56 protein-coding genes and 1 tRNA gene (2 of these 57 running past the window's edge) are annotated in these 55,499 nt (G+C 61.6%); 37 read left to right on the plus strand and 20 right to left on the minus strand.

All coding sequences use genetic code 11. The annotated features are described in order from the left end of the window. On the plus strand, window positions 1–396 hold the 3' portion of the coding sequence (locus tag AC097L_RS03200; RefSeq protein ID WP_479584666.1) for a DUF2946 family protein. 147 nt of this gene lie to the left of the window's left edge; 396 of the gene's 543 nt are visible here — the last part of the coding sequence; the start codon falls outside the window, past its left edge; it ends in the stop codon at window positions 394–396. A gap of 94 nt (window positions 397–490) precedes the next feature. Here AC097L_RS03200 and AC097L_RS03205 read toward each other — a convergent pair whose 3' ends face one another. Beyond that, window positions 491–1,069 (minus strand): c-type cytochrome, encoded by a 579-nt coding sequence (locus AC097L_RS03205; protein ID WP_479584667.1) that lies wholly within the window; start codon window positions 1,067–1,069, stop codon window positions 491–493. Between the two features lie 119 nt (window positions 1,070–1,188). Here AC097L_RS03205 and AC097L_RS03210 point away from each other — a divergent pair. Together AC097L_RS03210 and AC097L_RS03215 are read left to right on the plus strand one after the other, a co-directional pair. Next, window positions 1,189–1,264 (plus strand) — tRNA-Arg (locus tag AC097L_RS03210). A gap of 622 nt (window positions 1,265–1,886) precedes the next feature. Further along, window positions 1,887–2,300, plus strand: coding sequence for a BLUF domain-containing protein (locus AC097L_RS03215; RefSeq protein WP_479584668.1), 414 nt, complete (start codon window positions 1,887–1,889; stop codon window positions 2,298–2,300). Between the two features lie 551 nt (window positions 2,301–2,851). On the opposite strand, the gene AC097L_RS03220 is transcribed toward AC097L_RS03215, so the two are convergent. Next, window positions 2,852–3,736, minus strand: coding sequence for a hypothetical protein (locus AC097L_RS03220; protein ID WP_479584669.1), 885 nt, complete (start codon window positions 3,734–3,736; stop codon window positions 2,852–2,854). Window positions 3,737–4,073: 337 nt separating this feature from the next. Between AC097L_RS03220 and AC097L_RS03225 the strand changes: the two genes are divergently transcribed. Continuing rightward, complete coding sequence (locus AC097L_RS03225; protein ID WP_479584670.1) at window positions 4,074–6,014, plus strand: site-specific recombinase; 1,941 nt, start codon at window positions 4,074–4,076, stop codon at window positions 6,012–6,014. Window positions 6,015–6,059: 45 nt separating this feature from the next. Here the strand turns inward: AC097L_RS03225 and rsmI are convergent, their stop codons facing one another. Beyond that, entirely contained in the window at window positions 6,060–6,974 is a 915-nt protein-coding gene (gene rsmI / locus AC097L_RS03230; RefSeq protein ID WP_479584671.1) for a 16S rRNA (cytidine(1402)-2'-O)-methyltransferase, read from the minus strand. Between rsmI and AC097L_RS03235 the strand changes: the two genes are divergently transcribed. Genes AC097L_RS03235 through AC097L_RS03245 form a run of 3 tightly spaced genes read left to right on the plus strand, consistent with a single transcriptional unit; the run spans window position 6,974 to window position 8,631 of the window. Beyond that, window positions 6,974–7,366: a YraN family protein gene (locus AC097L_RS03235; RefSeq protein ID WP_479584672.1), complete on the plus strand. Its 393-nt coding sequence runs from the start codon at window positions 6,974–6,976 to the stop codon at window positions 7,364–7,366. The genes rsmI and AC097L_RS03235 overlap by 1 nt on opposite strands. A 48-nt stretch (window positions 7,367–7,414) precedes the next feature. After that, window positions 7,415–8,014, plus strand: coding sequence for a phosphoheptose isomerase (locus tag AC097L_RS03240; RefSeq protein ID WP_479584673.1), 600 nt, complete (start codon window positions 7,415–7,417; stop codon window positions 8,012–8,014). Between the two features lie 8 nt (window positions 8,015–8,022). Then, entirely contained in the window at window positions 8,023–8,631 is a 609-nt protein-coding gene (locus tag AC097L_RS03245) for a BON domain-containing protein (protein ID WP_479584674.1), read from the plus strand. An 8-nt stretch (window positions 8,632–8,639) separates the two neighbouring features. Here the strand turns inward: AC097L_RS03245 and AC097L_RS03250 are convergent, their stop codons facing one another. The 4 genes from AC097L_RS03250 to AC097L_RS03265 form a co-directional block, all read right to left on the minus strand. Beyond that, entirely contained in the window at window positions 8,640–9,554 is a 915-nt protein-coding gene (locus AC097L_RS03250; protein ID WP_479584675.1) for an NAD(P)-dependent oxidoreductase, read from the minus strand. A 138-nt stretch (window positions 9,555–9,692) separates the two neighbouring features. Next, window positions 9,693–10,829 carry a PilT/PilU family type 4a pilus ATPase gene (locus AC097L_RS03255; protein ID WP_479584676.1) on the minus strand — a complete coding sequence of 379 codons (1,137 nt, stop codon included), beginning with the start codon at window positions 10,827–10,829 and terminating at the stop codon, window positions 9,693–9,695. A gap of 11 nt (window positions 10,830–10,840) precedes the next feature. Beyond that, window positions 10,841–11,473 carry a cyclic nucleotide-binding domain-containing protein gene (locus tag AC097L_RS03260; RefSeq protein WP_479584677.1) on the minus strand — a complete coding sequence of 211 codons (633 nt, stop codon included), beginning with the start codon at window positions 11,471–11,473 and terminating at the stop codon, window positions 10,841–10,843. A 25-nt stretch (window positions 11,474–11,498) separates the two neighbouring features. Then, the gene (locus AC097L_RS03265; RefSeq protein ID WP_367847954.1) at window positions 11,499–12,542 is read right to left on the minus strand and encodes a type IV pilus twitching motility protein PilT; all 1,044 of its coding nucleotides are present in this window, start codon (window positions 12,540–12,542) and stop codon (window positions 11,499–11,501) included. Window positions 12,543–12,579: 37 nt separating this feature from the next. Here AC097L_RS03265 and AC097L_RS03270 point away from each other — a divergent pair, with 37 nt between their 5' ends. Then, window positions 12,580–13,284 (plus strand): YggS family pyridoxal phosphate-dependent enzyme, encoded by a 705-nt coding sequence (locus AC097L_RS03270; RefSeq protein ID WP_479584678.1) that lies wholly within the window; start codon window positions 12,580–12,582, stop codon window positions 13,282–13,284. A 27-nt stretch (window positions 13,285–13,311) separates the two neighbouring features. On the opposite strand, the gene AC097L_RS03275 is transcribed toward AC097L_RS03270, so the two are convergent. Both AC097L_RS03275 and AC097L_RS03280 read right to left on the minus strand, forming a co-directional pair. Then, window positions 13,312–13,788 (minus strand): Lrp/AsnC ligand binding domain-containing protein, encoded by a 477-nt coding sequence (locus AC097L_RS03275; RefSeq protein ID WP_479584679.1) that lies wholly within the window; start codon window positions 13,786–13,788, stop codon window positions 13,312–13,314. After that, window positions 13,785–14,210, minus strand: a complete 426-nt coding sequence (locus AC097L_RS03280; protein WP_479584680.1) for an Lrp/AsnC family transcriptional regulator — start codon at window positions 14,208–14,210, stop codon at window positions 13,785–13,787. Before AC097L_RS03280 ends, AC097L_RS03275 begins: the two co-directional genes overlap by 4 nt. Before the next feature lie 201 nt (window positions 14,211–14,411). Here AC097L_RS03280 and AC097L_RS03285 point away from each other — a divergent pair, with 201 nt between their 5' ends. The 5 genes from AC097L_RS03285 (at window position 14,412) to putA (ending at window position 21,526) form a co-directional block, all read left to right on the plus strand. Next, a complete protein-coding gene (locus AC097L_RS03285; RefSeq protein WP_479584681.1) occupies window positions 14,412–15,464 on the plus strand; it encodes a porin in 1,053 nt (350 codons plus the stop codon). A gap of 207 nt (window positions 15,465–15,671) precedes the next feature. Further along, window positions 15,672–16,760 (plus strand): ornithine cyclodeaminase, encoded by a 1,089-nt coding sequence (locus AC097L_RS03290; protein WP_479584682.1) that lies wholly within the window; start codon window positions 15,672–15,674, stop codon window positions 16,758–16,760. Beyond that, window positions 16,757–17,695 carry an arginase gene (rocF, locus tag AC097L_RS03295; protein ID WP_479584683.1) on the plus strand — a complete coding sequence of 313 codons (939 nt, stop codon included), beginning with the start codon at window positions 16,757–16,759 and terminating at the stop codon, window positions 17,693–17,695. The genes AC097L_RS03290 and rocF overlap by 4 nt, the downstream gene beginning before the upstream one ends. Next, a complete protein-coding gene (locus AC097L_RS03300; protein WP_479584684.1) occupies window positions 17,685–18,290 on the plus strand; it encodes a MarC family protein in 606 nt (201 codons plus the stop codon). Before rocF ends, AC097L_RS03300 begins: the two co-directional genes overlap by 11 nt. Before the next feature lie 254 nt (window positions 18,291–18,544). Further along, the gene (putA, locus tag AC097L_RS03305; protein ID WP_479584685.1) at window positions 18,545–21,526 is read left to right on the plus strand and encodes a bifunctional proline dehydrogenase/L-glutamate gamma-semialdehyde dehydrogenase PutA; all 2,982 of its coding nucleotides are present in this window, start codon (window positions 18,545–18,547) and stop codon (window positions 21,524–21,526) included. 68 nt (window positions 21,527–21,594) lie between these two features. On the opposite strand, the gene AC097L_RS03310 is transcribed toward putA, so the two are convergent. The 4 genes from AC097L_RS03310 to AC097L_RS03325 form a co-directional block, all read right to left on the minus strand. Next, a complete protein-coding gene (locus AC097L_RS03310; RefSeq protein WP_479584686.1) occupies window positions 21,595–21,909 on the minus strand; it encodes a helix-turn-helix domain-containing protein in 315 nt (104 codons plus the stop codon). Continuing rightward, complete coding sequence (locus AC097L_RS03315; protein ID WP_479584687.1) at window positions 21,881–22,276, minus strand: type II toxin-antitoxin system RelE/ParE family toxin; 396 nt, start codon at window positions 22,274–22,276, stop codon at window positions 21,881–21,883. Before AC097L_RS03315 ends, AC097L_RS03310 begins: the two co-directional genes overlap by 29 nt. A 264-nt stretch (window positions 22,277–22,540) precedes the next feature. Further along, on the minus strand, window positions 22,541–23,446 hold the full coding sequence (locus tag AC097L_RS03320; protein ID WP_479584688.1) for a J domain-containing protein: 906 nt from the start codon (window positions 23,444–23,446) through the stop codon (window positions 22,541–22,543). A gap of 8 nt (window positions 23,447–23,454) precedes the next feature. Then, the gene (locus AC097L_RS03325) at window positions 23,455–24,429 is read right to left on the minus strand and encodes a DnaJ domain-containing protein (protein WP_479584689.1); all 975 of its coding nucleotides are present in this window, start codon (window positions 24,427–24,429) and stop codon (window positions 23,455–23,457) included. 163 nt (window positions 24,430–24,592) lie between these two features. On the opposite strand from AC097L_RS03325, the gene AC097L_RS03330 reads away from it, so the two are divergent. After that, window positions 24,593–25,132 carry a pseudouridine synthase gene (locus AC097L_RS03330; protein ID WP_479584690.1) on the plus strand — a complete coding sequence of 180 codons (540 nt, stop codon included), beginning with the start codon at window positions 24,593–24,595 and terminating at the stop codon, window positions 25,130–25,132. Window positions 25,133–25,309: 177 nt separating this feature from the next. Then, window positions 25,310–26,497 (plus strand): patatin-like phospholipase family protein, encoded by a 1,188-nt coding sequence (locus AC097L_RS03335; RefSeq protein ID WP_479584691.1) that lies wholly within the window; start codon window positions 25,310–25,312, stop codon window positions 26,495–26,497. Window positions 26,498–26,519: 22 nt separating this feature from the next. Here AC097L_RS03335 and AC097L_RS03340 read toward each other — a convergent pair whose 3' ends face one another. Then, window positions 26,520–27,551, minus strand: a complete 1,032-nt coding sequence (locus tag AC097L_RS03340) for an NAD(P)H-dependent flavin oxidoreductase (protein WP_479584692.1) — start codon at window positions 27,549–27,551, stop codon at window positions 26,520–26,522. Between the two features lie 73 nt (window positions 27,552–27,624). Between AC097L_RS03340 and AC097L_RS03345 the strand changes: the two genes are divergently transcribed. The 8 genes from AC097L_RS03345 (at window position 27,625) to AC097L_RS03380 (ending at window position 36,612) form a co-directional block, all read left to right on the plus strand. After that, window positions 27,625–28,017: a hypothetical protein gene (locus AC097L_RS03345; RefSeq protein WP_479584693.1), complete on the plus strand. Its 393-nt coding sequence runs from the start codon at window positions 27,625–27,627 to the stop codon at window positions 28,015–28,017. Between the two features lie 91 nt (window positions 28,018–28,108). Next, entirely contained in the window at window positions 28,109–28,753 is a 645-nt protein-coding gene (locus AC097L_RS03350) for a permuted SH3 domain-containing protein (RefSeq protein WP_479584694.1), read from the plus strand. Then, the gene (locus AC097L_RS03355) at window positions 28,750–31,893 is read left to right on the plus strand and encodes an efflux RND transporter permease subunit (RefSeq protein ID WP_479584695.1); all 3,144 of its coding nucleotides are present in this window, start codon (window positions 28,750–28,752) and stop codon (window positions 31,891–31,893) included. Before AC097L_RS03350 ends, AC097L_RS03355 begins: the two co-directional genes overlap by 4 nt. 90 nt (window positions 31,894–31,983) lie before the next feature. After that, entirely contained in the window at window positions 31,984–32,295 is a 312-nt protein-coding gene (locus AC097L_RS03360; RefSeq protein WP_479584696.1) for a BufA1 family periplasmic bufferin-type metallophore, read from the plus strand. Between the two features lie 25 nt (window positions 32,296–32,320). Next, window positions 32,321–33,172 carry an MNIO family bufferin maturase gene (bufB, locus tag AC097L_RS03365; protein ID WP_479584949.1) on the plus strand — a complete coding sequence of 284 codons (852 nt, stop codon included), beginning with the start codon at window positions 32,321–32,323 and terminating at the stop codon, window positions 33,170–33,172. Then, on the plus strand, window positions 33,169–33,939 hold the full coding sequence (locus AC097L_RS03370) for an HvfC/BufC N-terminal domain-containing protein (protein WP_479584697.1): 771 nt from the start codon (window positions 33,169–33,171) through the stop codon (window positions 33,937–33,939). The genes bufB and AC097L_RS03370 overlap by 4 nt, the downstream gene beginning before the upstream one ends. Then, window positions 33,923–34,414 carry a DoxX family protein gene (locus tag AC097L_RS03375; RefSeq protein ID WP_479584698.1) on the plus strand — a complete coding sequence of 164 codons (492 nt, stop codon included), beginning with the start codon at window positions 33,923–33,925 and terminating at the stop codon, window positions 34,412–34,414. Before AC097L_RS03370 ends, AC097L_RS03375 begins: the two co-directional genes overlap by 17 nt. Before the next feature lie 194 nt (window positions 34,415–34,608). Continuing rightward, window positions 34,609–36,612 carry a methyl-accepting chemotaxis protein gene (locus tag AC097L_RS03380; protein ID WP_479584699.1) on the plus strand — a complete coding sequence of 668 codons (2,004 nt, stop codon included), beginning with the start codon at window positions 34,609–34,611 and terminating at the stop codon, window positions 36,610–36,612. On the opposite strand, the gene trpD is transcribed toward AC097L_RS03380, so the two are convergent. Genes trpD through trpE form a run of 4 tightly spaced genes read right to left on the minus strand, consistent with a single transcriptional unit; the run spans window position 36,609 to window position 40,392 of the window. After that, on the minus strand, window positions 36,609–37,628 hold the full coding sequence (gene trpD / locus AC097L_RS03385; RefSeq protein WP_479584700.1) for an anthranilate phosphoribosyltransferase: 1,020 nt from the start codon (window positions 37,626–37,628) through the stop codon (window positions 36,609–36,611). The two genes, AC097L_RS03380 and trpD, sit on opposite strands and share 4 nt — an antisense overlap. Before the next feature lie 15 nt (window positions 37,629–37,643). Continuing rightward, on the minus strand, window positions 37,644–38,312 hold the full coding sequence (locus AC097L_RS03390) for a LysE family translocator (protein WP_479584702.1): 669 nt from the start codon (window positions 38,310–38,312) through the stop codon (window positions 37,644–37,646). After that, the gene (locus AC097L_RS03395; protein ID WP_479584704.1) at window positions 38,312–38,887 is read right to left on the minus strand and encodes an aminodeoxychorismate/anthranilate synthase component II; all 576 of its coding nucleotides are present in this window, start codon (window positions 38,885–38,887) and stop codon (window positions 38,312–38,314) included. The genes AC097L_RS03390 and AC097L_RS03395 overlap by 1 nt, the downstream gene beginning before the upstream one ends. A gap of 2 nt (window positions 38,888–38,889) precedes the next feature. Then, window positions 38,890–40,392 carry an anthranilate synthase component I gene (trpE, locus tag AC097L_RS03400; RefSeq protein WP_479584706.1) on the minus strand — a complete coding sequence of 501 codons (1,503 nt, stop codon included), beginning with the start codon at window positions 40,390–40,392 and terminating at the stop codon, window positions 38,890–38,892. Window positions 40,393–40,750: 358 nt separating this feature from the next. Here trpE and AC097L_RS03405 point away from each other — a divergent pair, with 358 nt between their 5' ends. Together AC097L_RS03405 and AC097L_RS03410 are read left to right on the plus strand one after the other, a co-directional pair. After that, the gene (locus AC097L_RS03405; RefSeq protein ID WP_479584708.1) at window positions 40,751–41,335 is read left to right on the plus strand and encodes a chalcone isomerase family protein; all 585 of its coding nucleotides are present in this window, start codon (window positions 40,751–40,753) and stop codon (window positions 41,333–41,335) included. A gap of 155 nt (window positions 41,336–41,490) precedes the next feature. Then, the gene (locus tag AC097L_RS03410) at window positions 41,491–42,447 is read left to right on the plus strand and encodes a chemotaxis protein (protein ID WP_479584710.1); all 957 of its coding nucleotides are present in this window, start codon (window positions 41,491–41,493) and stop codon (window positions 42,445–42,447) included. A gap of 140 nt (window positions 42,448–42,587) precedes the next feature. On the opposite strand, the gene AC097L_RS03415 is transcribed toward AC097L_RS03410, so the two are convergent. Together AC097L_RS03415 and AC097L_RS03420 are read right to left on the minus strand one after the other, a co-directional pair. Next, complete coding sequence (locus AC097L_RS03415; protein ID WP_479584713.1) at window positions 42,588–43,004, minus strand: hypothetical protein; 417 nt, start codon at window positions 43,002–43,004, stop codon at window positions 42,588–42,590. Between the two features lie 24 nt (window positions 43,005–43,028). After that, window positions 43,029–43,439 (minus strand): acyl-CoA thioesterase, encoded by a 411-nt coding sequence (locus tag AC097L_RS03420; RefSeq protein WP_479584717.1) that lies wholly within the window; start codon window positions 43,437–43,439, stop codon window positions 43,029–43,031. Window positions 43,440–43,479: 40 nt separating this feature from the next. Between AC097L_RS03420 and AC097L_RS03425 the strand changes: the two genes are divergently transcribed. From AC097L_RS03425 to htpX, 12 genes are all read left to right on the plus strand, one after another. Next, entirely contained in the window at window positions 43,480–45,324 is a 1,845-nt protein-coding gene (locus AC097L_RS03425; RefSeq protein WP_479584720.1) for an ABCB family ABC transporter ATP-binding protein/permease, read from the plus strand. A gap of 78 nt (window positions 45,325–45,402) precedes the next feature. Then, a complete protein-coding gene (locus AC097L_RS03430) occupies window positions 45,403–46,353 on the plus strand; it encodes a 2-hydroxyacid dehydrogenase (protein WP_479584722.1) in 951 nt (316 codons plus the stop codon). 20 nt (window positions 46,354–46,373) lie between these two features. Next, complete coding sequence (locus AC097L_RS03435; RefSeq protein WP_479584724.1) at window positions 46,374–47,306, plus strand: LysR substrate-binding domain-containing protein; 933 nt, start codon at window positions 46,374–46,376, stop codon at window positions 47,304–47,306. A 158-nt stretch (window positions 47,307–47,464) separates the two neighbouring features. Further along, entirely contained in the window at window positions 47,465–48,883 is a 1,419-nt protein-coding gene (locus tag AC097L_RS03440) for an aspartate ammonia-lyase (protein WP_479584726.1), read from the plus strand. 278 nt (window positions 48,884–49,161) lie between these two features. Beyond that, window positions 49,162–50,061 (plus strand): amino acid ABC transporter substrate-binding protein, encoded by a 900-nt coding sequence (locus tag AC097L_RS03445; protein WP_479584728.1) that lies wholly within the window; start codon window positions 49,162–49,164, stop codon window positions 50,059–50,061. Between the two features lie 123 nt (window positions 50,062–50,184). Continuing rightward, complete coding sequence (locus AC097L_RS03450) at window positions 50,185–50,913, plus strand: amino acid ABC transporter permease (protein ID WP_479584730.1); 729 nt, start codon at window positions 50,185–50,187, stop codon at window positions 50,911–50,913. A 1-nt stretch (window position 50,914) separates the two neighbouring features. After that, a complete protein-coding gene (locus AC097L_RS03455) occupies window positions 50,915–51,583 on the plus strand; it encodes an amino acid ABC transporter permease (protein ID WP_479584732.1) in 669 nt (222 codons plus the stop codon). Window positions 51,584–51,615: 32 nt separating this feature from the next. Further along, the gene (locus AC097L_RS03460; RefSeq protein WP_479584734.1) at window positions 51,616–52,353 is read left to right on the plus strand and encodes an amino acid ABC transporter ATP-binding protein; all 738 of its coding nucleotides are present in this window, start codon (window positions 51,616–51,618) and stop codon (window positions 52,351–52,353) included. A gap of 100 nt (window positions 52,354–52,453) precedes the next feature. Continuing rightward, the gene (pyrC, locus tag AC097L_RS03465) at window positions 52,454–53,512 is read left to right on the plus strand and encodes a dihydroorotase (RefSeq protein WP_479584736.1); all 1,059 of its coding nucleotides are present in this window, start codon (window positions 52,454–52,456) and stop codon (window positions 53,510–53,512) included. Window positions 53,513–53,530: 18 nt separating this feature from the next. Then, window positions 53,531–54,328: an NYN domain-containing protein gene (locus AC097L_RS03470; protein ID WP_479584738.1), complete on the plus strand. Its 798-nt coding sequence runs from the start codon at window positions 53,531–53,533 to the stop codon at window positions 54,326–54,328. Beyond that, on the plus strand, window positions 54,325–55,053 hold the full coding sequence (locus tag AC097L_RS03475) for a DUF3025 domain-containing protein (protein WP_479584740.1): 729 nt from the start codon (window positions 54,325–54,327) through the stop codon (window positions 55,051–55,053). The genes AC097L_RS03470 and AC097L_RS03475 overlap by 4 nt, the downstream gene beginning before the upstream one ends. 68 nt (window positions 55,054–55,121) lie before the next feature. After that, a protein-coding gene (htpX, locus tag AC097L_RS03480) for a protease HtpX (RefSeq protein WP_479584742.1) crosses the window boundary here: on the plus strand, window positions 55,122–55,499 show its start. Its footprint extends 498 nt past the window's final position; the window shows 378 of its 876 coding nt (coding positions 1–378); it begins with the start codon at window positions 55,122–55,124; its stop codon lies beyond the right edge, outside the window.

A 55,499-nucleotide genomic window follows, 5' to 3' on the forward strand; every position in this document is an offset into this window, starting at 1 on the left:
CCGCAGAGCAAGGGCTCGCGGCTGCTGCACGAGAAGCTGATCGACTTCATCCAGCGCAATTATGAAAGTGACCGCCAGGGACGCTGGTTCTTCCAGAACGGGCCGCAGCGGGTCTATGTGGAACTGGAAATCACGCCCTATGTGTGGCGCGTGCAGCCCGATTTCTCGGTGCTGGCCCACACCGGCCAGGCCGCGCGGGTGCAGCGTTGTGTGCTGGACGAACGGGGCCATTTGTACCTCGATACCGACCTGGGCTTTGGCCTGGTGCACACCCTGGACATGGGTTATGCCGCCGACGCGGTAGAGCAGGGCCTGTGGGTGCCGCAGCCGATGGATGCCGCCCGCTTGCCGACCCAATTCAACTACATATCCAGCCCGCAGTTATTATCAAAATAATAGCGGCTTGCGCAGATGGAGTATGCAATAGAGGCCGATTGAAGCATTAAAAAAGGCCGGAAGAACCGGCCTTTTTTAAGGGCGTTGCCTGCGCTTACTTGGCGGCGGCAACGGCGTCGCTGGCAGCTGCGGGCTTTTGTGGCACGGGGAAGCTGGCCCCCCCGGCATTGGCCATGTAGACCACGGCGCGGGCGATTTCGGTGTCATCAAAATCGCCACCGCTTTGCGCACCCATGGCACCCTTGCCGACCAACGCGGAGTGCAGCAGCGCTTCATAGCCGGTTTTGATGCGCGGGCCCCAGGCACCGGCATCGCCAAACTTGGGCGCGCCCACCAAGCCTGCGGTGTGGCAGTTGGTGCACTGGGCCTTGAAGACTTCTTCGCCAGATTTGAGCTCGCGGTTGGCATCGCGGATTTCGACGGCGCCGATTTTCTGGATGCGGGCGGCAATGGCTTGGCTTTGAGATTGCTCCGTCACGCCGCCCAGGGTCATGGAATCCGCCGTGTTGGTGCCCGCCGGTTTGGCGGCCGACACCACGTAAAACACCAGGCCAATAATGGCAAAAATCGGAATCACGAATGAGAAAAACACCGCCACCAGCAGTTGTTTGGGATTTTTGATAGGACCGGTGTGGTCTTCTTCTGCCGCATGGTCATGGGGGTTGGCGCTCATGGTGTCCTCAAAAAATCGGGGGCTCTAATTAGCCAACGAGTATAACCGTCGCCCCTTTGCATCCCTCGTCAGTTACCTGTTTTAGAGGCACATGGTCAGCGGCTACAATCGCTCACGTTGCGGCTGTAGCTCAGTGGATAGAGTATTGGCCTCCGAAGCCAAGGGTCGTGGGTTCGATCCCCGCCAGCCGCACCAATAGAATAAAACACTTAGCCTGAGTTTTACAGTTGGGGTTTTTTTTCTGACGGTTTCTCATGCCCATGTAACCGCTGTGTAAGCTCATTCAGTCAATGCAACTCACTGCAACACGTTTACGATGCCATGAGCATTGGCCCTCGATATGCCGTAAGCCTTTGCCAGTGCGCTGAGGCTTTCGCCTTGTTCGCACTTCCTGCCAATTCCGTTCGAACGTTTGATTCTCTGTTGTGTGGAAGGAAATAGTTGGCTTACGATTTAGGTCGATACTTTTACGTGGCGCAGACAGATAGTTCACCGCTAGTGCGGGATGTTGACGTCGCTTGGGTTACGGGTAAGGGGAACAGAATTGAGTTTTCCACTATTTTTTATCTGGTGCCCGCAATCGGAACCGACCGCCAGCATTACGTTGGTCTCATCAAGCGTGGACTTGCTATCGATTCTGGGATGCGCGGCCACGTGGCGCTTCCAAGGACGCCGAAGGGCCGGACACAAGTCAAGGGCTTAAGGTAAATCCGGCAGGCCCTTTTAAAGCACTTCAAACGCTATACGACTTCTTAAGATAACATGCAGATCCGCCCTGTCAAATTTGCCCCGGGTTCACCAAAATCAGAATGTTCCAATGTCGATCAATCAACTCATTTACATAAGCCAAGCCACACGTAAGATGTCTGCAGAGGACCTCTCCTCGATACAAGAAAAGGCAAAGACAAACAACGGCCCACTGGAGATAACAGGTAGTTTGTTTTACAACGGCGGGTGGTTTCTGCAAGTATTGGAGGGTCCGGCATCTAAACTCGATACGCTTTACAAGAAAATCGAACTTGATCCTCGACACAAAAATTCCCGAGTGATTTACAACGAACCGGCCAGTTTCCGCACTTTCCCGCGCTGGAGCATGAATATGACTAACTTGAACGACAGACAAGCCGACAAATACGATGAGCTTGTCGAAGTCCTCGAAGCCGCTCAAGCAAACCGAAAGGTCGGATTGTTTTCCCCGGCAGTAGCATTACTGAAGATTTTTAAAGGGTAAGTGACGTGTGTTCGATTGGCGATGTGGGCCATGGCACGGCAGATTTTCGACGTGAAATAACATCCGATCCAAGTCTGGGTCGGCACGACGCGAATTGTGTACCGAGCGAGCCCACTAGCCAGCACTACTTTTGTGTCACTCATTAACCGGCACGACGACATTGCGCACTAACCGGGGCGCTAACCTCACTGGCTCGCTATGGCGCCATGGATTTGCTTTTTGCGGCATCTGAGCTAATGTCCCTACGAGCAGTCCAGCATCCATGCGGATTACGGATAATTCTTGGACTCCTTTATTAGGAGCGGAATTAATGTTTTCCTGTTTTGGCTCTGTTTCTGAGTGCTGTCGCGAGTGAGTGCATTGGTTACGCATCAAAACATTTACTAAGCTGTCCCGCTCGCGCGAATGGCGCAGATTGAATGTTGGAAAACGGTGTTGGCAGATACCTGCATGTTGGGAACTGGACCGGCTAGTTTTCCAACGGAGACAAAAGATGCCTTGTGGTGGTGTTGGCAAACGGTCACTTTCTAACAGGGTGGGCGACCAGACATTTAGTCGCGAGAATTTTTAAGTATCTCATTGAGGCTCATCGATGCGGCAGCGTCTAGAGTCTTGGGCACAGAGCCCCAGAGTAATTCTAAATACTTGTAGTCGTTCAGGCTGAGAAAGGGTTTTTCCTCAACAGTCGGTTTTATAGAGCCGTGCTTGGAGTAGCTGAGCGGGAGCAGCTTTGCTATGCTGATTTCTAAATGGCGCATACCCTCGTAGAACGTATCGTCGATGAATTTACGGTAAACGAACGCGTGGCACTCTGCGATAACTGCTACGCGGTATAGGTGCTCCGTAGCGGCCTGCATTGCGATCATATCCTTGGTCTTCTTGGCTTCACGACATAAAGCGCGACAGCGGAGGCGCTCATCAGGCGGCCAGAAAGACTGCCCATAGTCAAAGCCTACGGGCAGTTGGGGCATCGGCTTGCTAACTGGCTTTACCTCGGGAGGCTCCAGCAGTTGCAGCAATCTGTCGAGTCCCACTCGCTGGTCAAGCGTAAGTGATGGGTACTTTCTAGCCCTGTCGAGCAGTCTCGTCGCTTCGGCCTTATCCCGCACTTGAGGTCGGCCGATCCTTATTGAAGCTGCCTTCAAGAGCGGGGAGACATCCGTTGGAGCTGCCACAGCTTGCCGCTCCAGTAAGCAAAGTGCACGCTCAAGCGAGGGGCGCTTGTCTTCGCCTAAGGAGGTGTGACAGAACCAAATCGAAAACGATTCAGCTAACGATGCAGCAGCTCGAAAGAGCTGCGGGTGGTCGTGTCGGTTCGCAGCATCTTCCAGCCAGTCAATCTCCCCTTCGAGTTCACGCTTAGCTATTTGGCGGTCTAGCGAATCGGAGCCTGACGCTCTCGATGCGAAATGAGACTGCAATTGATTGAAATTCATGCCCCCTCCTTGAGGCTCGCTGTGTACTGCAAAAATCCGGCCAAATCTGTTGTCCGTGGGCGCTGAGTCCTCCGATTGTTCAATCGTATGGCAATGTCACCATCGAACTTTTCGAGCAGCCTCATTTGTATTTCATTCCTATTTTTGGGGCTTTCAAGGTGAGTATCCATTAACCAAAGTAATGGTACAAAGATACCTTATCAATTGGCGATGTAGGAGGGGCGGACGTTTTGGGTCTAGCCCCCGCCAGCCGCACCATCTTCTCTAGAATAAGCATTTACCCTAGAGAACATCCATCCCATTGACCCCACACACACTCATCTCGCTCCTTGACACGTTGGATGCTGATGCGCCGCTGGCGCAGCGCCATTTGTGGCTAATTGGCCTGCTGGACTGGATCCGCGGTGACAACCGTGCGCCGGATGATGCGATCAGCCGGGTGCAGCGGTTTTTGGATGCAGTGGTCGCTCGGCCTGATTTGCAAGTGCGCTTGCGTATTTGGTGGCAGGTGCTGGCCGACACGGTGGACAGCACCATGGTCTTGTCTGACTACGGCTTTTCCCCCCGCACCGCGTTCTTTAGCGAGTTCGGCCACCGGTTGCGCTGCAAGTTATTGCCCAGCACGCCTGAGACCACCGACGCGGCTGAACTTTTCAGCCTGGTGTTACCCAATACGCTGGATGCGGCCTGGTTGGCGGCGCTGGATGCGGCTACCTTGGCGCGCATCGGTGATTTGTTGTCGTCACCCTCGCGTACGCCCGGCATCACGCTGTGGCAAGACGAGCTGTTGCAAGCCATCACTTTTTGCAGCAACCAGATCATGGCCACCGGAGTAGCGTCTGAATTGCGCCTGCGCATGAGCCCTGCCGCCCGGCACGACGAGCCGTTCAACAGCCTGTCGGCCGAGGTTGATGCGCTACGCCGTGCCTTCATTGCCACGCCGCGCGAGCTGCCCGAGCTGGAGGCCGCAGCCCAACGCCTGCGTGAGCGGCTGGAGCTGTGCCGCCAGGCGGCTGCCACTGTGTACCCGCATCTGAACGACCACGGCATTTCGGTCAACTTGGTGTTCATGCTGCGCCAGTTGCGCGAACGCTTGCTGCGGGTGCGCGATCTGATGGATTGCCTGCTCTCAATCACGCCCGATGCCAGCGCCTGCCGGTTGGTGGTGCGCCTGGCCTACGCTGGGCAGGAGCGCCGCAGCCTGCGTGCGCTGGTGCGTGGCAACGCCTCGATGCTGGCCGCCAAGGTCACTGAGCGCAGCGCCGAAACCGGCGAGCACTACATCACCCGCGACCGCAGCGAGTACCGCGGCATGCTGGTCAAGGCCGCTGGTGGCGGTGCTGCCACGTCGCTAACCACCTTGCTGAAGTTTCTGATCGGCGCAGTGGGCCTGACGGCCTTCTGGGCCGGCATGTGGTCGGGCGTGATGTACGCCGCCAGTTTTGTGATGATCCAGCTGCTGCACTGGACGCTGGCCACCAAGCAACCGGCCATGACCGCCCCCGCCATGGCTGCCAAGCTCAAAGACCTGGGCAATAGCCGGGCGATTGAAGACTTTGTCGATGAAGTCACCCACTTGGTGCGCTCGCAGGTGGCGGCGGTGCTGGGCAATGTGGGCATGGTGACTCCATGCGTGCTGCTAATCAGCTTTGCCATGTTCTGGGCCAGGGGCAAACACATGGTGACCCGGGTCGAGGCCGACCACGTATTCCAGACGCTGAGCCTGTTGACTCCCAGCACCCTGTTATTTGCGGCCTTCACCGGGGTGCTGCTGTTTGTGGCCAGCCTGATTGCAGGCGCAGTGGAGAACTGGTTTGTGCTGCACAAGTTGGATTCGGCCCTGCGCTACAACCCGCGCATCACCGGTGTGTTGGGTGTGCCGCGCGCCGACCGCTGGGCGCGTTTCATGCGCGAGCATATTTCGGGCTTTGCGTCGAACATCTCGCTGGGCTTCATGCTCGGGCTGCTGCCGCCGGTGCTGGCCTTTGTGGGCCTGGGGCTGGAGGCACGCCACGTCACTTTGTCCACCGGCCAACTGGTGGCGGCGGCGGCGGCGTATGGCAACCTGGTGTGGAAGATGCCGGTGTTTTGGTGGTGCGTGGCGGCGATTCCGCTGATTGGCGTGCTGAACCTGACGGTCAGCTTCTTTCTGGCGCTGCAACTGGCCCTGGGCGCGCACAGCGTGACCGGGCTGGACCGCCAGCGCCTGCGCTACGCTGTGCTGCGCCGCCTGCGCCAACATCCCCTCAGCTTCCTATGGCCGCCAAAATCTAAATGAAATAGGCCTCTGGCGCATATAGCACCTGCGCTGGTAGCTATGGATTCAGGAGTCTTCGTGGCTGTCAGTCTTCAATTCCAGCGCGGCGCTGTACAGGCCTTTGCGGGGTTGGCCGGTGATGTCGGCGCAGAGTTGCACCGCGGTTCTCAGGGGCAGCTCGGCCAGCAGCAGCTTCAGCACCCGCAGGTCTTGCGCCGGGGCCTCGGTCGGCGGGGCCGGGTGGATCACCAGTACAAATTCACCCCGCGTACGCGACGACTGGGCGGCCAGCCAGGCCACCAGGTCTTGCGCGGGCACGGTGGCGATTTCTTCAAACTGCTTGGTGATCTCACGCGCCACCGTTACCGGGCGGGTACCCAGGCAGGCCAGGCTGCGGGCCAGCGCCTCAATGCGGTGCGGCGCTTCCAGCAGCACCACGGCGCGCGGTTCGGCCAGCAGTGCCAGGGCCGCGTTGTCGCGCTCGGTGGCCTTGCTGGGCAAAAAGCCGGTGAACACAAAACCCGTGTCTTGCACGATGCCTGCCGCACTCAGCGCCGCCGTGATGCTGCTGGCACCGGGCAGCGGTACTACCGCAATGCCCACGGCACGCGCAGCCGCCACTACCCGTGCACCCGGGTCGCTGATGGCCGGGGTGCCCGCATCGCTGGCGTAGGCGATGCGCTCGCCCTGTTGCAGCCGCCGCACCACGTTTTGCGCGGCCTCGGTTTCGTTGTGTTGGTGCACCGCCAGCAGCTGGGCGCTGGACTTGTCGATGCCGTAGGCGCGTAGCAGGGCCTGGGTGTGGCGCGTATCCTCGCAGGCGATGGCATCCACCAAACCCAGCACGTGCAGGGCCCGCAGGCTGATGTCGCACAGATTGCCGATGGGCGTGGCCACGATGTACAGGGTGCCGGCCGGATAATGTTGCGAAGCGGCTGCCTCCTGGGCGGCTTTCAAGGCGGAAGCAAAAGAAGCGCTCAATGGGTTTCCTCAAAAAAATCGGTGTGGCCGCGCCGGGCACCACCAAACAGACGGGTGATGCGGCCGAAGACCGGGCGCTGGCGCATTTGCAGGCCCAAGGCCTGCGTCTGCTGGAGCGCAATTATCGGACTCCCGGGCGGGGTGGCGGCGAAATCGACCTGGTGATGCGCGCGCCCGACGGCACGGTGGTGTTTGTCGAGGTGCGCCAGCGGGCTACGGCGGCGTTTGGCGGTGCGGCGGCCAGCATCAGCGCCATCAAGCAAAAGCGCATCGTATTTGCCGCCCGCAGCTACTTGATGCGCCTGCGCACCCCGCCGCCGTGTCGGTTCGATGTGGTACTGATCGAGTACGCAGGCATCCAATGGCTGCAGGCGGCCTTCGACGCTGGCTGAACTTTCGTTTACAAGCAGGCTCCTACTGCACAGTTATCATCCCGCACCATGATCGAACAACGCATTCAGCAGCATTTCATTGACAGCGCCGACCTGAAATACCAGTCTGCCCAGCCCCTCAGCAAACCCATTGCGGCGGGCATCCAGGCCATGTTGGCGGCTGTGACCAGTGGCGGCAAGGTGCTGGCCTGCGGCAACGGTGGCTCGGCAGCCGATGCGCAGCACTTTGCGGCAGAATTTGTGGGGCGCTTCGAGCGCGAGCGGCCCGAACTGGGCGCGATTGCCCTCACCACCGACAGCTCCATCATCACCGCCATCGGCAACGACTACAACTTTGACGTGATCTTCGCCAAGCAGGTGCGCGCTCTGGGCCAGCCCGGCGACGTGTTGCTGGCCATCACCACCAGCGGCAATTCAGCCAACGTGCTGCTGGCCATCCAAGCCGCCCATGAACGCGAGATGACCGTGGTGGCCATCACTGGCAAGGGCGGCGGCAAGATGGGTGCGGCGCTGCGCGAAACCGACGTGCACATCTGTGTGCCACACGACCGTACCGCGCGCATCCAGGAGGTCCATTTGCTGGTACTGCACTGCCTGTGCGACGGCGTAGATTCCCAGTTGCTGGGCGATATTGAACCTTCACTTTGAAAGACTCCATGCACCGTTTTCTCCTGACCGCCGCGGCGGCTGTTGTTCTGGGCTCCAGCCTGTCGGCTTGCGTACCTTTGGTGATTGGTGGCGCGGCCATGGGGGGCGCGTTTGTGGCCACCGACCGGCGTACCTCCGGAGCCCAGTTGGAAGATGAAGGCATTGAGTTGCGTGCCAACAACCGCATCGGCCAAAGCCTGAGCGAAAACGCCCATGTCAACGTCACCAGCTACAACCGCCAAGTGCTGCTAACTGGCGAAGTGCCCACCGCCGCCGACCAGCAAAAGCTGCAAGAGCTGGTGCTAAAGGTGGAGAACGTGCGCTCGGTGGTCAACGAAGTGGTTGTGCTGGGCGCGTCGTCGCTGACGCAGCGCTCGTCGGACACGCTGATCACCGGCAAGGTCAAGGCCACGCTGGTGGACGCCAAGGACGTGCAGTCCAACGTCTTCAAGGTGGTCACCGAGCGTGGCACGGTTTACCTGATGGGCCGCGTCTCGCTGCGCGAAGCCAACCGCGCCACCGACCTGGCCCGCAGCATCAGCGGCGTGCAAAAAGTGGTGCGGGTGTTTGACATCCTGAGCGAAGAAGAACTCAAGCAGCTCTCCACACCCAAGTAAGCTTGTCCTTACTTCAGCCGTTTGATCAGGCTGGATGTGTCCCATCGCTGGCCGCCCATCTGCTGAACGTCGGCATAAAACTGGTCTACCAGGGCGGTGACGGGCAGGCGTGCACCGTTGCGCTTGGCCTCGTCCAGCACCAAGCCCAGGTCTTTGCGCATCCAGTCCACGGCAAAACCAAATTCAAACTGGTCGGCCACCATGGTTTTGCCGCGGTTGTCCATTTGCCAGCTTTGGGCCGCGCCCTTGCCAATCACCTCCAGCACCTGCACCATGTCCAGCCCTGCATGCTGGCCAAAGGCCACGGCCTCGCTCAGGCCCTGCACCAACCCTGCGATGCAAATCTGGTTCACCATCTTGGCCAACTGGCCCGCGCCGCTGTCGCCCACCCGGGTGCAGGCGCGCGAGAAGGCCATGGCCGTAGGGGCGATGGCCTCAAAAGCCGCGGGGTCGCCGCCGCACATTACCGTCAGCAAGCCGTTCTGCGCACCCGCCTGGCCACCCGACACCGGTGCGTCGATGAAGCGCAGGCCCAGGGTGCGGGCAGCCCCATCCAGCTCGCGGGCCACTTCGGCCGAGGCGGTAGTGTGGTCCACAAAAATCGCGCCCGGCTCCATGCCCGCAAAAGCCCCGTCGGCCCCCAGCGTGACCGAGCGCAGATCCGCATCGTTGCCCACGCAGCAAAACACGATGTCCGCCCCCTGCGCAGCCAGACGCGGTGTTTCAGCATGTTTTGGGGCTCCTGCGCTTGCGTACTCTGCGCAGAATGCTATTGATTTAGTAGTGGTGCGGTTATAGACCGTTACCGAGTGCCCCGCCAGTGCCAGGTGCGCCGCCATCGGATACCCCATGACCCCCAGGCCGAGAAAGGCGACTTTTTTGGAAGGAACAGAGGCGTAAGTTTTGGGATTGGTACTGGACATATAAATCAATGGATGGAACTAAAAGGACAGAAGCCAACCCTTCCAGAAACACCGCAGAACTGGCTTTGCCAGGCTGCCGGTGTTGCCCCCTGCAAGGGGGTTGGCGGAAAGCGCTTGCGCTGGAGCCTGGGGGTGAGCCTAAACAATAGCGAAATGCTCGGTCCCAGCCGCCAAGTCCTGGGTTTTGGCGCGCTGGCTGTTGAGCTTGATTTGCAAACGCAGGTCGTTGAGCGAATCGGCGTGGCGCAGTGCGTCTTCGTAGCTGATGAGCTGGCTCTCGTAAGCATCGAACAGGGCCTGGTCAAAGGTCTGCATGCCCAGATTGCGGCTCTTCTTCATGATCTCTTTGATCTCGGTGACCTCGCCCTTGAAGACCAGGTCGGAGATCAGCGGGGTGTTGAGCAAAATTTCGACCGCCGCCGCACGGCCCTTGCCATCTTGGCGGGGAATCAGTCGCTGGGACACCACAGCGCGCAGGTTCAGTGACAAATCCATCAGCAATTGGGCGCGACGGTCTTCGGGGAAAAAGTTGAGGATGCGGTCCAGCGCCTGGTTGGCGTTGTTGGCGTGCAGCGTGGCTAGACACAGATGGCCGGTTTCGGCAAAGGCCACGGCGTGTTCCATGGTGGCGCGGTCGCGGATTTCGCCCATCAGGATGACATCTGGCGCCTGGCGCAGCGAGTTCTTCAGGGCGGCCTCCCAGCTGTCGGTGTCCAGGCCCACTTCGCGCTGGGTGACGACGCAGTTTTTGTGCGCGTGTACAAATTCCACCGGGTCTTCGATGGTGATGATGTGGCCATAAGAGTTTTCGTTGCGCCAGTCCACCATGGCGGCCAGGGTGGTGGATTTTCCGCAGCCAGTGCCCCCGACCAGAATGCACAAGCCGCGTGCGCTCATGGCCACGTCTTTCAGAATCTGCGGCATGGCCAAGCCATCGACGGTGGGTACGGTCACGGGAATGACCCGCAATACCATGCCGACTTTGCCCTGCTGCACAAAAGCGTTGACACGGAAGCGGCCAACGCCCGCCGGAGAGATCGCAAAATTGCATTCCTTGGTGCGTTCAAACTCAGCAGCCTGCTTGTCGTTCATCACCGAACGCGCCAGGGCCAGCGTATGGGCCGCGGTGAGCGGCTGGGGTGAGACTTTGGTGACCTTGCCATCGACCTTGATGCCGGGCGGAAACTCGGAGGTGATAAACAGGTCGCTGCCGTTGCGGCTCACCATCAGTTTCAAGAGGTCGTTGATGAACTTACTGGCTTGGTCGTGTTCCATCGTGCGTGCCTTTAGTTGGGACGGTCGCTAAACCGCGCGCTGATAGCACGTAGCCGTAGCGAGAGTTTGCGCGCCAGCAAGGCAATCAGGCTGGCGGCCAACCGGGGGTCGGTGTTCATCATGTCGTCCATCGACTCGGCGCTGAGCGCGGCGATTTCGCAGTCGTCCAGCGTAGTGCAGGCAGAGAAGCGGATGCCGCTGTCGAGCAAAGACATTTCACCCAGGATGTCGCCCGGCTTGGTTTCGGCCAATCGCAGATGTTCACCCCAGGGTTGCAGCCGGTCTACCGCGATGGTGCCCTTGAGGAGCACCACCATGAAGTTGCCGTACTCGCCCTGGCGGATGATGTCGCGCCCACCGGGCACCAGGGCAAATTGGAAGAAGCGTTCCATGCGTTCGATGGAAGCCGCGTCGAGCTGCTCCATGTTCTTGTCTTTGGCCCACAGGGCTTGCAGGGTCCGTACACTGCTGCCGGTGGGCAGGCGTTTAGCTCCCACTTCGATGGCCCGCGCTTCCCACGGCACCAACATCGAGGGGTCGATGTTTTGGCCATTGAACGCGGTGGTGAACAGCATAGAGTCGTGCGTAGCGGCCTCGGGCTTGGGATCCGACTTATGGAGTAAAAATTCCAGAATACCCTTCATGGGGTGCTCCAATCATGCGTGGTGTTCATCCCGGAAAATTCTCTGGGATTTTGGCTTTGCCCCGTGCTTCGGCTGGGCTGATGATGTTGCGGCGCACCAAATCGGTCAGGTTTTGGTCCAGCGTTTGCATGCCCACGCTGTTACCGGTCTGGATGGTGGAGTACATCTGGGCCACCTTGGCTTCGCGGATCAGGTTGCGGATGGCGCTGGTGCCCAGCATGATTTCGTGCGCCGCCACCCGGCCCTGGCCGTCCTTGGTTTTGCACAGGGTCTGCGAGATCACCGCCTGCAATGATTCCGACAGCATGGCGCGGACCATTTCTTTTTCTTCGGCAGGGAAAACGTCAATGATGCGGTCGATGGTTTTGGCGGCACTGGAGGTGTGCAGGGTGCCAAACACCAAATGCCCGGTTTCTGCCGCAGTCATGGCCAGGCGGATGGTTTCCAGGTCGCGCATTTCACCCACCAGGATCGCATCCGGGTCTTCGCGCAGGGCCGAACGCAGGGCGGCAGCAAAGCTCAGTGTGTGGGGGCCGACTTCACGCTGGTTGATCAGGCACTTTTTGGATTCGTGGACAAACTCGATCGGGTCTTCCACCGTCAGCACGTGGCCGTATTCGGTCTCGTTGAGGTGGTTCACCATGGCGGCCAGCGTGGTGGATTTGCCGGAGCCGGTGGGCCCGGTGACCAGGACCATACCGCGGGGTTTGAGGGCCAGATCGCCAAAAATCTTGGGCGCGTTGAGCTGCTCCAGCGTAAGAATCTTGGACGGAATGGTCCGCAGCACCGCGCCTGCGCCCCGGGCGTGGTTGAACGCATTCACGCGAAAGCGTGCCAGGCCTTCGATCTCGAACGAGAAGTCGACCTCTAAAAACTCTTCGTACTGTTTACGCTGGCTGTCGCTCATGATGTCGTAGACCATGGCGTGGACGGTTTTGTGGTCCAGCGGATCGACGTTGATGCGGCGCACATCGCCATGCACCCGGATCATGGGCGGCAACCCGGCCGACAGGTGCAAATCCGAGGCCTTGTTTTTTACGCTGAATGCGAGCAGTTGGGTGATGTCCACGGAGCCCCTTGATGTTTGGTACGCTGTAGGTTTGATTATGACTACGATTAGTAACAATCTCCAAGGCGTTCATGGGCGCATCGTTACCGCGTGTAGCCGTGCATTGCGCCCAAGCCACAGTGTGGGCTTGCTCGCCGTCTCCAAAACCTGGGGACCAGAGGCTGTACGAGAGGCTTATGCAGCCGGGCAAACCCGCTTCGGCGAGAATTACATCCAGGAAGCGGTCGGCAAAATCGCCGTTTTGCAGGATTTGCCGCTGGAATGGCATTGCATCGGCCCCATCCAAAGTAACAAAACCGCCTTGGTGGCTGCACATTTTGACTGGGTACACAGCATCGACAGGCTCAAAATCGCCCAGCGTTTGAACGACCAGCGCCCAGCCCATTTGCCACCGTTGCAGGTGTGCCTGCAAATCAATGTGGACGGTGGCGCGACCAAATCCGGCGTACCGCCCGCGCAGGCTTTGGCGTTGGCCGCCCAAGTTGCCGCTATGCCGCGCCTGTGTCTGCGGGGAATCATGGTGATTCCGGAGCCTGTGGCCGACTACGCAGGGCAGTTGGCTGTGTGTGGGCAGGCCAAGGCCTTGTTTGACGGTATCGTCGCCGCGGCATTGCCCGGTGCTGAACACTTTGATACCTTGTCGATGGGCATGACAGCCGACCTGGAAGCCGCTGTGGCGTCGGGCAGCACCATGGTGCGCGTAGGCACCGCGATTTTTGGTGGGCGGCAATACACCGTGTAATCCTTGCGCGGATTGTGATTCGGTGATTTATGGCAGGCGCAGACGGGTGGAGTTTTTGACCTCCTCCATCACCGCGTAGGTTCGGGTCTCGCGCACGCCAGGCAGCTGCCACAGTACCGTGCCCGCAAATTCTCGGTAAGCCAGCATGTCGGCCATGCGGGTTTTCAAAAGGTAGTCAAATCCGCCTGCCACCATGTGGCACTCCATGATCTCAGGCCGCACCTGCACGGCAGCCTTGAATGCGTCAAACACATTGGGCGTGGTGCGGTCCAGCAGTACCTCTACAAAGACCATCATCGATGCACCCAATTGCAGCGGATTTAGCCGCGCCTCATAACCCAGGATGTAGTTGTCTTTGGTCAGCCGTTGAACCCGCGCCAACACAGCGGTGGGCGACAGCGCTACCTTTTCCGCCAGCTTCAGGTTGGAAATGCGGCCATCTTCCTGTAAAAATCCCAGGATTTTCAGGTCGATGCGGTCCAGGTCGGCAAAAGGTGTTGTCACGATAAACGGTAGCTTGCAAGGTGGATGCTGGTTTCTGTACTGCTGATGCCGCGCACCAGCCGAATGCGTTCCAGCACCTGCGACAGTTCGGCCAGGTGGGCCGCACGCAGCTCGGCCAGCAAATCCCACTGGCCATTCGTGTCGTGCAGGGTGGCGACTCCCGGTTCGCCCAGCAGGCTGTCGATCACTGCACGGGTGGCGTTGCCTGCTACGGCAATCGACATCCACGCGGTAATGCCCTGCGGCTCGGCATCGGGTCGCAGCCGCACGGTGTAGCCGACGATCACACCCGCGTCCTCCAGCTTGGTGATGCGGTTGGTCACCGTGCCGCGCGACACTCCCAGCTTGTGCGCCAGTGTGGCGACCGTGGTTCGGGCATCTTTACGTAACAAAGAAATGAGCTGTTGGTCAGTGGCGTCCATACCCGCATTTTGCGGCTATTCATTGGAAAAACCGCCGTGCACCAGCACAAAATCAATGACTAGAAATTGTAAGTTCTAGTTCCCGTACTGTATTTTTTAAGCAACAACACATGTACGTTTTTATAGGGTAATCGCTAGTAGCTTTGGGTTTTGGTGCACACTTACTTCGTTATTTCTTTTTAACCCGATAGGAACATTGACATGAAAAAGAGTTTGATCGCACTGGCTGTTTTGGCCTCCACTGGCGCAATGGCCCAGTCTTCTGTGACTTTGTACGGTATTGTTGATATCGCTTTGCAATCCTCGAAGGTGACCAACACCCCCCGTCAAAATACCGTGGAAAGCGGTGGCGTGAACGGTAGCCGTTTCGGCCTGAAGGGTTCTGAAGACCTGGGCGGTGGCTTGAAAGCCCTGTTCGTGCTGGAAAACGGCTTCAAGGCTGACACTGGCGCAAGCGGTGGCGGTGCTGGCCTGACCGGTATTACGAATACCAAAGCTGCTACTGCGATATTTGGACGTAAAGCGTATATCGGTCTGGCTGGCGGTTTCGGCGAATTCCGTATCGGTAACGTGCCAACCGCTTATGACGATACCGCCATCAACACCGATGCCGTGTTTGACTCTAACTACGCTCCTGCCTACTCGGTCTGGGCTAGCGGCGGCGGCTACAACGGCACCCCAGGCAACTCGGTGTACTACGCATCGCCTTCGTTTGGCGGCGTAACCTTTGCCGGTAGCTACGCTCTGGGCGAAAACAAGACCGCAACGACCAACGCCAAGGGCTTGGGTGCGATCAACGTTCAGTATGCTGGTGGCCCTATCTACGCTAGCTTGGCTTACCAAGAAGACAAGACCGCAGCGCCCGGCGTTGGCGCCGGTACCGGTACAGGTATCAGCACCGCTTACAAAGACACGCTGGCCAACTTCTCTTACGACCTGGGTGTTGTGAAGTTGCTGTCTAGCTACAACCGTCACGTTGCGACCAGCAACACCAAGTCTGACCAGATCCAACTGGGTGCTGACGTGCCTGTGGGCCCAGCTCTGACCCTGTCGGGCGGTTATGCTTATTCCAAAGACAAGCTGAATGGTGTTGATGGTGAAAAGCGCGATGGTTTCGGTATTGGTGCCAAGTACGCACTGTCCAAGCGTACCTTTGTGTACACCGCCGCTACCTTTGCTGAAGCCAAGCCTGCTGCTGGCGGTGCTAAAGTTAAGTCTGACGTGTACGCAGTTGGCGTTCAACACTCCTTCTAAATCCACGCTGGCATAAAGCCAGTATGTATTTGGTTGCATAAAAAGCCACCCGGTTTTCTGGGTGGCTTTTTTTATGGTCAATTTATCGTTATGGCAGTTGTATATGTCAAAACGTCAATATTCATGCATAAAGCTAGCAATACTAGCAATTTACATTGGCATGCCGTGTTGCGACACTAGATGCATTCCCCACCACAGGCCTGCACCATGACCACCACCTCCCTCGTTTCCACACCTTTCCTAAGCGCCCATGACGTGGCTACGATTGTCCAACGCAAGGGGTTAGATGCCTGCCTGCGCGGTATGGTTGACACCATCCAAGCGGACTTTCTGCGCTGGGAAGCGTTTGACAAATGCGCCCGCGTGGCCAGCCACTCCACGGACGGCGTGATCGAGCTGATGCCGATTGCCGATGACCTGAGCTACGCCTTCAAGTACGTCAACGGCCACCCCAAAAACAACGCCCTGCACGGCCTGCCCACGGTGATGGCGTTTGGCGTGCTGGCGAGTGTGGCCACCGGCGTGCCCGAGCTGTTGAGCGAGCTGACCCTGACCACCGCCATCCGCACCGCCGCCACCTCGGTGGTGGCCGCCCGCGCTCTGGCCCGCCCCAATAGCCGCAGCATGGCGCTGATCGGCAACGGCGCGCAAAGTGAATTCCAGGCCCTGGCCTTCCACCACCTGATGGGCATCGAGGAAGTGCGCCTGTTCGACACCGACCCGCTGGCCACCGCCAAGCTGGCCGACAACCTGCGCGCTACCGGCCTGAAAGTGGTGATCTGCACCAACAGCATGGATGCTGTGCGCGGTGCCGATATCGTCACCACCGTCACCGCCGACAAAACCAACGCCACCATCCTCACGCCTGACATGGTCGAACCCGGCATGCACATCAACGGCGTGGGTGGCGACTGTCCTGGCAAGACCGAGCTGCACCCCGACGTGCTGCGTGCCGCCAGCGTTTTTGTGGAATACGAGCCGCAAACCCGCATTGAAGGCGACCTGCAGCAGCTACCCGCCGACTTCGCCGTCACCGAACTCTGGCAAGTGCTGAACGGCACCGCCGTGGGCCGCACCAGCGATGCGCAGATCACCGTATTTGACTCCGTCGGCTTTGCGATGGAGGACTATTCGGCCCTGCGCTTTATGCGTGACACCGCCCGTGAACTGGGCCTGGGCCAGCGTTTGGCGCTGATTCCCGACCTTGCCGACCCGAAAGATTTGTATAGTCTGGTACGGCCCATGGCATCCCGCTTTGTGGCACCTGTTTCCCAACCCGACACACAAGCAGCATGAGCAATTCCACCCAGGGCGTGAGCCTGATTGGCGTCCCCACCGACATCGGCGCGGGCGTACGCGGCGCACGCATGGGCCCTGAGGCACTGCGGGTGGCTGGCCTGGCCCAGGCGCTGGCCCAGTCGGGCATGGACGTGCGCGACTGCGGCAATATCCGCGGCCCGGCCAACCCCTGGCTGCCCCCGGTGGACGGTTACCGCCATCTGCCCGAAGTGGCCCAGTGGAACGAGCTGGTCCACAAGGTGGTGCATTTCGAACTGCAGTCTGGCCGCCTGCCCATCATGCTCGGTGGCGACCATTGCCTGGGCATTGGCTCCATCAGCGCCGTGGCCCGCCACTGCCGCGAACAAGGCAAAAAACTACGCGTGCTGTGGCTGGACGCGCACGCCGACTTCAACACCGCCGCGCTCACCCCCAGCGGAAACATCCACGGCATGCCGGTGGCCTGCCTGTGCGGCCACGGCCCGCAGGAGCTGGTGGAAATCGGCGGCCATGTGCCTGCCATCAACGCCCGCGAGATCGTGCAGATCGGCATCCGCAGCGTGGATGCCGGTGAAAAGCGTTTTGTGCACGAGCAGGGCATCGAAGTCTTCGACATGCGCTTTATTGATGAGATGGGTATCCGCCACACCATGGAAATGGCGCTGGACGGGCTGGATGCCAACACCCATTTGCACGTCAGCCTGGACGTAGACTTTCTCGACCCCGACATCGCTCCCGGCGTGGGCACCACCGTGCGCGGCGGCCCCAACTACCGCGAAGCCCAGCTGTGCATGGAAATGATTGCCGACACCGGCCTGCTGGCCTCGCTGGACATTGTGGAACTGAACCCGGCGCTGGACGTGCGCAACCAGACCGCCGAGCTGGCGGTCGATTTGGTCGAAAGCCTGTTTGGCAAAAGCACGCTGATGCGCCAGGTGACGGATGCAACATGACTTCCTGTCGGCGTTGATGGTCTTGTTGATCGTCACCGACCCGCTGGGTAACGTGCCCATTGTGCTCAGCCTGCTGCGCAACACGCCCAAAGAACGGCGCTTCTGGGTCATCACCCGGGAGTGCCTGTTTGCACTGGCTATCCTGCTGGTGTTCATGCTGGTCGGCGACCGCCTGCTGCACGTCATGCACCTCACCGATGCCTCGCTGGAAATCGCAGGCGGCGTGATTTTGTTTTTGATCGCCATGGGCATGGCTTTTCCGAGCATGGGTGTCAGCTTTTCCGGCCCCGAGCAAGAGGCCGAGCCCATGCTGGTCCCCCTGGCGATTCCGATGATTGCCGGGCCGTCGTCTCTGGCCACCGTGCTGCTGCTGGCCTCGCGCCAGCCCGAGCGCATGCTGAGCTGGGCCGGAGCCATCACCCTGAGCATGGTGGTGGTGTGGGTGGTGTTGCTGTCGGCCAGCGGGCTGGCGCGGCGCATTGGCAAATCCGGCTTGATCGCACTGGAGCGCCTGATGGGCTTGCTGTTGGCGGCGATGGCGGTGCAGATGCTGATTTCGGGACTGCACAATGCGTTTCCCGTGATTTCGAAGTAGCTTGGCTCACCCCCAGGCTACGCACTGCGTGTCTTCGCCAACCCCCTTGCAGGGGGCAATGCCTACGGCCCGGCAGAGCCGGTTCCGTGGCATCTCTAGAAAATTCAGTCACTCTATGTAAGGTGGTTGTATTCTGTCGTGACACTGCATTAATGGCGAATTAATCGCTAGTTGGTTGGATTAATTTGGTGAGATAGTTTTGTTTTAACCCGGCAAACTAGCGGTTATTGCAGTCACCCACCAGGAAGTCCACCATGCGTTTGCCCAGCCCTTACCGGTCCGAGTCCGAAACCGTTGCCCACCGCCTTGCCGCCTTGTCGGGCGCGTTGGATTGGGGTGTGGCCAGCGCCCCCGCGCGCCCCTGGGTGCAGGCCGTGCGCGACAACCCGCCGCCGTTCTGGGCCATGGAAAGCCTGCTGCGCGAATACCCCATCTCCAGCGCCGAGGGCCTGGCCCTGATGCGCCTGGCCGAAGCCCTGCTGCGCGTGCCCGATGCCGAAACGGCGATTGCCCTCACCGCCGACCAACTGGGCCGTGCCGACTTTGACGGTATGGACGAAACCGGTGCCGTATCGGTCCTGGGCCGCTCCACCCTGGCCAAGCTGTCCAGCAGCGCCATCGCCCTGTCGAAGAAGTTTTTGCCCGAAGCCGAAGCCCCCCAGGGCCTGTTGACCAAGCTGGGTGCCAAGACCGTGGTGGCGGCAACCGTGCGCGCAGTGCAGCTCCTGGGCCGCCAGTTCGTGCTGGGCCAGACCATTGGCGACGCGATGGATGAAGCCGCCTCCGCCCGCAAAAAGCAGCCCCAGCTCACCTACAGTTACGACATGCTGGGCGAGGGCGCACGCACCGATGCGGATGCGCTGCACTACCTGCAAAGTTACAAGAGTGCTATTGAAGCGATAGCTTCCCGTGCAAACAAGACGGGCGCTACCGAGAAGAATGACGGTATTTCCATCAAGCTCAGCGCGCTGCACCCGCGCTACGAATGGACCCAACGCGAACGCGTGCTGACCGAGTTGGTACCCCGTGTCTGGGCCCTGTGCGAGCAGGCCGCCCGCGCCAACATCAACCTCACCATCGATGCCGAAGAAGTCGACCGCCTGGAGCTGTCGCTCGACGTGTTCGAGGCCCTGGCTGCGCTGGTGTCCCAGCACCAGCCCCAGTGGCGCGGTTTTGGCTTGGCCATGCAGGCCTACCAAACCCGGGCGCTGGAACTCATCGAGCACATCGCCCACATTGGCCGCAAATACAAGCTGCGCCTGATGTGCCGCCTGGTAAAAGGCGCGTACTGGGATTCGGAAATCAAGCGCGCCCAGGAGCTGGGCCTGGCGCACTACCCCGTGTTCACCCACAAGCACCACACCGACGTGTCCTACCTGGCTTGCGCCAAGGCCCTGCTGGACGCGCCCGATGCCATCTACCCCCAGTTCGCCACGCACAACGCGGCCACCATCGCCGCCATCCTGCACCTGGCTGCCAAGAGCGGTAACCCGTTCGAGCTGCAGCGCCTGCACGGCATGGGCGAGGGCGTGTACCGCGAGGTGCTGAAGAATCCGCTGATCGGCTGCCGCGTCTACGCCCCGGTGGGCAAGCACCGCGACCTGCTGGCTTACCTGGTGCGCCGCCTGCTGGAAAACGGCGCGAACTCGTCCTTCGTGCACCAGCTGGCCGACGAGTCGGTGGGCATGGAAGAAATCTTGGTCTCGCCCCTGCGCCTGGAGCCGCAATCGGCCTTTCTGCTACCGCCCGTGCTGTTTGGCGCGGGTCGCAAAAACAGCGCCGGGCTGGACCTGGAAGTCGCTACCCAGCGCGCCGCACTGCAAACCGCTTTTGATGCACTGGTGGTTCCCAATGTGCCAGAGTTTGATGCCAAATTGGCCTCTAGCGCATACGCTAAAAGCGCTAGTAGCTATAAATTTTGGAGCAAAACGCCCACTGCCCAGCGCGCCGCCCTGCTGCGCCAAAGCGCCGACTTGCTGGAACACCAGATGCCCCGCTTCTGCGCCATCCTGGTCAAGGAAGCCTTCAAGACCTGGGGCGATGCCGTCTCTGAAGTGCGCGAAGCCGTGGACTTCTTGCGCTTCTACGCCGATGAGGCCGAACGCATCATGGCCCCGGTCGCGCTGCCCGGGCCGACGGGGGAGACGAATGAGCTGCGGCTGACCGCCCGCGGCGTGTGGGTCTGCATCAGCCCCTGGAATTTTCCGTTGGCCATCTTCATGGGCCAGGTGGCCGCCGCCCTGGCCACCGGCAACACGGTATTGGCCAAGCCCGCCGAGCAAACCCCGTTCGTCGCCCTGGAAGCCGTGCGCCTGCTGCACGCCGCCGGTGTGCCCGAGGGCGCGGTGCAATTGCTGCACGGCCCCGGCGAAACTGTGGGCGCTTCCCTGGTGGCGCTGCCAGGCATTGCGGGCGTGGTGTTCACCGGCTCCACGCCGGTCGCGCGGATCATCAACCGCGCCCTGGCCGCCAAAGACGGCCCCATAACTCCGCTGATCGCGGAAACCGGCGGCATCAACGCCATGCTGGTGGATAGCACCGCACTGCCCGAGCAGGTGGTGGATGCCGTGGTGCAAAGCGCCTTCCGCAGTGCGGGCCAGCGCTGCTCCGCCCTGCGCCTGCTGTGCGTGCACGAGGCTATTGCCGACCACGTCATCGAGATGGTGCAGGGCGCGGCCCAAGAGCTGGTGCTGGGCAACACGGCGGAGTGGGCCACCGATGTCGGCCCCGTCATCGACAAGGAAGCCTTCGACGGTATCCAAAAGCACATCCAGCGCCTGCATTCCACAGCAAAAGCGCTGCTGGCGCTGGTTCCACCTGCACAAGATGCTACTAACCTGATAGCACCGCAAGCCTTCGAGCTGAACCAGGTGGCCGACGTGGCGCAGGAAATCTTCGGCCCGGTGTTGCACATCGTGCGCTGGTCGGGGGACCCGCAGGCCGTGATCGAACAGATCAACGCGCTGGGCTACGGCCTCACGCTGGGCATCCAGACCCGCATCGACAGCCGCGCCCACGCCCTGGCCGCCGCTGCCCACATCGGCAACGTCTACATCAACCGCAACATCATCGGCGCGGTGGTCGGCGTGCAGCCCTTCGGCGGCGAAGGCCTGAGCGGCACCGGCCCCAAAGCGGGCGGCCCCAACTACCTGGTGCGCTTCTGCGCCGAGCAGACGCTGACGGTGAACACCACGGCAGCAGGCGGCAACGCTGCGCTGCTGGCTTCGATGCCTTGAGGATTGCTATGGAATAAAGAGCTGCTTGCGCTTGTTTGATAAGCGCAAGCAGGCTTTTTGGCTTGGAGTCAAGCCACGATCTCCAGCCCCTTCTTCTCCACCATGCGCAGCAATTTGAGCGCGGTGCCGGTAGGTTTTTTCAAACCTATTTCCCATTTCTGCACGGTAGACACGCTGGTGTTGAGTAGGCAGGCAAATACCGCCTGGCTGACCCGCGAGGTTTCGCGGATGCGCTTGATTTCTTGCGGAGCCAATGGCGCGATGGGCGGCATGCACAACCGGTCAAATTCGCGCAGGGTGACCTGGTCCATGGCTCCTGCGGCATGTAGCCCTTGGGCGGTTTCCCGAACGGCTTCAAGAATGGCTGATTTGGTGGTGCGCATGGCAATCTACCTCGGTGATTTCTTCGGCCTCTAGGGCCAGGGTTAATGCAGCGGAAGTCAGCCCCAACAGGTGGGCAGCTAAGCGTTTCAAGGCTTCTTCTTCGTCTTTGTCGATGTTGCTGCGGGCGCTTTTGGGGAAGCCGAAAACAAAGAACCAGCGGTCTTCCATCTTGGTGGCAACCAGAGTGCGAAAGCCGCCGCTTTTGCCTTCACCGGGCCGTGCGATACGTTTCTTGAACAGCCCTCCACCCAGGTTGGCTTCATACAAGCCATCGGCCATTTCGGCGACTGCCGCACACAGGCTTGGCGTTGTCAGCCCTTGCTTATGCGCCCAGCGGTGGAACCATTTGGTTTTGTAGACGGCCATGTTGTGTCCTTGGGATGAGCATAGCACTTAGTCCTAGTTTTGGGTGGCCTGTGTTTTGGAAATTACGCCGCGTTAAACGGGTTCACCATCCGCATCACGGTGGGTGCAAAGTAGCGGACGTTGCCGCTCGACATGGTCAGGTGGTGGCTGAGGGCGGTGGCGGCGATCAGCTGGTCGATGCCGGTGTTGCCGGTTTGCCCGCACAGTCGGCTCCACAGCTTGGCGCTGCGCTGGCGTTCGATACCGGCCTTGGTTTCAGGACCGTCAGCGCAGCGCGAATGACCCAGGCAGCGATACCGCCACGATGCCGTAGCGGGGCCCTTCGGTGGGATGGGTAGGGCTGGCTGCTGCGCTGTCGTCCAGGCCCTGGGTACCGGTGATCTCGCGCAGCGCCTCAAAGATGAACTTGGCCAGATAGCGGTCGCCTTCGATCTTCAGTTCGCTGTACGGGGCACGGGCCAGTTTGTCGGCCAGCTTTTGCACCACCTGCTCTTTTTGGCGGGCCAGGGCATCGGCAAATTTCTCGGATTCGATGCTGCCGATTTCCAGCTCTACGGTGGGGATGGACAGCAGGTGGCGGCTGCTTTCGGCACCCGAGCCCAACGCATCGGTAGAAACAAGCACCACATCCAGGTCCGATGCCAGCAAGGCCATGCGCCGCAGGGGCGGCGGCGGGGCATCCGCAGAGGCAGTCTTGGCCGCAGCGGGGTGGGCGGCTGCGTCGGCGCGGGCCCGGTTGTCTGGCTGCGGCTGCATGCCAGGCAGATTCGGTGCTGGCGTTGCTTGCTTGCCCGACAGCACCAGCATCAGGCCGCCAGAAGCCAGGATCACCGCCGCCAGCAGCCACAGATACCAGTTGGAGGGTGCAGATGGCGCGGATGGCGCGGCACCGCGGCGGCTGGCTGCCATGGTGGGTTTGGGGGACACATAGGCTGCAGGCAAGGGTGCCTGGGCCTGCTGCAGGCGTAGATCGTAAGCTGCGCGCTGGCCCGCATCCGACAGCACGCCATAGGCCTGCGCGATGGCGGTTGCGCGGCTGGCAGCGGCACTGTGGGCCGGGTGCCGGTCCGGGTGGTGGCGCTGCATCAGGCTTTTGTAGGCGGCGCGGATGACCTCCGGGCTGGCGTGGGGGACTACTTCCAGGGCCTCGTAGTAATTGGGGGTATCCATAGACGTGCTTAGCGCTGCAGCACTTCGCGCCATTCGGATTTTTGCTGCTCGATGCGCGCGCGCTCTATTTGGTCTTTGGCGCGGGCATCTTCTTTTTGTTGCCATGCCTTGCGCTCGTCCTCGCGCCGGGCCTGCTCTTTGGCCTGGAACTCGGCCGTGCGCAGGTCGGCCGACACCTGTTCGCCACGGCGGCGGGACTCTTCTTCAAACCGGCGGGCATCTTGTTCCATTTTGGTTTTGTCGCGTTCCACCGTGTGGCTGGCGGCTTCTTTGCGGAGGTCTTCGGCTACCAGCGCATCCAGTTCGGCTTTGTTGGCAGGGCGCACACCGTGGGTTTGGTAATACTCCTGAATCTGTACTTTTTCGCTGGCTTGGGTGGCGTTCATGGCCTCCACACTGGACCGGCGATTGGCCACCATCAAGGCCACCACCTGCGCAATACAGGCGATGGCAAACAGCGTACCCAGGCCCACCAGGATTTTGCGCAGAATGGGGGTGACGCTGGACAATCCGGTGGCGCTGCCGTCCGAGAAACTGCGGTTTGCCTGGAACGGAGCGCTGCCTGTGCGCAGCACCATCGCATCGGCCCGCAGCGTCATGGCATCGGCGCGCAATGCCATGGCCTCGGCTCTGAGCGACAGCACTTCGGCATCGGGCTGCAGGGGGACCAGTGCCAGGGCCGGTGCGACCGGATGCGCCGGATGCGCCGGTACCGCCGAAATGGCCAGCTTGGCATCGTAGGCATCGCGGGTGCCGGGCGTGGACAGGGTTTTGAAAGCCAGGTTGACGACCTTGACCTTAAACTCAAAATCGTCGGCACTGATCTGGTCTTTTTGCAATTGGAGCTGGCTGGACAGCGCCTCGTACGCCGCTTGGATTTCGGCATCCGAGGCATGCGCTGGCACGGCCAGTATTTCGTACAGGGTTTTCTTTTTGGTGGCCACAGTGGACTCTGAAGGGCTGGCGGGACGGGCGGGGCGCATAGCCGTGCGCCAGCCAGGCGATTTTGTTGTGAAATGTTACTAAAACCGTGCGGCACTGTGCACTTATTTCGCCGATTATTTAAAAGTTTGAAGTTTTGTAAATCGGTCTGGCCGGCACGCTGCCACCGTACGATCTGTTCCTGTATGCCGCATCCCGTACTCCATGCCCAAAATCATCCTCTTCAACAAACCCTTCAACGTGTTGACCCAGTTCCGCCCCGACGGCGACCGGGCCACGCTGGCGCAGTTCATCACCGACCCCAGCCTGCGCGTGGCGGGGCGGCTGGACCGAGACTCAGAAGGGCTGCTGCTGCTGACCGACGACGGTGTGTTCAATGCGCGCATCACCCAGCCCCAGGAAAAGCAGTTCAAAACCTACCGTGTGCAGGTAGACGGCACGCCCACCGAGGCGGCATTGCAGGCGCTGCGCCAGGGCGTGTTGCTCAACGACGGCATGACCCTACCGGCCGAGGCAGAGCAGATCGCCGAGCCGCCCGGCCTGTGGCCACGCACCCCGCCGGTACGCTACCGCGCCCACCTGCCCACCGCCTGGCTGCAGATCCGCATCTGCGAAGGGCGCAACCGCCAGGTACGGCGCATGACGGCGGCGGTGGGTTTGCCGACGCTGCGGCTGGTGCGGGTGCAGATTGGGGCCTACGCCCTGGGCGATTTACAGCCGGGCGCGTGGAAGGCGTTTGCGTAACCCAGTGCGGCTCTTGAAATTTATATAAAAAATGGCTCTAGCGCATATATAACTTACGCAAGTAGCTACATATTTAATAGCAATTAAGGGGCGTTTCTCTTTGCCGGGCAGACATCCATGCTGCCGACCCGCGTCCTATACTGCACTGCAACATGGCTCTGCCTGAAAGGTTTTCACGTGGCTTCTCCCACCTCTGCATCCACTGCTTCCAAAAAGGCCTTGCCCGGCCCGCACCACGAACAATGCGCCCTGGTGCTGCAAGGCGGGGGCGCGCTGGGGGCCTACCAGGCGGGGGTGTACGAGGCGCTGGAAGAAAACGGCATTTGCCCCGAATGGGTGGCGGGCGTGTCGATTGGGGCCATCAACGCGGCCATCATCGCGGGCAATCCTCCAGGTCTGCGGGTGCCGCGCCTGAAGGAGTTCTGGGAAGGCGTGTCGTCGCAGCTGGTGGCCCCGGCCCCGCCTGCCGACTGGGGCATCCAGGCGCGCGAGTTTTTCAACGAATCCAGCGCGGCCATGGTGTCGGTGCTGGGCACGCCGGGATTCTTCAAGCCCCGTGTGCCCGCCGCCCAGTACCAACCCCAGGGTACCTTGGCCGCTTTGGGCATTTACGACACCGAACCGCTGCGCGCCACGCTGCTCAAGCTGGTGGACTTTGACCGCATCAACCGCCACTGCCCGGACGGCAATGTGCGGCTGTCGGTGGGCGCGGTCAACGTCACCAGCGGCAACTTTGCCTACTTTGATTCGGCCGATCGCCTGCACGCCAAGCCGCTGGGGCCGCAGCACATCATGGCCAGCGGCGCGCTGCCGCCGGGTTTTTCGCCGGTAGAGGTGGACGGCGAGTTTTACTGGGACGGTGGGCTGGTGTCCAACACCCCGCTGCAGTACGTGATCGACCAGCCCGCCGCCGAAGACATGCTGGTGTTCCAGGTGGATTTGTTCAGTGCCCAGGGCCACATGCCGCGTAACCTGAGCGAAGTGGCCGAGCGGGGCAAGGACATCCAGTTTGCCAGCCGCACCCGCTTCAATACCGACCTAGTGTCGGTGCAGCAAAAGCTCTCTAACGCCGCCCAAAAGCTGGCCGCCAAGCTGCCGCCCGAATTTGCCAACGACCCCGATCTCAAAAAATTGCTGAACGCCGGATCGGCATCTGCCGTGACCATCGTGCACCTGATCCACCGCAGCAAACACTTTGAAACCCAGTCCAAAGACTACGAGTTTTCGCGCGCCACGGTGCGCGAGCACTGGGCTGCCGGACGCGCCGACGTAGAGCGCAGCCTGGCCGACCCGCGCTGGCTCAACCGCCACCGCCCCCCAGCGGGCGTTAACGTGCTGGACTTGACCAAGCCCGAGAAGCACTGAGGCCGTCGGTTTCTGCCTGGTTTTAGAACCCTTTCGCCAGGGCCCGCGTCACTTCTGCCGCAGGCAGGGCCTGGCAAGCACTGGCGTTCTGCCCCGACCACAACGGTGAGAAGTCTCCGCTGCCCTGGCGCTCTGCCGCGGCCCGCAGTGGGGCCATGGCGGCGGTGGCCAACGGGAAGGCAGGGGCCGCGGCGCTGATCGGGCCCTGCTCACGCACCACGCGGTTCAGGATGCCGCGCGCGGGCCGCCCGGTAAACACATTCGTCAAGGCCGTGTGCTGCGCGGCACCGCTTCGCAGCGCGGCCCGGTGCAGCGCGCTGGTGGTGGCCTCGGGGCACAGCAGGTAGGCCGTGCCGACCTGTACCCCCGCTGCGCCCAGGGCCATGGCGGCGGCCACGCCTTGCGCATCGGCAATGCCACCGGCGGCGACCACAGGAATATCCACCGCCCGTACGATCTGCGGCAGCAGGGCGAAGGTGCCCATTTGCCGGGTCAGGTCGTCCGATAAAAAATGTCCGCGGTGCCCGCCCGCCTCCAGGCCCTGGGCAATGATGGCATCCACCCCTTGCGCCTGCAGCCACAGCGCTTCTTCCACGGTGGTGGCCGAAGACAGCACCTTGGCCCCCCAGCTGCGTACCACCTCCAGCAATGCGGGGCTGGGCAGGCCGAAATGGAAGCTCACCACCGGCGGCTCGAAGGCGCGCAGCAGGTGCGCGGCCTCGGCGCTGAACGGCGCACGGCCCGGGCCGGGGACGATGTGGGTCGGGTCCAGCCCCATTTCTAGGTAGTACGGTGCCAGTGCTGCGCGCCACGGCGCGTCGATGGCAGGCGGCGGCGGGGTGTGGCAGAAAAAGTTGACGTTGTAGGGCTGCGTGGTTTGCGCCTGGATGCGGGTCAGCTCGGCCTGCAACACCTCCAGCCCCAGCATGGCGGCGGGCAAGGAACCCAGGCCCCCGGCGTTGCTCACGGCCACCGCGAGTGCGCTGCCCTGGACCCCCGCCATGGGGGCTTGGATGAGGGGCAGCTGGGTACCCAAAAGAGTGGAAAGTTGCATGGGGAATGGCCAGTGCCGGTGGAGCAAAACCCCAGTTTAGACCCCTAAGAATCTGCTGTGGCAAACTGGGCATATGTCTCTGCAATCGCCCACACGCCGCCTCTGGATCGCCCTTGGGGTGGTTCTGTGCGTGCTGTTTGCGCAGTTGGCCACTGCCGGGTATGTGTGCCCTCAGTGGCTGAAACCGGTGGCAGCCAGCACCATGCCGGGCTGCGATGCCATGCCTGCCGACCAGATGGACCCGGCGCAGCCCAACCTGTGCAAGGCCACGGGCGAAGCTAGCCCGCAGTCGCCCCACCAAAGCAGCAGCGTGGATTTGCCGCCGCCAGTGTGGGCAGCGCTGTGGATGCTGGTGTGGCTATTGCCATTGCGGGCATTGATGGTCTGGACCGCTCCGGCGGCCAACCCTGCGCGGCCCCCCGGCAGTCCGCCGCTGTACCTTTTCAACCAAGTCTTCCGTCTGTAGGCCGACCCGGCATTGCGCTGGGCTCGGGCTGCTGCGTCCCATGGATGCGCGCTCTGGGCGTTCCTTGTACATGACGTTAGGAGAGACTGGAATGAAAACATTAGCCATTGCTGTAGCTGTACTGGCCGGGGGCTACGGCCTGTACCAATGGGGTTGGCAGCGCGGTGCCGCCAGCGTGCCCGTGGTGGCATCCATCGCCGTGCCGCAGAGCATTGCCGAGGGCGAAGCTGCCACCCGCCGCCACATCGCCAGCGGCATCAAAGCCGGTGATGTGGACCCCGCGACGGGCCGCAAAGTGCTGTATTACCACGACCCCATGGTGCCGGGGAACAAGTTCGACGCACCGGCCAAGTCGCCCTTCATGGACATGATGCTGGTGCCGGTGTATGCCGACGGTGCGGCAACTGCCGCCGAGGGGGATGCCAGCACCGTCACCGTCAGCCCGCGCATGCAGCAGAACCTGGGCGTGCGCAGCGTGCTGGTGGATGCATCCTTGCAGGTGCCCACCGAGGCGCTGATCCCCACCGCCCGGCGCACGGTGCTGGTGTTGGCCGAGGCGGGCGGCCACTTTCGCCCGGTGGTGGTGGAAACCGGGGCCGAGGCCGATGGCCACACCCTGGTGCTGCGCGGTCTGCAAGCCGGGCAGCGGGTGGTCGTATCGGGCCAGTTCCTGATCGACTCTGAAGCCAGCCTGAAAGGCGTGGAAGCGCGCATGAACGCTGGTGCCACGCCATGATCGCCCGGCTGATCCGCTGGTCGATAGCCAACCGATTTTTGGTGCTGCTGACCACGTTGCTCCTCAGCGCCTGGGGGGTACTCAGCGTGCAGCGCACCCCGCTGGATGCCTTGCCCGACCTGTCCGACGTGCAGGTCATCATCCGCACCAGCGTCCCCGGCCAGGCCCCGCAGTTGGTGGAAGACCAGGTGACCACTCCGCTGAGCAGCACCATGCTGTCGGTGCCGGGGGCCAAGACGGTGCGCGGCTACTCGTTCTTTGGCGATTCATTCGTCTACGTGCTGTTCGAGGACGGCACCGACCTGTACTGGGCCCGGTCGCGGGTGCTGGAATACCTGAACCAGGTGCAGTCGCGCCTGCCGCCCGGTGCCAAAGCCACGCTGGGGCCGGATGCCAGCGGCGTGGGCTGGATCTACCAGTACGCGTTGGTAGACCGCAGCGGCGGGCAAGACCTTTCGCAACTGCGGGCGCTGCAAGACGGATTTTTGAAATACGAGCTGAAAACCGTGCCCAACGTGGCCGAGGTGGCCACCATCGGTGGCATGGTGCGGCAGTACCAGGTGGTGCCCGACCCGCAGAAGCTGGCGGCCTTGCGGATTCCGCTGGGCAAGGTGGCCGAGGCCATACGCAGGGGCAACCAGGAAGCCGGGGGCTCGGTGCTGGAGCTGGGCGAGGCCGAGTACATGGTGCGCGCCAGCGGCTATTTGCAAACGCTGGACGACTTTCGCGCTCTGCCGCTGACCACCGCTGCCGGTGCCGTGGTGCGCCTGGGCGACGTGGCCCGCATACAGCTTGGGCCCGAAATGCGCCGCGGCATTGGCGAGCTGGACGGGCAGGGCGAAGCCGTAGGCGGTGTCATCGTGATGCGCTCGGGCCAGAACGCGCTGCAGACCATTGCCGCCGTCAAAACCAAGCTGCGCAGCCTGCAAGCCAGTCTGCCCCAAGGCGTGGAGATCGTGCCCACCTACGACCGCTCGGGGCTGATCAAGCGTGCCGTGGCCAACCTGGGCTTTAAGCTGCTGGAAGAGTTTGCCGTGGTGGCCGTGGTGTGTGTTGTATTTCTGGGCCACCTGCGCTCGGCTCTGGTGGCCATCGTCTCGCTTCCGATTGGCATCCTGGTAGCCTTTATCGCCATGCGCTACCAGGGGGTGAACGCCAACATCCTGTCGCTGGGCGGTATTGCGATTGCCATCGGCGCGATGGTCGATGCGGCGGTGGTGATGGTGGAAAACGCCCACAAGCACCTGGAGCAGTGGGGCCATGCGCACCCTGGGGAGAAGCTGCACGGCCAGGAGCGCTGGCGGGTCATGGGCGACGCGGCGGCAGAGGTTGGGCCAGCGCTGTTTTTCTCGCTGCTGGTCATCACGCTGTCGTTCATTCCGGTGTTCACGCTGGAGGCACAAGAAGGCCGTTTGTTTGCACCGCTGGCCTTCACCAAAACCTATGCGATGGCGGCGGCGGCGGGCCTGTCGGTCACGCTGATTCCGGTGCTGATGGGGTACGGGCTGCGGGGCCGCATTCCAGATGAAAACGCCAATCCCTTGAACCGCTGGTTGATTGCCATTTACCGCCCCCTGCTCACCCACGTGCTGCACTGGCCACGTGCCACGCTGGTGGTGGCAGCCGTGCTGCTGGGGGCCAGCCTGTGGCCGCTGCAACACATAGGCGGCGAATTCATGCCCGCGCTGGACGAAGGCGATGTGCTCTACATGCCGTCGGCCCTGCCGGGGCTGTCGGCGGGCAAGGCGGCGGAGCTGCTGCAGCAGACCGACCGCCTCATCAAAACCCTGCCTGAGGTGGCCAGCGTCTACGGCAAGGCAGGCCGGGCAGACACTGCCACCGACCCCGCACCGATGGAAATGCTGGAAACCACGGTCCAGTTCAAGCCCAAAGACCAGTGGCGGCCCGGTATGACGCAAGACAAGTTGGTGGCCGAACTGGACCGCATCGTGCAGGTACCGGGCCTGGCCAACATCTGGGTGCCACCCATCCGCAACCGCATCGACATGCTGGCCACCGGCATCAAAAGCCCGGTGGGTGTGAAGGTGGCCGGGGCCGATCTGGCCACCATTGACCGCCTGACGGGTGAAATCGAGCGCAGCCTGAAAACCGTGCCCGGTATCAGCAGCGCGCTGGCCGAGCGTCTGACGGGCGGGCGGTATGTAGACATCACCATTCGCCGCGCCGATGCCGCCCGCTGGGGTCTGCACATTGCCGACGTGCAGGCCGTCATCAGCACCGCCGTGGGCGGCGACAACGTGGGCGAGGTGGTGGAGGGGGGGCAGCGCTTCCCTATCAACATCCGCTACCCCCGGGAGATGCGCGATTCGGTGGTCCAGTTGCGCAACTTGCCTATCGTTGCGGAAGGTGTGGCGCAGAGCGGTGCACAGCTGGTGCTGGGTGACGTAGCCGACATCGCTATCGCGGATGGCCCGCCTATGCTGCGCAGTGAAAACGCCCGCCTTTCTGGCTGGGTGTACGTGGATATCCGGGGCCGCGACTTGAGGTCTGCGGTGAAAGACATGCAAAAAGCCGTGGCCGCCAGCGTCGTGCTGCCTGCGGGCTACGCTGTGTCGTGGTCGGGCCAGTTTGAGTACCTGGAGCGGGCCACGGCCAAGCTGAAGCTGGTGGTGCCTTTCACCCTGCTGATCATTTTTGTGCTGCTGTACCTGACGTTCAAGCGGGTGGGCGACGCGGTGCTGATCATGGCCACCCTGCCGTTTGCGCTGGTCGGTGGTATCTGGCTGCTGTACCTGCTGGGCTACAACCTGTCGGTGGCGGGCGCGGTAGGCTTTATTGCGCTGGCCGGTGTGTCGGCCGAGTTTGGGGTAATCATGCTCCTGTATTTGAAGCAAGCTTGGCAGGTGCAGATTGCGCTAGGCACTGAAAATGATGAAAATTTAAAGGTCGCTATCCTGCAAGGTGCCGTGCAGCGCGTGCGCCCCAAGGCCATGACGGTGGCCGTCATCCTGTGCGGGCTGCTGCCCATTTTGTGGGGTAGCGGCACCGGTTCCGAGGTCATGCAACGCATCGCCGCGCCCATGGTCGGCGGCATGGTCACCGCGCCGCTGCTGTCGATGTTCGTCATTCCGGCGGTGTATTTTTTGATGCACCGTAAAAATAAATCGAAAGCGGAGTAAGAAATGCCAGCAACCCCCGACTACTCCACAGCAAGGCGAAACACCCTGCTGACCTTCAACCCCTAGTGCTTTTTTTAACCGGAGATTTCCATGACTGCTTCCTCTTCCTCTAACAAATCTATTACTTCCACTGCTGTTCTTGCCCTGGCCCTGGGTGCCGCATTGGCCATGGCTGCGGCGCCCGCATCGGCAGCCGATGCAAAAGAAAAATGCTTCGGCGTGGCCATGGCCGGCAAGAACGATTGTGCCGCGGGCGCAGGCACCACCTGTGCAGGCACATCCAAGATGGACTACCAGGCCAATTCTTGGAAGTTCGTGCCCGCAGGTACCTGCGAAACCATGAAGTCCATGAGCTCGCCCACCGGCATGGGCCAAAAGATGGCTTTCCCCGCAAAGATGTAATCAAGCCTTGGACGTAGCGACTGCCATGTTCCCCTTCACGTCGCTACCCCGCCGGTCGGGTGTGGGGCTCAAATCTGCCCACATCCGGGAGATTCTGGACACCGCACCCGACCTGGGCTTCTTTGAAGTCCATGCCGAAAACTACCTGGTGGCCGGTGGCCCATCCCACCACTACCTGACCCGCATTTGCGAACGCTACCCGCTGTCCATCCACGGTGTCGGTTTGTCCATCGGGGCCGATGCGCCGCTGGACACCACCCACCTGAACGCTCTGGCCGTGCTGCTCAACCGCTACGCGCCCCAATCTTTTTCCGAACACCTGGCCTGGTCTACCCACGGCGATGTGTTCCTCAACGACCTGCTGCCCCTGCCCTACACCGCCGCCACCTTGCAGCGCGTGTGCGACCACATCGACCAGGTACAGACCCGCCTGCAGCGCCGCATGCTGCTGGAGAACCCTGCCACTTATGTGCAATTTGCCGCTTCCACGATGCCCGAGGTGGGTTTCATCCATGAGGTGGTGCGTCGCACCGGCTGCGGCCTGCTGCTGGATGTGAACAACGTGTTTGTGAGCAGCGTCAACCACCACTTCGACGCGCAGGCTTATATCCGGGCGCTGCCACTGGAAGCCGCGGGCGAGATCCACCTGGCCGGCTTTGCCACCACCCATGACAGCTTGGGTGACGCCTTGCTGATCGACAGCCACGGCAGCCCGGTGGCCCAGGCCGTGTGGGACCTGTACGCCTACACGTTGGGCCTGACCGGCCCGGTGGCCACGCTGGTCGAGCGCGACAACGATGTGCCCGCATGGCCGGTGTTACTGGCCGAAGCCCAGGCGGCAGAGCGCCATCTGCAAGCGGTGGAGGTCGCCGCATGAGCCACCAAGCTGCTTTCGCCCAGGCGCTGCTGGACCCCGCACAGGCCTGCCCCGGTGGGCTGAGCACCTGGAACGGCTCCGACCCCACCGAGCGCTTTGCCATCTACCGCAACAACGTGGTGGTGTCGCTGGTAGATGCGCTGGCCGCCACCTTTCCCGCCGTGCAAGAGCTGGTGGGCGTGGACTTCTTTCGGGCCCTGGCGCGGCTGTACGTTCAGGTCCACCCGCCGCGCACCCGTGTCATGGCATGGTACGGCGCAGACTTTGCCGCTTTTGTCGAAAATTTTGAACCCGCCGCCAACGTGCCTTACCTGGCCGACGTGGCGCGGCTGGAGATGGGCCGCGTGCGCGCCTACCATGCCGCCGATGTGGATGCGGTGGCCCCCGAGGCTTTGCAGGCCGCGCTGGCCGACCCGCAGCAACTGGCGCAGCTCCGGCTTGACTTGCATCCTTCCCTGCAGGTCGTAGCTTCCCAATTCGCTGTCTTTTCGCTCTGGGCGGCCCACCAGGGCATGCTGCAGGCCGCCGAGGTAGACCCCGCGCTGGCGCAAACCGCACTGGTGTACCGCCGGGGGCTGGACGTGGAGGTGGTGGAGGTTGGCGCTACTGCAGGTGCCTTCATTACCGCACTGCAGCAGGGCCACAGCCTCCTGGTCGCCGCCAGCGCCGATCCCGCCCTGGACCTGCCCCAGATCCTGGCCCTGCTGATCCGCCAACACCTCATCACCCGCATCTCGACCGGAGAACCCCATGACCACCACCTCTAGAACGTCCCCCGTTTTGCTGCGCAGCTTCCTCGCCGCGTGCGCACGCATCCCCCATTCGCTGATCGCCTTGCTGGCCCGGTTTTCCATTGCGGCTGTGTTCTGGAAATCCGGCCAGACCAAGGTCGAAGGTCTGGCCATCGACATCGTGGGCGGCGAGTTCCATCTGGGCTGGCCGCACCTGTCGGATTCGGCCGTGGCACTGTTCCAGCAGGAGTACAAGCTGCCGCTGCTCCCCCCGGAACTGGCCGCCACGATGGCCGCCTGCGCCGAGCATTTCTTTCCCATCCTGCTGCTGTTGGGCATAGCCACGCGCCTGTCGGCCTTGGGCCTGCTGGGCATGACGCTGACCATCCAGCTCTTCGTCTACCCTGATGCCTACCCCACCCACGGCACCTGGGCTGCGCTGCTGCTGTACCTGGTGGCGCAAGGGCCGGGGAGGATCTCGCTCGACCACTGGATTTCCAAGTGCTATTAACTTAATAGCTAATAGCGTAGACAATATATGCGCTAGAGCCCTGTTTTATATAAAAATACCAGAGCGTTCTGTTCTGCGAAGCCTTCTAAAATTCTTGGATAAGTCCTGCGCTGCGGGTAGCATTTGTTACCAGGCGTAAAGGCGGGCTGGGCCCGTCTGCTGGCACTTTCACATCCAAAGTTAGGCGGTTCTTTATGTTGTCTCTGTCCAGATCCTTGCGCGGAAAAATCGTTGCCCTCACCGGCATTTTGGTGCTGTTGGGCCTGCTCGCACTGTCCATCACCAATGTGCAGATTGCGCGCCGGTTTGCGCTGGATTCGCTGGATGCCCAGGCCAAGGCCTTGGCGCTGTCGCATGCCGAGGGCGTGGCCGAGTGGGTGGCGCAGAACCAGCGCGTGGTGGCCTCGCTGGTGGCAGCCGTCGCCGAAGACGATCCGCTGAAATCCCTGGTGCAGGCCAAGGTAGCTGGTGGCGTGGACTCGGCCTATATCGGCTACGCCGACAAGAAGGCCATCTTCTCCGAGGTGCGCAGCCGTGCCCCAGACTACGACCCTACCGCGCGGCCCTGGTACAAAAAAGCCGCGGCGGCCGATGGCCCCGTAGTTACGGACCCCTATATAGGCGCAGCTACCAAGAAGCTGCTGATCACCTTTGCCAGCGCGGTGAAAGACGGCGGTGCGGTCAAGGCCGTCATCGGCACCGACGTGCTGATGGACACGGTGTCGCGCAACGTCGCCTCGATCCGCCCCACGCCCGGCACCTACGGCTTCATCGTCGCCAAAGACGGCAAGATCGTGGTACACGAAGACGAGAGCCTGCTGCGCAAGCCAGTGACCGACATCGCGCCCGGCCTGGATGCCACCGGCATGGCCGCGCTGAAAGGCCTGACCGAGGTGCGCATCCGCGACGAAGACCGGCTGGTCTACGCCGCGCCGATTGCCGGTACCGACTGGACCCTGGTGGTAGCGCTGCACCGCGACGAGGCGCTGGCCGGCATCCGCTCGATGGTGGGGTATTCGGTGGTGGTCTGCCTGCTGATTGCGCTGGTGGTGGTGGGCGTGGTCAGTGCTGTGCTGACCAAGGTGCTGGGCCGCCTGACCGTGCTGCGCGACGCGATGCAAGACGTGGGCTCGGGTGATGGCGACCTGACCCTGCGGGTGGCTACCACCGGCAACGACGAGCTGGCGGCCATTGCCTCCGGCTTCAACCAGTTCGTCGAGAAAATCCACGCAGTGATGCTGCAGGTGCGCACCAGCGCCGACGGTGTGGCGGTGGCCAGCGTGGAAATATCGCAGGGCAATAACGACCTGAGCGCGCGCACCGAAGGCCAGGCCAGCGCGCTGGAGCAAACCGCTGCCTCGATGGAGCAGCTGGGTGCCACCGTCAAGCAGAATGCCGACAGCGCGCGCCAGGCCAACCAGTTGGCGATGCAGGCCTCTACGGTGGCCACCCAGGGCGGCGAAGTGGTGGGCCAGGTGGTGGAGACCATGAAGGGCATCAACGCCGCGTCGCACAAGATCTCCGACATCATCAGCGTTATCGACGGCATTGCTTTTCAGACCAATATCCTGGCCCTGAATGCGGCCGTGGAAGCGGCACGCGCGGGCGAGCAGGGCCGCGGTTTTGCGGTTGTGGCCAGCGAGGTGCGCAGCCTGGCCGGGCGTTCCGCCGAAGCCGCCAAGGAAATCAAGACGCTGATCTCGGACAGCGTGCAGCGGGTTGCGCACGGCAGCAGCCTGGTGGACCAGGCCGGTACCACCATGACCGAGGTGGTCGGCGCGATCCGGCGGGTTACGCAGATCATGGGTGAGATCAGCGTGGCCAGCTCCGAGCAGAGCGCAGGCGTGTCGCAGGTGGGCGAAGCGGTCGGGCAGATGGACCAGGCCACCCAGCAAAACGCCGCCCTGGTCGAGCAAATGGCCGCCGCCGCCAGCAGCTTGAAATCACAAGCCGGTGATTTGGTGCAGGTGGTGGCGGTATTCAAGTTGGGCAGCAGCGAGGCCCGTTACGACCGTACGGCCCACGCCAGACCCGCCGCCGCGCCTGCGGCCCGCGCACCCAACAAGCCATTTGTGGGCGCACCCGTCAAGCCCGTGGCCGCATCTGTGCGGCCACGCCAGGTGCCCCTGGCCTCGCCCAAGGTGACCCTAGCCCCACCCAAAGCAGCTGGCAGCGAGTCGGACTGGGAGACTTTTTAACCGGCCGTAGCCGCCACCAACTCCCCCAACTTCGCCCGCGCCGCACCCGACTCAATCGCGGTGCGCGCCAGTACCAAACCTTCGGCCATCGAATCCGCCACATTCGCCGCGTACAGCGCAGCCCCGGCGTTCAAAATCACGATGTCTCGCGCCGCACCGTGGTCGTTGTCCAGCACACCCAGCAGCATGGCTTTGGACTGCTCGGGGGTTTCGACGCGCAGGTTGCGGTGGCTGGCCATGGTCATGCCGAAATCTTCGGGGTGGATCTCGTATTCGCTGATCTCGCCGTTTTTTAGCTCGCCCACCACGGTGGCCGCACCCAGGCTGACTTCGTCCATGCCGTCCTTGCCGTAGACCACCAGCGCGTGCTCGGCACCCAGGCGCTGCAGGGCACGCACCTGGATGCCGACCAGGTCGGGGTGGAACACGCCCATCAGGATGTTAGGCGCGTCCGCCGGGTTGGTCAGGGGCCCCAGGATGTTGAACAGGGTCCGCACGCCCAGCTCCTTGCGCACCGGGGCCACGTTTTTCATGGCCGGGTGGTGGTTGGGGGCGAACATGAAGCCCACGCCGACTTCGGCGATGCACTGGGCGATACGTTCTGGCGAGAGGTGGATGTTGACCCCCAGGCTCTCCAGCACGTCGGCGCTGCCGCTTTTGCTGCTGACGCTGCGCCCGCCGTGCTTGCTGACCTTGGCCCCGGCGGCGGCTACCACAAACATGGAGCAGGTGGAGATGTTGAAGGTGTGCGAGCCGTCGCCGCCGGTGCCGACGATATCCACCAAGTGGGTTTTATCGGCTACGTGGACCTTGGTGGAGTACTCGCGCATCACCTGGGCGGCGGCGGTGATTTCGCCGATGGTTTCCTTCTTCACGCGCAGGCCGGTGATCAGCGCGGCCATCATCACCGGCGACATGTCGCCACGCATGATGAGCCGCATGATGTGCAGCATCTCGTCGTGGAAGATTTCGCGGTGTTCGATGGTGCGCTGCAGGGCTTCTTGGGGGGTGATCATGGTGTTATTTCGCTTTCAGGGTTTGGCCGACAGGGCCAGTTTGATACCAAAACCGACAAACAGCGCGCCAGCAAAGCGTTCCAGCCAGTGCATGCCACGCCGTACCGCGCCCATGCGGCGGGCGGCCCAGGCGGCCAGCAGCGCGTAGCCCAGGTTGATGGGGATGGCGTTCAGGTTGAACAGCAGGCCCAGCAGCACGAAGGCCAGCGTGGGCTGCGGTGCGCCGGGGGTGATGAACTGCGGCAAAAACGCCAGGAAAAACAGCGCCACCTTGGGGTTTAGCGCATTGGTCCAGAAACCTTGAACGAATACAGTTTTTAAGCTTTTTATGCCGCTAGCGCCTATGTCGTCTACGCTGTTTGCTACTGAACTTGTAGCATCCACGGGTTTGGGTGAACGCAACATCTGGATGCCCACCCACACCAGATAGGCCGCCCCCAGCCACTTGAGCACGGTGAAAGCCGTGGCCGACGCGGTGATCAGCGCGCTGACCCCCACAGCAGCGGCGAAGATGTGGACGAAGCAGCCCGCGGTGATGCCGAATGCCGCCACCACGCCCGCGCGCCAGCCGCCGCGCAGGCCATTGGACAGGATGTAGAACACGTCCGGCCCCGGGGTCAGGTTCAGCAGCCAGCCCGAGGCGATGAACAGCGGCAGGTGCACGATGCCCAGGCTGTCCAGCATTACCGCGCTCCCTGGTCCAGGAAGTTCTTCAGCATCGCGTGGCCATGCTCGGTGAGGATGGACTCGGGGTGGAACTGCACGCCCTCGATGGCCAGCGTCTTGTGCCGCACGCCCATGATCTCGCCGTCATCGGTCCAGGCGGTGATCTCCAGCTCGGCGGGGCAGGTGCTGCGCTCGATGGACAGCGAGTGGTAGCGGTTCACCGTGAACTGTTCCGGCAGCCCGGCAAACACGCCTTGCTGCGTGGTGGTGATGGCGCTGGTCTTGCCGTGCATCAGCTGCTGCGCCCGGATGATGTTGCCGCCAAAGGCCGCGCCAATCGCCTGGTGCCCCAGGCACACGCCCAGGATGGGCAGCTTGCCCGCAAAGTGCTGGATGGCGGCGACGGAGATGCCCGCCTCCTTGGGCGAGCACGGGCCGGGGGATATCACCAGCCGGTCCGGGGCGCGGGCGGCGATTTCTTCGAGGGTGATTTCATCGTTGCGCACCACCTCCACATCTGCGCCCAGTTCACCGAAGTACTGGACGATGTTGTAGGTAAAGCTGTCGTAGTTGTCGATCATCAGCAGTTTCATGGTCACTCCAAACCTTCTTCAACAAGTTCGCTGGCGCGCAGCAGGGCGCGGGCTTTGGCTTCGGTTTCTTTCCATTCCAGCTCGGGCACCGAGTCGGCCACCACGCCAGCGGCGGCTTGCACGTACAGGGTCTGGTTCTTGATGATGCCGGTGCGGATGGTGATGGCCACGTCCATGTCGCCTGCATAGCTGATGTAGCCGCAGGCACCGCCGTACAGGCCGCGCTTGGTGGGCTCCAGCTGGTCGATCAGCTCCATGGCGTGGACCTTGGGCGCGCCGGTCAGCGTGCCTGCGGGGAAGGTGGCCTTGAGCACGTCGATGGCGCTCATGCCGTCGAGCAGCGTGCCCTCCACGTTGCTGACGATGTGCATCACGTGGCTGTAGCGCTCTACCGCAAAGGCTTCGGTGACCTTGACCGTGCCAATCTTGGCGATGCGGCCGATGTCGTTGCGGGCCAGGTCGATCAGCATCACGTGTTCGGCGCGCTCCTTGGGGTCTGCAATCAGCTCGGCTTCCACCAGCTTGTCCTGCTCGGGCGAGGAGGCGCGGGGGCGGGTGCCTGCCAGCGGGCGGATGGTGACCTTTTGTTCGCCGTTCGCCATGGATTCCTGGCGCACCAAAATTTCGGGCGAGGCGGCCACCACATGGAAGTCGCCCATGTTGTAGAAGAACATGTAGGGCGAGGGGTTCAGCGCCCGCAGCGCGCGGTACAGCGACAGAGGGGATTCGGTGTAGCGCTTTTTGATGCGCTGGCCCACCTGCACCTGCATGAAGTCGCCGCCCGCAATCAGCTCCTTGGCGCGTTCCACGGCCGCGATGTAGTCGGCCTTGGCAAATTCGCGCTCGGTCGGGTGGCTTTGGGTGGGCTTGACGATGGGTGCGCTGACCGAATACTTAAGCTGCTCTTTCAACTCGCGCAGGCGCTTTTTGGCGTTGGGGTAGGCCTCGGGCTGGGTCGGGTCGGCGTAGACGATGAGGTACAGCTTGCCCGACAGGTTGTCGATCACCGCCAGCTCTTCGCACTGCAGCAGCATGATGTCGGGGCAGCCCAGGGTGTCGGGCGGGCAACTGGCTTCGAGCTTTTTCTCGATGTAGCGCACCGCGTCGTAACCGAAATAGCCGGCCAGGCCACCGCAGAAGCGCGGCAAGCCGGGGCGCAGGGCCACCTTGAAGCGCTTTTGGTAAGCCTCGATGAAGTCCAGCGGGTTGCCCTGGTGGGTTTCCACCACCACACCGTCGCGCACCACCTCGGTTTGGGCGGCGGCCCCAAAGCCGCTGGCACGCAGGAAGCTGCGGGCGGGTAGGCCGATGAAGCTGTAGCGGCCAAAGCGCTCGCCACCCACCACCGACTCCAGCAGGAAGCTGTAGGCACCGCCGTTGCGGGTGTGCGCCAGCTTGAGGTAGAGCGAGAGCGGGGTTTCCAGGTCGGCAAATGCCTCTAGCATCAAGGGGATGCGGTTGTACCCGTCCTGGGCCAGGCTTTTGAATTCAAGTTCGGTGATCACGGAAGTGCCTTTGTGAGAGAGTCCCGGCCCGTTGTATGACTTGGCCTGGGGCACAGCACGGGGTGCTGTATGTCAATTCAGCCTCGGAGGGTGAGGCGTGGGGCGCACGGCAGCGCCGTGCTATTCAGGTACGCGAAGAATTTGGCTTGCGCCAAGACCAGGCTCCCTGGCCGAGGCAGCCTGCAGTGATCGTGCGTGAAATAGACATGCGCAAAGTGTAGCAAACGCGCGCAGGCTTCTGTCCCGCAAAGCACTGGCCTTCAGGGTATGCATGGGGGCTTTTTCGCCACAGGCGGGTCGAGACGGGTCAAAATGCGGGCCTCGGTGGCAGATGCCCCACTTCCAAAGGTTGGTTCGAATGAAGTCACTCCTTGCGTGTGCTGCCATCTGGCTGGGTGTGTTGGCCGCCAGCGCCCCGGTGTGGGCCGTGACGGTGGCCGGTGTGGCCTATGCCGACAGCGTGGACCAGAGCGGCACGCCGCTGCAACTGAACGGCGCGGGGGTGCGCTACAAGGCCGTCTTCAAGGTGTACACCGCAGCTTTGTACCTGCCCAAAAAAGCCGTTACACCCGAGGATGTGATGGCCATGCCGGGCCCCAAGCGCATCAGCATCACCATGCTGCGCGAGATTGATGCGAATGAACTGGGCAAGTTGTTCACCCGGGGCGTGGAAGACAACACCGGCCGGGGCGAGCTGTCCAAACTGGTGCCCAGCCTGTACCGCATGGGCCAGGTGTTTGCCGAGCAAAAAAAACTGCTGCCCGGTGACACCTTTGAACTGGATTGGATGCCCGGTGTGGGCACAGTGTTGCTGGTTAAGGGCAAACCACAGGGCGAAGCATTCCCTGAAGCCGAGTTTTTCAACGCCTTGCTGCGCATTTGGCTGGGCCCTAGCCCGGCAGACTGGAAGCTCAAGGACGCGTTGTTGGGCAAGGCCGGGTAATCGCTTGCACTGCCGCCCAATCTTGAATCATACTGTTACATTCTGGAGGCATGATCACCGTAGATGGCTATGTTCTGGCCTTTCTAGCGTGCAAGTGTGAAAACTTGTAAAAAATCCAAATCCAGTTCTAATGGTATGCATCAAAGGGGAAAACCATGGCGACAGTCCAGCAAGAGGTAGATGAACGTACCAATCTCACCAGCAGCAACAAGTTTGAACTGTTGCTGTTCCGACTGGGTGAGGCCGCCCATTCGAGCCAGCGCGAGCTGTTTGGGATTAACGTCTTCAAAGTGCGCGAGATCATGGTGATGCCCACCATTACGGCGGTCGCCGGGTCCACCAAGCACATGCTGGGCATGACCAATATCCGGGGCCAGGTGATTCCGGTGATCGATTTGGCGGGGGCGGTGGGTTGCCTGCCTAAAAATGGACTGAATATTTTGATGGTCACCGAATATGCGCGCTCCACCCAGGCGTTCGCAGTCGAAGAGGTGGACCAAATCGTACGCCTGGACTGGAGCCAGGTGCTGTCGGCCGAGTCCAACACCCAAGGCGGCATGATCACCAGCATTGCCCGGCTGGATGGCGACATCGACAACACCCGGTTGGCCCAGGTGCTGGATGTCGAGCAGATTTTGCGCAACGTGATGCCGCCTTCGGCCCCCGACGTCGATGCTGCCAGCATGGGGCCTACCATCAAGCTGCGTCCCGGTACCGTGGTGTTGGCGGCAGACGATTCGATGCTGGCCCGGACCCTGATTGAACAGGGCTTGGTGGCCTTGGGTGTGCCATTCATCATGTGCAAAACCGGCAAAGAAGCCTGGGACCGTTTGCAAGCTATGTCAGACGCCGCGGTGGCCGCTGGCAAAACCATCGAGGACAAAGTAGCCCTGGTGTTGACTGACCTGGAAATGCCGGAGATGGATGGCTTTACCCTGACCCGTAACATTAAAAAAGATGGCCGCTTTAAAGGCGTGCCGGTGATCATCCATTCCTCCTTGTCCGGCTCGGCCAATGAGGTGCATGTAAAGAGCGTGGGGGCCGATGCCTATGTCGGCAAGTTTGTTGCCGAAGAGTTGGCTGCCACCATCCGCAGGGTGCTCAAGCATTAGTTTTGGTACACCCCCAGGCTACAGCGCAAGCGCTTTTCGCCAACCCCCTTGCAGGGGGCAACACCAGCAGCCTGGCAAAGCCAGTTCTGCGGTGTTTCTGGAAGGCGTGTTTTTTGCGCCGTGATGATCGTTGGCTGGGCCTAGCCTGAATACGCTACCAGTGCAGCCACGACCAGTACGGCATATGGAAACGCCACGGTAGGCCGCAGTGCGTGTGCGGCGTACTCGCCCAGCAATCCCACGCTGCCTTTACGGCTGGCCAGCCATTCGGTGTGCAACTGGCACGCGCTGCTGGCCGGGGCGGCATTTTTCACCAAGGCCTCTACACGCAGAATGCGCTCGCCCAGGCGGGCCTGGGAGGTGCGGCACAGGCTTTCTTGTACCCACAACAACAGGGCTGTGCCGCCTATCAGCTCATAGGGTACGCCCAGTGCATAACCCCCCACGCACAGTACAACAGCCGCCAGTTTGACCAGCAGCGCGTTGCGTTCGGCCTGTTCGTAGTTGTTTTGCAGGGTGGACCATTCGTGGCTTAATGCGGCGGTGTTGTGGGGCATGGGGGTGTAAGTGTCGAAGCGGTATCAGTTGTGAACGGGTAGTGGGCGGGGTTCGCCCTGCTCGGTGATCGCGACGTAGGTGAGCGAAGCTTCGGTCACCTTGGTGTAGCGGCCCTGGATGTTCAGTCGCTCGGCGTAGGCCTCTACCTTGACCGTGACCGAGGTGCGCCCAAGCCGCGTCAGGCACGCATAGAACGACAAAATATCGCCTAGCCGCACCGGCTGTTTGAAGATGAATTCCTTCACCGCCACGGTAGCGATACGTCCCTGGGCGTAGCGCGCCGGGATCACCGACCCGGCCAAGTCCACCTGCGCCATCACCCAGCCACCAAAAATATCGCCGCTGGCGTTGCAGTCGGCGGGCATGGGAATCACCTTGAGTACCAGCTCCATATCGGAGGGCAAGGCAACGGGGGCGCTTGAATTGGTGGACATAAGGGACAATCTTGGGACAATAACCACGAGATTGTCCCCCATGCGCCGCTATGGCGAAACCGCTCCCCTTGCCTCTATGCCGGTGCTGGCCCATGCCGCGCCACCGCAATCCGATTGGCGCACCCTGCGCCGCCTGTTTCCCTACCTGTGGGAGTACAAATGGCGGGTGATTGCCGCGCTGACCTTCATGGTGGGGGCCAAGGCAGCCAGTGTCAGCGTGCCCTTGCTGCTGAAAAAATTGGTGGATGCCATGAGCCCCACCGGCGGCAAGCTCAGCAGCGACCAGCTCCCCGCGCTGATCGTGGTGCCCGTGGCGCTGCTGGTGGGCTATGGGCTGCTGCGCCTCTCTACCTCGCTGTTCACCGAGTTGCGTGAACTGGTGTTTGCCAAGGCCACGGCGGGCGCGTCGCGGCGAATTTCGCTGGAGGTGTTTCAGCACCTGCACGCCCTGAGCCTGCGCTTCCACCTGGAGCGCCAGACCGGCGGCATGACCCGCGACATCGAGCGCGGCACCCGGGCGGTGAATTCGCTGATCTCGTACTCTCTGTACAGCATCATCCCTACGCTGATCGAAGTCGGTTTTGTGCTGACATTGCTGGCCGTCAAGTTCGACATCTGGTTTGCCTGGATCACGCTGATCGCGCTGGTGGCCTACATCGCCTTTACGGTCACGGTAACCGAGTGGCGTACCCAGTTCCGCAAGCAGATGAACGAGCTGGACTCGAACGCACAAAGCCGCGCCATCGATTCGCTGCTGAACTTTGAAACCGTCAAATACTTCAACAACGAGGCCTTTGAAGCCAAGCGCTACGACGAAAACCTGGAGCGCTACCGCCGCGCCTCGGTGAAGAGCCAGACGACCTTGAGCCTGCTCAACACCGGCCAGCAGCTCATCATTGCCACTGGCCTGGTCGCCATGCTGTGGCGCGCCACCCAGGGCGTGGTCGATGGCCGCATGACCCTGGGCGACCTGGTGATGGTCAACGCCTTCATGATCCAGCTCTACATTCCATTGGGCTTTCTGGGCGTGATCTACCGCGAGATCAAACAGAGCCTGACCGACCTGGAAAAGATGTTCGCCCTGCTGGAGAAAGAACGCGAAATTGCCGATACACCCGGTGCCCAGCCTTTGCAACTGGAGCCCGGCGACGGCCATGCCGATGTGCGCTTTGACCACGTGTTCTTTGCCTATGACCCGGCGCGGCCCATCCTGCAAGATATCAGCCTGCACATCCCAGCGGGCAAAACCGTGGCCGTGGTCGGGCCGTCGGGCTCGGGCAAGTCCACGCTGGCGCGGTTGCTGTTTCGGTTTTACGATGTGCAGCAGGGCGAGATCTTGATTGCCGGGCAAAATATCCAGACCGTGACCCAGGCCAGCGTGCGCCAGGCGATTGGCATCGTGCCGCAAGACACCGTTCTGTTCAACGACACGGTGGAATACAACATCGCCTATGGCCAGCCTGGGGCCAGCCGTGCCCAGGTGGAAGAGGCCGCCCGCGCGGCGCGCATCCACGGCTTCATCAGCGCCACGCCCCTAGGCTACGGCACCATGGTGGGAGAGCGCGGGCTCAAGCTGTCGGGCGGCGAGAAGCAGCGCGTGGCGATTGCCCGCACGCTGCTGAAGAACCCGCCCATCTTGATTTTTGACGAGGCCACTTCGGCGCTGGACTCGGCCAACGAACGCGCCATCCAGGCCGAGCTGCAAACCGCCGCCCGCAACAAGACCACGCTGGTCATCGCCCACCGTTTGTCTACCGTGGTGGATGCGCATGAGATTCTGGTGATGGACGCGGGCCGCATTCTGGAGCGCGGCACCCACGCCGAGTTGCTGGCGGCCAACGGACGCTATGCGGCGATGTGGGCGCTGCAGCAAAGCGCCGAATAGTATTTATGGTAAAAATTGGCCTCTAGCGCATATTGCGCCTGCACAAGCAGCTATTTATTTGATAGTGAAACACTTTGTATGACCGCTCCCCGCCCTTGCGTCCTGGTTTTGAACTTCATGGCCGATGTGCACCAGGCCATGCTGGCGCCGCATTTTGAGCTGCTGTATGCACCCACGCCTGCGCTGCGGGCCGCCCATATCGCCGCCGATGGCGAAGCCATCCGTGCGGTGCTAACCATTGGCAGTGTGGGCCTGACCGCCGCCGAAATGGATGTCCTGCCCGCCCTGGAGATCGTCTGCGCACTCGGCGTGGGTTTCGAGAATATCGACGTGGCCCACGCCCGGGCGCGCGGCCTGGTGCTGGCGAATGGCGCGGGCACCAACGACGACTGCGTGGCCGACCATGCTATGGCGCTGTTGCTGGCCGTGGTGCGCAATCTGCCTCAGCTGGACCGGCAGTGCCGCCAGGGCGTGTGGCGCGAGGCCCTTCCTTTGTCCGCCAGCGTGTCGCACCGCCGCATGGGCATCGTCGGCCTGGGTGGCATTGGCCACAAGGTGGCGCAGCGGGCGCTGGGCTTTGGCATGCAGATTGGCTACCACGGGCGCAAGCCCCAGCCCCAGGTGGCACACACCTATTTTGCCGATCTGGTGGCGCTGGCGGCCTGGGCCGACTTTTTGGTGGTGGCCACGCCGGGCGGTCCGGCCACCCGCCATCTGATTGGGGCCGAGGTGCTGGCCGCGCTGGGTGCGGGCGGCTATCTGGTCAATGTGTCGCGCGGCAGCGTGGTGGATACCGCCGCCCTGGCTGCGGCCCTGCGTGCAGGCCAGTTGGCCGGTGCGGGCCTGGACGTGTACGAGAGCGAACCCCAGCCCCCCGCCGAACTGTTGGATCTGGACACCGTGGCGAACGTGGTACTGACCCCGCACGTGGGCGGCTGGTCGCCCCAGGCCATTGAAGCGTCGGTGCAGCGCTTTATCGAGAACGCGACGCGGCACTTTGCGGGTCAAACCGTGGTGTCGCCCATCTAAGCCGCGTCCATAATCTAGCCATGGAAACCAAATGGCTTGAAGATTTCGTCAGCTTGGCTGAAACCCGCAGCTTCAGCCGGTCGGCCCAGTTGCGGCACGTGACCCAGCCTGCGTTCTCGCGGCGCATCCAGGCGCTGGAGGGCTGGGCGGGCACCGACCTGGTGGACCGCAGCTCCTACCCCACGCGCCTGACCCCGGCAGGGGAAACGCTTTATGCCCAGTCGCTGGAGGTGCTGCAGGCGCTGCAAAGCACCCGTGCCATGCTGCGTGGCCACCATTCGGCCGGGCAGGACGTGATCGAATTTGCCGTGCCGCACACGCTGGCGTTCACCTTTTTTCCGGCCTGGGTGTCGTTGCTGCGCGAGAAGTTCGGCCCCATCAAAAGCCGCCTGATCGCCCTGAACGTGCACGACGCAGTGATGCGCCTGGTCGAAGGCAGCTGCGATTTGCTGATTGCCTACCACCACAGTTCGCAGCCCTTTCAGCTGGCCGCTGACCGCTATGAGATGGTCAGCCTGGGGCAGGAGGTGATTGCACCCTATGTCAAGGCCGATGCCGATGGCGCACCGCTGTTCCAGTTGCCGGGCCGTCCGGGGCAGTTGCTCCCCTACCTGGGCTACGCACCGGGTGCTTATCTGGGCCAGACGGTGGACATGATTTTGAAGCAGTCGGCTACGCCCATCCACCTGGACCGGGTGTACGAGACCGACATGGCCGAAGGCCTGAAAGCCATGGCGCTGGAAGGCCACGGCATTGCCTTCCTGCCCTATAGCGCGGTCAAGAAAGAGTTGCGCTCCCGCAAACTGGTCAGCGCGGCACCGTCTGGCTTGACCGGCCTGGAGATGACCATGGACGTGCGCGCTTACCGCGAAAAACCCAATGGCCCCGCTGCGGCCAAGGGCACGGCACAGGCCTTGTGGACTTACCTGGCATCGCAGAAGCCGACCAAATAAAGCCGTAACAGCGCTTGGGTGGTGAGGGCCATGCGCCTGGGGTGTGGCCTATGTGTCAGATCTATGACGGCTATGCATAACGCCGCATGCAAACGGCATTGGTGTTTGGATAAGCGGGCCTTTACAGTTCGCCACCTTCACAACTGCCACGGGTTTGTATGTCTACCGATTTCCGCGTTGAACATGACTTTTTGGGTGAAAAGCAGATCCCGGCAGCCGCCTACTGGGGCGTGCACACCGCCCGTGCAGTAGACAACTTTCCCATCACCGGCACCTGTATTTCGGCCATGCCGGATTTGATCCGTGCGCTGGCCTTTGTCAAAACCGCCGCCGCCCGGACCAATGTGGAACTGGGTGTGCTGGATGCCAAGTTGGCCGATGCCATCGTGCTGGCCTGTGACGACCTGGTGGGGGGCAAGTTGCACACCGAGTTCGTGGTGGACGTGATCCAGGGCGGCGCGGGCACTTCGACCAACATGAATGCCAATGAGGTGATTGCTAACCTGGCCCTCGAAAAAATGGGCCTGGAAAAAGGCCGTTACGACGTGCTGCATCCGAACGACCACGTCAACGCCTCGCAGAGCACCAACGATGTGTACCCCACGGCGGTGCGTATCGCGCTGTGGCTGGGCATTGAGCGTCTGTTGGCCTCCATGGCATTTTTGCGTGAAGGCTTTGAGGCCAAGGCTTTTGAATTCAAAGACATTCTGAAAATTGGCCGCACCCAGCTGCAAGATGCCGTGCCCATGACCCTGGGCCAGGAGTTTTTGACCTACGCCATCATGATCGGCGAAGACGAGGCCCGCATGCGTGAAGCCCGCGCGCTGATCCAGGAAATCAACCTCGGTGCCACCGCCATCGGCACCGGCATCAATGCACCGGCTGGCTATTCGGACCGGGCCTGCCAATTGCTCGCCGAAATCAGCGGTGTACCGGTGGAAAAAGCCAGTAACCTGATCGAAGCCACGCAAGACACGGGTGCCTTCGTGCAGCTGTCGGGTGTGCTCAAGCGCGTGGCCTGCAAGCTCAGCAAAATCTGTAACGACCTGCGCCTGCTGTCCAGCGGCCCACAGGCTGGCTTTGGTGACATCCGGCTGCCCGCCCGCCAGGCGGGCTCCAGCATCATGCCGGGCAAGGTGAACCCGGTGATCCCCGAGGTGATGAACCAGGTGGCATTCGAGGTCATCGGCAACGATATGACGGTGACCATGGCTTCCGAAGCTGGCCAGTTGCAGCTCAATGCGTTCGAACCCATCATGGGCTGGAGCCTGTTCAAAAGCATTGAGCATCTCGGCCAGGCCTGCCGCACCTTGCAGACCAACTGCGTGGCCGGTATCGAGCCGAACCGCGAACTGTTAGCCAAGCGCGTACGCGAATCGGTGACGCTGGTGACCGCCTTGAACCCGCTCATCGGCTACGAAAAGTCGGTCCTGATCGCCAAAACTGCCATGCAGACCGGAGCCCCTATCGGCGAAGTGGCCGAGGCGCTGGGCATCATGACCCGCGCCGAGCTGGAAGCCCTGCTGGTACCCGAAAAACTGACCCAGCCTATCGCCCTGGTCCGCGGTGACCGTTAAACATGGCATACAAAATGCATGCTATATATTTAAAATAAATTGGAGCATTCACTCTTTTGCCTAATTTTAATTTGTATATAGCTTTGGTAGACTAATCTCAGGGGGCAGGGCGCCGTGGTAAACCCTTTCCCGTGCAGGCATAAAGTCTGCATAGTGCGGAGGAGTTGGTTGTTTTTAATCCCACTGAATGCACCAAGAGTGGGCGCGAGGGTTATCCCTTGTGCCTGTTTCTTTAAAATTTACGTTGTGTAGTTCTTATCTTTTACCTTGGAGTTTTCATGAAGAAAAATTTGCTCGCCTTTGCTGTGGCTGCTTTAGCTGCTGGCGGTGCGTTTGCACAGGCCACCGACACCATTGCCAAGGTCAAGGCTTCCGGCACCATCACCATGGGCGTACGGGATTCTTCAGGCGCACTTGCGTTCACATTGGGTGACGGTAAATACACCGGTTTCCACTACGAGGTGTGCCAACACATCATTGCCAATCTGGAAAAAGCGGTCGGTAAAAAGCTGGACATCAAATACCAGTTGGTGACTTCTCAAAACCGCATTCCGCTGGTGCAAAACGGCACGGTAGACATCGAGTGCGGCTCCACCACCAACAACGCCACCCGCCAAAAAGACGTGGCTTTTGCCAACACTGTCTACGTGGAAGAAGTGCGCATCGCAGTCAAGGCCAACTCCGGCATCACCACCATCGCCCAGCTGAACGGCAAAAACGTGGCCACCACGACGGGAACCACGTCTGTGCAATTGCTACGCAAGAACGAACGTGCGACGGGCATCGACTTCAAGGAAGTATTTGGCAAAGACCACGCTGACAGCTTCCTGCTGCTGGAGTCTGGCCGCGCCGATGCATTCGTGATGGACGGCCAAATTTTGGCGGGCAATATTTCGACTGCCAAGAACCCTGCCGAGTACAAAATTGTTGGCGAGCCTTTGAGCGTCGAACCGATTGCCATCATGCTGCGCAAAGACGACCCTGCCTTCAAGAAGATGGCCGACGACACCATCGCCGGCATGGTCAAAACCGGCGAAATGGCCAAGCTGTATGACAAGTGGTTCATGCAACCTATCCCACCCAAGAACGTCAAGGTTGGCCTGCCCGCCAGCGAGGCTACAAAAGCCGCCTGGGCGAATCTAAACGACAAGCCTGCAGAAGACTACGCTAAAAAGTAACACTGCTCCTAGGCGGTACACCACCCTGCCCGCAAGCTTTGGGGGCAGGGTTTTTGCTTTAAGGTGGAAGCATTTGCTTACAGGGTGCTATGCCGCGGTCTGCGGCAGGCGACCAACATCTGGATGGAGAGTGTTATGGATTGGCAGATATTTCTCAACGATGACGGCAGTGGGCGCACCTATCTGCAATGGCTGATGGAGGCGTGGCGCTGGACTCTGGCTGTTGCGGGCAGTTCGTGGCTGGTCGCGATCGTGGTGGGGGCCTTCATGGGCACTCTGCGCACCTTGCCTAACAGCCCTTGGCTGGTGCGCATTGCCAACGTATGGGTAGAGCTGTTCCGCAATGTTCCATTGCTGGTGCAGATATTCATCTGGTACTTTGTGCTACCCAAGATCTTTCCGCCGATGCAGCATATTCCGGGCTTTGCGTTGGTGGTCATGGCCCTTGGCTTTTTCACCTCATCACGGATCGCCGAGCAGGTGCGTGCCGGTATCCAGGCCCTGCCCAAAGGCCAGCGCTATGCCGGCATGGCCGTGGGTTTCACCACCGCGCAGACCTACCGCTATGTGATCTTGCCCATGGCCGTGCGCATTATTTTCCCGCCGTTGACCAGCGAGTCGATGAATTTGCTAAAGAACTCTTCGGTGGCGTTTGCGGTGTCCATTCCAGAGCTGACCTTCTATTTCACCCAGGTGGGCGAAGAAACCTCGCGGCCGATCGAGGTGTATCTGGCAGTGTGCCTGCTGTATGTGGTGTCCGCTGTGGTGGTGAACCGCGTCATGGCGTTCATCGAGAAAAAAATCCAGATCCCCGGCTTCGTTGTAGCCGGTGGCACAGGCGGGGGGCATTGATATGGGCGGACTCGACCTAAGTTTCTTCAGCTGGGAAATCGTTAGCAAGTTCGTACGGCAAGGTTTCATCTTCAGCCTGGAACTCACCGCGATTGCCACCATAGGCGGCATCTTCTTCGGTACCCTGCTGGCACTGATGCGCCTGTCGGGCCGTAAGGTCTTGATGGTGCCTGCCACGTTCTACGTCAACGGTATGCGCTCCTTGCCGCTGGTGATGGTGATTTTGGGCTTCTTTTTGCTGATTCCGTTCTTGATCGGGCGGCCCATTGGCGCAGAGTTGTCGGCCATCATTACCTTTATTGCGTTTGAAGCGGCCTACTTCAGCGAGATCATGCGCGCAGGCATCCAGTCCATCCCGCGTGGCCAGGTACATGCGGGCCAGGCCGTGGGCATGACCTATGCGCAGAACATGAAACTGGTGATCCTGCCGCAGGCGTTTCGCAACATGTTGCCGATTCTGCTGACGCAGACCATCATCTTGTTCCAGGACACCTCGCTGGTGTACGCCATTGGTGCCTACGACTTGCTCAAAGGCTTTACCACTGCAGGCAAGATCTATGGCCGCCCGGAAGAAGCCTACCTGCTGGCCGCCGTGGTGTACTTCATCTTGTGCTTTAGCTTGTCATACTTGGTTAAAAAGCTGCAAGCCAAAATTGCCATCGTCCGCTAATAAGCACCGTCATTCGAGCCGAGGAGTAAAACATGATTGAAATTGAAAACGTATCCAAGTGGTATGGCCCTGTGCAGGTGCTGAACAACTGCAATGTCAGCATCAAAAAGGGTGATGTGGTAGTGGTGTGCGGCCCTTCGGGTTCGGGCAAATCCACCCTGATCAAAACCGTCAACGCGCTGGAACCCTTCCAAAAGGGTGAGCTGTTTGTGGACGGCATTGCCCTGCACGACCCCAAGACCGATCTGCCCAAGCTGCGCAGCCGCGTCGGCATGGTGTTCCAGCACTTTGAGCTGTTCCCGCACCTGTCGGTCACCGAAAACCTGACCCTGGCGCAGATCAAGGTACTGAACCGCACTCCGGACGATGCCAAGGTGCGTGGCCTGAAGATGCTGGACCGCGTGGGCCTGATGGCGCACAAGGACAAGTTCCCCGGCCAGCTCTCGGGTGGCCAGCAGCAGCGCGTGGCAATTGCCCGGGCGCTCAGCATGGACCCGATGGTCATGCTGTTCGACGAACCCACCTCGGCGCTCGACCCCGAAATGGTCGGCGAAGTGCTGGACGTGATGGTGAAACTGGCCGGCGAGGGCATGACCATGATGTGCGTGACCCATGAAATGGGCTTTGCGCGCAAGGTGGCCAGCCGCGTGATCTTCATCGACGTGGGGGGCAAGATTCTGGAAGACTGCTCCAAGGACGAGTTCTTCAGCCACCCCGAAAATCGCCAGCCGCGCACCAAGGATTTCCTGAACAAGATCCTGGCGCACTAACCGCTGCCGACTCCCGAGAATCCTCCGAGGCCTGCCATGGTTTCGGAGGATTTTTTTTGCCCGCCTCCACCTGCATTTTTGCAATGCGACAATTCCGCCCATGACTTCAGCCACTCCCACCACCCTCACCATCACCCGCCCCGATGACTGGCACCTGCACGTGCGCGACGGCGAAGCCCTGCACACCGTCGTGCCGCACACCGCCGCACAGTTTGGCCGCGCCGTCATCATGCCGAATCTGCGTCCGCCCGTGACCAGCACCGCCCAGGCCCTGGCCTACCGCGAGCGCATCCTGGCCGCAGTGCCGGCTGGCGTGGCATTCGACCCGCTGATGACCCTGTACATGACCGACAGTCTGCCGCCCGATGAGATCGCCCGCGCCAAGGCCGCCGGCATTGTGGCCGCCAAGCTCTACCCCGCCGGTGCCACCACCAACAGCGATGCGGGCGTGACCGAGCTGCGCAAAATCTACAAGACGTTGGAGGCCATGCAGCGCGCCGACATGCTGCTGCTGGTGCACGGCGAAGTTACCAGCCCCGACATTGACCTGTTCGACCGCGAGGCCGTCTTCATCGACCAGCAACTGATCCCGCTGCGCCGTGACTTCCCTGAACTAAAAATCGTGTTTGAGCACATCACCACACGTGAAGCCGCCCAGTACGTGCGCGACGCCGATGCATTCACCGCCGCCACCCTCACCGCCCAGCACCTGCTGTACAACCGCAACGCGATCTTCACCGGCGCGAATGGGTCAGGTTTGCGCCCGCACTACTACTGCCTGCCGGTGCTGAAGCGCGAAACCCACCGCCTGGCGCTGGTTGAAGCCGCCACCAGCGGCAGCGCCAAGTTCTTCCTGGGCACCGACAGCGCGCCGCACGCCACCCACCTGAAAGAGCACGCCTCGGGCTGCGCCGGTTGCTACACGGCGCATGCCGCCATCGAGATGTACGCCGAAGTCTTCGACAACGCCGGTGCCTTGGACCAACTGGAAGCCTTCGCCAGCTTCAACGGCCCCGCCTTCTACAGCCTGCCGCGCAACACCGGCACCATCATCCTGGCCCGCGAGAGCTGGACCCCGCCCGACAGCTTTGCCTTTGGCGACGCGCAACTCAAACCCTTGCGGTCGGGCGAAGCCTTGCCCTGGAAACTGATTGGTTAACCCACCGGAGCATTGAACATGCAAATCACCTCTTCCCTGCAAGGCCGTGGCGGCGTTGCGCTGCTGATCGATGCCGACAATCTGTCTTCGTCCGAATCGGTGGAAGAGGCCTTGCGCCGCCTGACCGAGTTGGTTGGCCCGGTGGCGATACGCCGCGCCTATGGCAGCGCCGACAACCTCAAGGGCCTGGCCACGGTGATGCGTGACTTGGCGATCCGCCCCATCCTGAACGATCCGCTGACCAAGAACACCACCGACATGCTGCTGGCCGTGGACGCGCTCGACCTTTGGTATGAATGCGCCCCCGCGGTGATCGCCATCGGCACCGGCGATGCCGACTTTGCCCCGCTGGCCCTGCGCCTGCGCGAACGCGGCGTGCGGCTGATCTGCTTCTCGCAAAGAACCAAGCTCTCGCCCGACATCCGCGCCTACTACGAGCAGGTGTTCATCGTGCGCTCCAAGAGTGCCGGGGATACGGAGCCCGCACCCAAAGCCAAGGCACCACCTGCCAAAAAAGCCACCCCGCGTGCCAAAGCGGTGCCTAAGGCCCGGCCACCCACTCCGGCCCCCGCTGCTACACCGGTTGCATCTTCTGCCCAACCCGCGCTGGCGGATGCCGTCGCCGCCATCCTGGCCGTCGTGCCGGGCCTGCAAGACGGCAAAACCGTGGCCTTGAACGATGCCGTCAAGCTGCTGCACGATGCCAAGCTGATCGGCAAAAACGGCTCCTCCATCAAGTTCTTCAAAAAATACGCTGCCCACTTTGAACTCAGCCCCGAGATCCAGCCCACCCGGCTGCGCTATCTGGCGGGATGAGCCTGCCGGAGATCGACTGGTCCGCCCCCTGGCTGGCCCCTTACCGCGCGGTGGGCCAGGCGGTGGCCGCGCAAGCCCACCAGGGGATCGCCGCCGCTCTGAACGCCGTCGCGCCCGCCCCGGTGCGCTTCGTGCCCCAGTTCTCGCTGCCGCCCGGCGAGGCCTATGAGAACTTTATCTTCCACACCCGCCAGTGCCCCAGCCGCGACAATCTGCACGACTTTTTCAACGGCCTGTGCTGGCACCATTTTCCGCAGATAAAAACCCGGCTCAACCAGTTGCAGGCGGCGCAGATTGCGTTAGATGGCGTGCGGCCTTTGCGCGGTCCGGTGCGCGATGCGCTGACGGTGTTTGACGAGAACGCCGCCTTTTTGATCGCCCCGCCCGCGCTGTGGGAGGCCTTGCGATTGAGGGATTGGCAGCGGCTGTTTATCACGCTGCGGCCCCTGTGGGCGCAGGCCCAGCTGGTGCTGTTTGGCCACGCGCTGCTGGAAAAACTCATTTATCCACGAAAACCGATTACTGCCCATGTTTACTCTGCGCCAGTAGCTATTAATTCTGTAGTAAATCTTGATGCGACCATTGCAGCCCAGCTCAGCGCGGCCCACCTGGGCAGCAAGCCTTTTCTGCCCTTGCAGGTGCTGGGCGTGCCGGGCTGGTGCGCCGACAATGCCGACCCGGGCTTTTATGCCGACACCCAGGTCTTCCGCCCACCGCGTTCTTAGACGTTTCGTGGCTTGAACTTCTTTACAAAAGCCCCATCTAACTACCAATTATTTTCTTGGGACACCCTATGAAACGCATTCTGTTATTCATCCTGACCAACGTGCTGGTCGTCACCGTGCTGGGCGTGGTGGCCAGCCTGCTGGGGGTCAACCGCTACCTCACGGCCAACGGGCTGAACCTGGGTGCGCTGCTGGGTTTTGCGCTGGTGATGGGCTTTGGCGGCGCGATTATTTCGCTGCTGATCAGCAAGCCTATGGCCAAGTGGACATCGGGTGTGCGCGTTATCACCCAGCCGCAAAACGCCGACGAAGCCTGGATCATGGAAACCGTGCGCCGCCTGGCCGACAAGGCCCAGATCGGCATGCCCGAAGTCGGCATTTTCGACGGCGACCCCAATGCTTTTGCCACCGGTGCGTTCAAAAACTCGGCCCTGGTGGCCGTGTCC

It is taken from the genome of Rhodoferax sp. RT5P35, assembly GCF_056521385.1.

Excerpts from the sequence above, each read along its gene's own strand:
- AC097L_RS03205 (WP_479584667.1), bottom strand. The coding sequence starts at position 1,069 with ATGAGCGCCAACCCCCATGACCATGCGGCAGAAGAAGACCACACCGGT.
- AC097L_RS03215 (WP_479584668.1), top strand. The coding sequence starts at position 1,887 with ATGTCGATCAATCAACTCATTTACATAAGCCAAGCCACACGTAAGATG.
- AC097L_RS03220 (WP_479584669.1), bottom strand. The coding sequence starts at position 3,736 with ATGAATTTCAATCAATTGCAGTCTCATTTCGCATCGAGAGCGTCAGGC.
- AC097L_RS03235 (WP_479584672.1), top strand. The coding sequence starts at position 6,974 with ATGGGTTTCCTCAAAAAAATCGGTGTGGCCGCGCCGGGCACCACCAAA.
- AC097L_RS03240 (WP_479584673.1), top strand. The coding sequence starts at position 7,415 with ATGATCGAACAACGCATTCAGCAGCATTTCATTGACAGCGCCGACCTG.
- AC097L_RS03245 (WP_479584674.1), top strand. The coding sequence starts at position 8,023 with ATGCACCGTTTTCTCCTGACCGCCGCGGCGGCTGTTGTTCTGGGCTCC.
- AC097L_RS03250 (WP_479584675.1), bottom strand. The coding sequence starts at position 9,554 with ATGTCCAGTACCAATCCCAAAACTTACGCCTCTGTTCCTTCCAAAAAA.
- AC097L_RS03255 (WP_479584676.1), bottom strand. The coding sequence starts at position 10,829 with ATGGAACACGACCAAGCCAGTAAGTTCATCAACGACCTCTTGAAACTG.
- AC097L_RS03260 (WP_479584677.1), bottom strand. The coding sequence starts at position 11,473 with ATGAAGGGTATTCTGGAATTTTTACTCCATAAGTCGGATCCCAAGCCC.
- AC097L_RS03270 (WP_479584678.1), top strand. The coding sequence starts at position 12,580 with ATGACTACGATTAGTAACAATCTCCAAGGCGTTCATGGGCGCATCGTT.
- AC097L_RS03280 (WP_479584680.1), bottom strand. The coding sequence starts at position 14,210 with ATGGACGCCACTGACCAACAGCTCATTTCTTTGTTACGTAAAGATGCC.
- AC097L_RS03285 (WP_479584681.1), top strand. The coding sequence starts at position 14,412 with ATGAAAAAGAGTTTGATCGCACTGGCTGTTTTGGCCTCCACTGGCGCA.
- AC097L_RS03290 (WP_479584682.1), top strand. The coding sequence starts at position 15,672 with ATGACCACCACCTCCCTCGTTTCCACACCTTTCCTAAGCGCCCATGAC.
- rocF (WP_479584683.1), top strand. The coding sequence starts at position 16,757 with ATGAGCAATTCCACCCAGGGCGTGAGCCTGATTGGCGTCCCCACCGAC.
- AC097L_RS03300 (WP_479584684.1), top strand. The coding sequence starts at position 17,685 with ATGCAACATGACTTCCTGTCGGCGTTGATGGTCTTGTTGATCGTCACC.
- putA (WP_479584685.1), top strand. The coding sequence starts at position 18,545 with ATGCGTTTGCCCAGCCCTTACCGGTCCGAGTCCGAAACCGTTGCCCAC.
- AC097L_RS03310 (WP_479584686.1), bottom strand. The coding sequence starts at position 21,909 with ATGCGCACCACCAAATCAGCCATTCTTGAAGCCGTTCGGGAAACCGCC.
- AC097L_RS03315 (WP_479584687.1), bottom strand. The coding sequence starts at position 22,276 with ATGGCCGTCTACAAAACCAAATGGTTCCACCGCTGGGCGCATAAGCAA.
- AC097L_RS03320 (WP_479584688.1), bottom strand. The coding sequence starts at position 23,446 with ATGGATACCCCCAATTACTACGAGGCCCTGGAAGTAGTCCCCCACGCC.
- AC097L_RS03325 (WP_479584689.1), bottom strand. The coding sequence starts at position 24,429 with ATGCGCCCCGCCCGTCCCGCCAGCCCTTCAGAGTCCACTGTGGCCACC.
- AC097L_RS03330 (WP_479584690.1), top strand. The coding sequence starts at position 24,593 with ATGCCCAAAATCATCCTCTTCAACAAACCCTTCAACGTGTTGACCCAG.
- AC097L_RS03340 (WP_479584692.1), bottom strand. The coding sequence starts at position 27,551 with ATGCAACTTTCCACTCTTTTGGGTACCCAGCTGCCCCTCATCCAAGCC.
- AC097L_RS03345 (WP_479584693.1), top strand. The coding sequence starts at position 27,625 with ATGTCTCTGCAATCGCCCACACGCCGCCTCTGGATCGCCCTTGGGGTG.
- AC097L_RS03350 (WP_479584694.1), top strand. The coding sequence starts at position 28,109 with ATGAAAACATTAGCCATTGCTGTAGCTGTACTGGCCGGGGGCTACGGC.
- AC097L_RS03355 (WP_479584695.1), top strand. The coding sequence starts at position 28,750 with ATGATCGCCCGGCTGATCCGCTGGTCGATAGCCAACCGATTTTTGGTG.
- AC097L_RS03360 (WP_479584696.1), top strand. The coding sequence starts at position 31,984 with ATGACTGCTTCCTCTTCCTCTAACAAATCTATTACTTCCACTGCTGTT.
- bufB (WP_479584949.1), top strand. The coding sequence starts at position 32,321 with ATGTTCCCCTTCACGTCGCTACCCCGCCGGTCGGGTGTGGGGCTCAAA.
- AC097L_RS03370 (WP_479584697.1), top strand. The coding sequence starts at position 33,169 with ATGAGCCACCAAGCTGCTTTCGCCCAGGCGCTGCTGGACCCCGCACAG.
- AC097L_RS03375 (WP_479584698.1), top strand. The coding sequence starts at position 33,923 with ATGACCACCACCTCTAGAACGTCCCCCGTTTTGCTGCGCAGCTTCCTC.
- AC097L_RS03380 (WP_479584699.1), top strand. The coding sequence starts at position 34,609 with ATGTTGTCTCTGTCCAGATCCTTGCGCGGAAAAATCGTTGCCCTCACC.
- trpD (WP_479584700.1), bottom strand. The coding sequence starts at position 37,628 with ATGATCACCCCCCAAGAAGCCCTGCAGCGCACCATCGAACACCGCGAA.
- AC097L_RS03390 (WP_479584702.1), bottom strand. The coding sequence starts at position 38,312 with ATGCTGGACAGCCTGGGCATCGTGCACCTGCCGCTGTTCATCGCCTCG.
- AC097L_RS03395 (WP_479584704.1), bottom strand. The coding sequence starts at position 38,887 with ATGAAACTGCTGATGATCGACAACTACGACAGCTTTACCTACAACATC.
- AC097L_RS03405 (WP_479584708.1), top strand. The coding sequence starts at position 40,751 with ATGAAGTCACTCCTTGCGTGTGCTGCCATCTGGCTGGGTGTGTTGGCC.
- AC097L_RS03410 (WP_479584710.1), top strand. The coding sequence starts at position 41,491 with ATGGCGACAGTCCAGCAAGAGGTAGATGAACGTACCAATCTCACCAGC.
- AC097L_RS03415 (WP_479584713.1), bottom strand. The coding sequence starts at position 43,004 with ATGCCCCACAACACCGCCGCATTAAGCCACGAATGGTCCACCCTGCAA.
- AC097L_RS03420 (WP_479584717.1), bottom strand. The coding sequence starts at position 43,439 with ATGTCCACCAATTCAAGCGCCCCCGTTGCCTTGCCCTCCGATATGGAG.
- AC097L_RS03425 (WP_479584720.1), top strand. The coding sequence starts at position 43,480 with ATGCGCCGCTATGGCGAAACCGCTCCCCTTGCCTCTATGCCGGTGCTG.
- AC097L_RS03430 (WP_479584722.1), top strand. The coding sequence starts at position 45,403 with ATGACCGCTCCCCGCCCTTGCGTCCTGGTTTTGAACTTCATGGCCGAT.
- AC097L_RS03435 (WP_479584724.1), top strand. The coding sequence starts at position 46,374 with ATGGAAACCAAATGGCTTGAAGATTTCGTCAGCTTGGCTGAAACCCGC.
- AC097L_RS03440 (WP_479584726.1), top strand. The coding sequence starts at position 47,465 with ATGTCTACCGATTTCCGCGTTGAACATGACTTTTTGGGTGAAAAGCAG.
- AC097L_RS03445 (WP_479584728.1), top strand. The coding sequence starts at position 49,162 with ATGAAGAAAAATTTGCTCGCCTTTGCTGTGGCTGCTTTAGCTGCTGGC.
- AC097L_RS03450 (WP_479584730.1), top strand. The coding sequence starts at position 50,185 with ATGGAGAGTGTTATGGATTGGCAGATATTTCTCAACGATGACGGCAGT.
- AC097L_RS03455 (WP_479584732.1), top strand. The coding sequence starts at position 50,915 with ATGGGCGGACTCGACCTAAGTTTCTTCAGCTGGGAAATCGTTAGCAAG.
- AC097L_RS03460 (WP_479584734.1), top strand. The coding sequence starts at position 51,616 with ATGATTGAAATTGAAAACGTATCCAAGTGGTATGGCCCTGTGCAGGTG.
- pyrC (WP_479584736.1), top strand. The coding sequence starts at position 52,454 with ATGACTTCAGCCACTCCCACCACCCTCACCATCACCCGCCCCGATGAC.
- AC097L_RS03470 (WP_479584738.1), top strand. The coding sequence starts at position 53,531 with ATGCAAATCACCTCTTCCCTGCAAGGCCGTGGCGGCGTTGCGCTGCTG.
- AC097L_RS03475 (WP_479584740.1), top strand. The coding sequence starts at position 54,325 with ATGAGCCTGCCGGAGATCGACTGGTCCGCCCCCTGGCTGGCCCCTTAC.